A 56,664-nucleotide genomic window follows, 5' to 3' on the forward strand; every position below is an offset into this window, starting at 1 on the left:
GGCGCCGGGACGATCGTCCTTCGCCGCCGTACCGCCCGCCGCGACGGCTGACCCGTCCCGCAGCCGATGACCAGCAGTGGCGCCGCCCCACGACCGGGCGGCGCCACTGCCGTCGTACGACCCCTGGAGCCCCCTCCCATGCGCCGCACCCCTCTCGCCGCCGCCCTCGCCCTCACCGCACTCGCCGCGCTGACCGCCTGCTCGGGCGCCGACCCGGCCCCCGCGCCCTCCCCGTCCGACACCCCGGCCTCCTCGACAACCGCCGGCAAACCGGCCCCCGAGGCCACCGCCGAACCCCCCGCCCACGTCTCCATCCCGTCCCTCGGCGTGGACTCCGACGTCATGCGCCTCGGCCTCAACCCCGACCGCACGGTCGAGGTCCCCCCGGCCGACAAGGGCATGACCACCGGCTGGTACACCGGCAGCGCCGTCCCGGGCGAACCCGGCGCCGCGGTCCTGATCGGCCACAACGACACCCGCTTCGGCCGCGCGGTCTTCCACGACCTCCGCAAGATCACCAAGGGCGCGGACATAGCGATCCGCGACGCCGGCGGCAGAACAACCCACTTCGAGGTCACCGCCCGCGAAACGGTGAGCAAGAACGCCTTCCCCACAGCCCGCGTCTACGGGCGCACCACGGACCGCGCCCTACGCCTCATCACCTGCGACGGCGCCTTCGACACGAACGGCCACCCGGTGGACAACCTGATCGTGTACGCGAAGCGCAAGTAGAACCGGCGCCGACCTGCGCCCCGCGCTCCCGGGGCGCAATCTGAGGCGAGGAACCACTCCGGAGGGAGTGGGTCGCCATGAACCGTCAGGCGTACGGCCACCTGGTCCACGGTGGACCGGCAAGGACGGCGAGACGAAGACCGTCGGCGAGGTCATCAGCGGAAACTGCGCGGGACTCGGCATGGCCGAGGAGAGCTTCCTGAACGAACCGCACCCGCGCCCGGGCGAGTTCGTGCGGGCGACCACGGTCCTCATGGTCCCGGACGGACCTGGAATTCGACGATCGTCAGGACTTCGGCATGTTCAAGGTCGAGACCCACGCGTCCAACTGACCGCCGACGGCCGTCAGGCGCTGTTGCGGAAGACGAGCAGGTAGCGCCAGAAGAGGAGTCTGCGGATGCTGCACCCGGGCAGCAACGTCGCCGCTTCCCGGCGGATCTCGGCCAAGGGCATGGCCGGCTGCCGCACCGGCGCACTCACCCCCTCCCGGTGACTCGCGGCGGGGCGGAACCGGTCCCTCGCACCGATCGCCAGCCTGGCGGCGGCGTTGGCCGGCACGGCTGCCAGGCTCCAGGCCCAGTCGAGGCGGGTCCGTTCCGGGTAGCACCCCAGGATCACCAGGACACCGCCGGGCGCGAGCGCGTCACGCAATGCGGCGACGGTTGCGAACGGCATGTGGTGGATGCTCGCCAGGCACGAGATGAAGCCGTAGTGCCCCCGGAGCAGGACTAGTTCGGTCACGTCCGCGTGCCGGAAACGCGGACTCCGGTCCTCGGCCGCCCCGCCGGAGAGGGCGCGGGCCTCCGCGATGGCCTCCTCCGACGGGTCGACCGCGTCGACCGGCATGCCCAGGCGGGCGAGCCGCCGCGCGAACCGGCCGGTCCCGCACCCCACGTCCAGCGCCGCGCCGCAGTTCCGGGGCACTTGGCGCAGCAGCAAGCGGTGGTAGTGGTCGTTGTGATCGAAGGGCATGGCCCCGACCCTGCCACAGCGCCCCCACGCACGGGACCGCGCTCACGCGTTCCGTCGGAGGCGCTGCGCGAAGCGCCCGTCCACGTGGAGCGGCGCCCGGTCGCCCGGTCCGCCCCGGGCCGTTCCGTCCACTCGCCGCCCACCCCGCCCCGCGCGACCATGAGTACGGGGACCCCACGGGGCAACGCACCGGGAGGCATCCATGGCGCACACGGGCTCCAGTGACCACTCCACCGGCACCGATGTGCTGATCGTCGGCGCCGGGCCCGTCGGGCTGAGTGTCGCGGCGGAGCTGTCGCGGCGCGGGGCGGCGTGCCGGCTCGTCGACCGGCTGCCGGGGCGGCTGCCGTACGCGAAGGCGGTGGGTATCCAGCCGCGCACGCTGGAGCTCTGGGACCGGATGGGGCTGGCCGGGGCCGTGCTGGAGGCGGCGGCGCCGATGTACGGGCAGCTGATCCACGTCGACGGGGCCGAGGTGGCCCGGATCGAGCTCGCGCTGCCGCCCGAGGTGCCCTACGGCTTCGCCTCGCTTCCGCAGTACGAGACCGAGCGCATCCTGGAGGAGTACGCCGCCGGTCTCGGCACGGTCATCGAGCGCGGGACCGAGCTGGAGGGCTTCGACCAGGACGCGGACGGGGTGACGGCGAGGCTGCGTACGGCCGACGGCGGGACCGAGGAGGTGCGGGCCGGGTATCTGGTCGGCTGCGACGGTGCGCACAGCACCGTACGCAAGGGGCTCGGGCTCTCCTTCGAGGGCGGGGCGTTCGGCGAGGAGTACATGCTGGCCGACGTCGAGGCAGAGTGGGACCTGCCGTACGGGTACGGGGTGCGCGCCAGTCACACCGCGGACGACGGGTCCACGGACGATCTGCTGGTCTGCATTCCGCTGCCGGGCACAGGCCGCTACCGGATGTCCATGCTGGTGCCGCCCGCGCTCTCCACCGGTCCGGCGGACGGCGGCGAGGTGGCGCACGGTCTTGAGGGCGGGCGCACACCGGCGCTCTCGGACATCCAGGCCGTGGTCGACCGCCTGGCGCCGAGGCCCGCCGTCCTGTCGCGGATGCGCTGGTCATCCGTCTTCCGGATCGGCCACCGGATCGTGGACCGGTACGGCGAAGGGCGGGTCTTCGTCGCGGGCGACGCCGCGCACATCCATCCGCCGACCGGTGCGCAGGGCATGAACACGGGCATCCAGGACGCCTGCAACCTGGCCTGGAAGCTCGCCCTCGTGGTGCGCGGCGAGGCCGGGCCCGCGCTGCTGGCCAGCTACGACGCCGAGCGGCGGCCGGTGGGCGAGGAAGTCGTCGGGCGGACCGTCCGGCACGCCACCCGGGGAGTCGAGAACGACGCCGACGACCTGCGGACCGTACTGCTCCGCGAGGCCCAGCTGCTCGTCGACTACCGGGACGGTCCGCTGGCCGGTGCCCCGTACGGGCCGGCGGACGCCCCGCAGCCCGGCGACCGCGCCCCGGACTGCGCGGGGCTGACCCACCCGGTGGCGGCCTGTCCGCTGCGGCTGCTCGACGTACTGCGCGGCCGGACGGGCCATGTGCTGCTGCGGTACGCGCCGCGGGGTGTCGACGCGGCGCAGATGGGCGGCATGGACACCGTCACCGTGGTGGCGGGCGACGCGCCGGCGAACGCGTCCGGCTACCGCGACACGGGCGGCGAGTTCGCCCGGCTCTACCGGCCGGACGGGCCGACCGGCTTCGTCGTACGCCCGGACGGTCAGCTCGGCGCCCGCTTCCCGCTGTCCCTCGCGTCCAACGCGCCGCCGCGTTATCTGGCCGCGCTGTCCGCCCGGGGCGCGGACACGCCCTAGCGCCGCGCCTTCGCCAACCGCTGCCGCCGTGCCTCGTACAGGACGATCGACGCCGCGTTCGACGCGTTGAGGGAGCTGGCCGAGCCCGTCATGGGGATGCTGACGACGTGGTCGCAGCGGTCGCGCCAGGCGTTGCTCAGGCCCGCCGTCTCGTTGCCGATGAGGAGCAGGACGGGCTGGGTGAGGTCGAACTCCGAGGCGTCGCACTCTCCGCCCTCGTCGGTGCCGACTACGAGGACGGGACGGCCCTGCGCGCGCTCCTCGTCGAGCCACTGGGTGACCTCGTGGTGGGAGGGGGTGCGAACCACGGGGAGGGCGAAGAAGGAGCCCGTCGTCGCGCGGACCGCCTTCGGGTCGTACGGGTCCGCCGCGTGGCCCGTGACGATGAGGCCGTGGGCGCCGAGGGCGTCGGCGGAGCGGACGATGCTGCCGATGTTGCCGGGCTGCGTCGGGCGGTCGAAGACCAGGCCGAGGAAGTCGTCGGCGACCGGGATGCGGGTCAGCTCGTCGGGGGCCATCTCGACCACGGCCAGGACCTCCGGCGCGCCCTCCGCCCGCTCGCTGAGTTCCGCGAGCAGCTCGGGTGCCACCGCGATGCGCTCGGTGGTGATGCCGCGCATCAGCTCCTCGGCCCAGCGGGACAGGGGGCGGCTCGCGTCGTACAGGAGGGAGCGGATCGTCCAGCCGTGCTCGACGGCCATGGTGATCGGCCGGACGCCCTGGACGATGAACTCGCGGGCGCGGCCGCGCTTGGTCCGGTTGGTGAGCAGCGTCTGGAACTGCTGAAAGCGGGCGTTGCGGGTCGAGATCCGCTGCACAGCCACCGGTGGGTCCTCCCAGGGGGTAATCGCTCGTCCGGCGGCGGCTTCGGCCGCCCCCGGAAACCAGAAATTCCCACGGTTCGCGATGAACCGTGGGAACTGGATGAGTGTCCGAGGGGGGACTTGAACCCCCACGCCCGATAAAGGGCACTAGCACCTCAAGCTAGCGCGTCTGCCATTCCGCCACCCGGACCAGGTGATCCGCCGCGGTCTCCCGTGGCGACAAAGAAAACAATACCAGGGGTTTGGGGTGCCTCTCACCTGCATATCGGGGGGCCCGCCGGTGGACATTGCGCTGGTCAGTGCGGTGCGGGGGTCTCCGGGACCCATTTCCGCCCGGGGCCGTGCCGCACCCGTACGGACCGTCGCCGCGTACGTACGGACCGTGGAGCCGGAGGGTCGGCGGCTGGGTCCACCGGCGGGTGGACGGGGCGGGTTACTTTCGCTCGCATGAGTGATCGCGGCTCCCGTTCTCCCCGCGCCCTGTCCCCTCTGCGCGAGCATCTGCGCGAGACCTTCTGGTTCGCCCCGGCCCTCACGCTCGTCGTCGCGTGCGTGCTCTGGTTCGTCGCCTCGGCGCTGGACGAGAGAATCGTCTCGTACCTGCGCGAGGAGCAGGCGTACGAGGAGATCAACGACCTGGTGAAGGTCGCCGAGGACACCAAGCAGATCGTCGTCACGGTCAGCTCGGCGATGATGACCTTCATCGGTGTGGTCTTCAGCATCTCGCTGGTCGCGGTGCAGATGGCGAGCGGGCAGCTCACGCCCCGGGTGGTGCGGATCTTCGTACGGAGCCGGATCAGCAAGCTCACCCTGTCGGTGTTCCTGGCGACGTTCGTGTTCTCGCTGCTGGTCCTCAGCTCGTACGAGAGCGAGACCGATCCCCGCCGGGTCACCTCTCTGCCGTTCGTGCAGAGCGTGGTGACCGCCCTGCTCGTCGGGCTCAGCCTGCTGCTGTTCATCGGGTACGTGAGTTCCACGTTGCGCCTGATGCAGATCGGGCCGGTCCTCGACCACATCACCCGGGACACGTTCAAGGTGCTCGGCGGGATGCCGGCCGGGCGGCCCGGCGAGGGTCCCCTGCCCGACGAGAGCGGGCAGATCCTGTACGAGGGACGGGCCGGTGTGCTCCGCGACGTCAACGTGGCACGGCTCGTCCGGGCCGCCCGGCGGCAGGGCGTCGTGCTCCGGCTGGTCCCCCGGCTCGGAGACTTCGTGGTGCCGGGGACCCCGGTGCTCGCGGTGCACGGCGGGGCGGCGCCGGGGCGGCACGCGCTGCGGTACACGGTCTCCGTGGGCGTCGAGCGCACCCTGCACCAGGACTTGGCGTTCGGGCTGCGCCAGCTGTCCGACATCGCGCTGCGGGCGCTGTCCGCCGCGACGAACGACCCGACGACTGCCGTGCAGTGCCTGGACCGGATCGTGCAGTTCCTGGCGGCGGCCGTGCGGCTGCCGCTGGGAACCGTGCACCACCGCGACCGTTCGGGCGCGGTGCGGCTGGTGCAGGACGTGCCGTCGTGGGAGCACCTGGTGGACCTCGGCTTCGAGGAGGTACGCCGGTGCGGGGCGGCCGTCCCTCAGGTGTCGCGGCGGCTGCTCGCCGGGATCGACGACCTGTTGCCGCTGGCCGGGCCGGAGCGGCGGGGGCCGCTGGTCCGGCACCGCACGCTCCTCGTGCAGGCGGTGGAGCACGCGGTGCCGGACGCCGCCGAGCGGGAGTTCTCGCTGCTGCCGGACCGGCAGGGCATCGGCTGACACGACCGCGTCGGGCCCTTCCGCACGCGTGTGGAGAGGCCCGGCGCGAAAGGAACGAGGGTGCTACTTGCGCAGCGCCGCTATGCCCTCGTAGCCGATCCGCGCGTGGTTCAGGGACTGCGCGGGGTCGGTGGAACTCGGTGCGTTGTCCTGCTCGACCATCGGGTTGCGGTACTGGGACCGGCCGACGCGGGAGAAGAACGTCCGGTAGTCGATGACTCCGGTGCCGAACGGAACCATGTCGTAGCCGTCGCCACTGGTGGTGTTGGCGACGCCGTCCTTGGCGTGGAACAGCGGGTAGCGCTTGTTGTTGCGGCGGACCAGGGCCGCCGGGTCGAAGACGTTCTCCCGCTGCGAGCCGTCGAGGGCGGTGTAGGTGTGGAACTTGTACTGGGCGACGTGCGCCCAGAAGACGTCCATCTCCAGCCAGACGGCCTTCGGATCGGTGACCTTCAGGAAGTATTCGAGCTTGCGGACGCCGGAGCTGCGGGTGGGCCGCCCCTGCGCGTCCAGCGGTCCGCCGTCGAGCAGGAAGCCGTAGGCCGCGTCGTGGTTGTGCGTGTACAGCTTGATGCCCGCCCGGCGCGCGATCTGCCCCAGGGCGTTCCACTTGTCGGCGGCCACGTCCCAGTCGGCCCGGTAGGCACTGCCGGTGGGGTCGCCGCCGGTGCCCATGTGCTCCATGCCGAGGATGTTCGCCATCTCCAGGTTCCGCTTGAATTCGTCCAGGTCGCTCTGGTTCAGGGGCCAGGACGACGGGATGAAGCCGTGGTTGCCCTGCGCGCGCAGGCCGTACTCGTCCAGCCAGGCGCGCAGCAGTTTCGCGCCCTCCACCGTCTGGAGGTTGCTGCCGCCGGGTGCGTTGGCGTGCTGGCCGTATCCGGCGAACTCGACCTGCCGGTAGCCGAAGCGGGCCAGCTGCTTGAAGACCTCGCGGAAGCCCGAGGGGAGACCGGTGCTGAGCGGGTCCCGGCCCGTGGCGTCGCGGACGGTGTACAGGATGATGCCCCGCTTGTCCGCGGGGACGAGTGCCTGCCCGTGGCCGTGACCCCGGCCGTGGTCGTGCCCGTGGCCGTGACCCCGGCCGTGGTCGTGCCCGTGGCCGGGGTGGGCGAAAGCGGGCGAGGCGCCGAAGACGGGCGCGGCGATCGCCGTCGCCGCGGCGGCGGTGCAGGTACTGAGAAAGCGCCGGCGGCTGACGCCGAGGCTGCGGCGCAGGCTGTCGTCCGTCGCGGGTGCGTCGTTGTACGCGGTCATGGTGGGTCCTACCTTCGTTCTGGGCTCGACGGGTCCCCTGGGAGACCGGCCAGCGTGAGGAGCAGGGACTTCACTTCGGTGGCCCGGACGGGTCCGGTGAACGCGTGGGGGGTGGAGCAGAGGATGAGCGGACCTTCTTCGTCGCTCGGGGGGAGGCGGCCGTGGCTGCCCCGTATCGGTGAGGGGTCCAGCGGCACGACCGCCAGGCGGTAGCGCATGCCGAGCTTCTTGCGGGCGATGGCCGTGGCCGCCTTGACCCGGACGTACGGGTCCTCGGGGTCCATGAAGAGCTCGACGGGGTCGTAGCCGGGTTTGCGGTGGATCTCGACGAGCTGCGCGAAGTCGGGTGCGCGGTCGTCGTCGAGCCAGTAGTAGTACGTGAACCAGGCGTCCGGGTCGGCGACGGCGACCAGCTCTCCGGAGCGGGGGTGGTCCAGACCGTGGGCCTTCTTGCCCTCGTCGTCGAGGAGGAGGTCGATGCCCGGGAGCCCGGCCAGGGCCTCACGGGCGGCTTCGATGTCTTCGGGCCGGCGTACGTAGACGTGCGCGATCTGGTGGTCGGCGACGGCGAAGGCCCTTGACGCCATCGGGTCCAGGTATTCCATGCCGTCCTGGGTGTGGACCTCCAGGAGGCCGGCGCGGCGCAACGCCCGGTTGATGTCGACGGGCCGGTCGACCCGGGTGATGCCGTACTCGGAGAGGGCGACGACGGTACGTCCCTCGCGGCGCGCGTCGTCCAGGAGCGGGGCCACCGCGCGGTCCAGGTCGGCCGCGGCCCGGAAGGCGCGCGGGTCGTCGGGGCCGTAGCGCTGGAGGTCGTAGTCGAGGTGCGGGAGATAGCAGAGGGCGAGGTCGGGGCGGCGGGTGTCCAGGATGTGGCGGGTGGCGTCGATGATCCACTGGGAGGAGACGAGGTCGGCGCCGGGCCCCCAGAAGTGGAAGAGGGGGAAGGTGCCCAGCTTGTCGGTGAGTTCGTCGTGGAGGGCCGGAGGGCGGGTGTAGCAGTCGGGTTCCTTGCGGCCGTCCGCGTAGTAGACGGGGCGGGGGGTGACGGTGTAGTCGGTGTCGGCCCCCATGGCGTACCACCAGCAGATGTTGGCCACCGTGTAGCCGGGGTGGGCGCGGCGGGCGGCGTCCCAGAGCCTGTCGCCGGTGACGAGTCCGTTGTGCTGGCGCCACAGCAGGACGTCGCCGAGTTCGCGGAAGTACCAGCCGTTGGCGACGATGCCGTGCTCGGCGGGGGTGGTGCCGGTGAGGAAGGTGGACTGGGCGGCGCAGGTGACGGCGGGCAGGACGGTGCCGAGCGGAGCCCGGGTACCGGACTGTCCCAGAGCCCTGAGGTGGGGCATGTGCTCGAGGAGGCGGGGGGTGAGCCCGACGACGTCGAGGACGAGGAGGGGTGTGGGCGGGGTGGCCGCCCCGGCGGTGGTCATGGCAGCTCCTTGAGGCCGAGGTCGGTCAGGAGGTCGCGGGCGAGGGCGAGTTCGGCGGCGATGCCCTCGGCGAGCCGGCCGCGGGTGCGGGGGCGCAGCCCGGCGGGAAGCGCCTGCCAGGTGTACGTCTCGACCTCCAGGTGCCGGGTGAGCGGCCTGGCGCCGCCGACGAGCCGGGCCAGCGTGGCGCGGAGGACGGGGAGTGTGGAGGTGAGCGGGGGTGCGGGCGGTGCGTGCAGCGGTACGTGGAAGTGGGCGCGCCACGGGGCGCTGTCGGGCAGGATCTCGCCGGTGACGGCTTCGTCCAGGTCGTCGGTGCCACGCAGTCCGGCGGCGGTGGCGGTCCGGGTCTGGTGGAGGAAGCGTGGTTCGGCGAAGGCCGCGAGGGCGGTGCGCACCTCGGGGAGATGCGGGTGTTCGGCGTGCAGGGCGGCGGAGAGCTGCGCCTTGACGGTGGGGATACCGGCGGCGGTGAGGGCGTCGATGGCGGTGTCCGGGTCTTCGAAGGACGTGGCGAGGTGGCAGGTGTCGACGCAGACGCCGATGCGCGGGTGGCCGACGGCGGTGAGGGGGGCGATGGCGTCGGCGGTGGTCTCCACGGTGCATCCGGGTTCGGGTTCGAGGCCGATCCGGATGGATTTGCCGGTGAGTTCGGCGAGGGCGTCGAGGCGTTCGCCGAGGGTGGTGAGCGCGTCGAGTGCGGTGCGAGCTGCTTCGGGATCGCCCGAGTACGGGGTGCGCCAGGCGAGGGGCAGGGTGGAGATGGTGCCCTCGGTGACGTCGTCGGGCAGGAGCGCCGCGAGCAGCCGGGCCAGGTCGGTGGTGTGGGTGAGGCGTTCGGGGTCCGTCCAGTCCGGCCTGTAGACGCGGTACTTGACCTCTTCGTCGCCGAAGCCCTCGTACGGGAAGCCGTTGAGGGTGACGACTTCGAGGCCGCGGCGGTCGAGCTCGGCGCGCAGGGAGCGCAGTCGCGAGGGGTCTTCGACAAGCGTGCGGGCTGCGTCCCGGGCGAGCCAGAGGCCGATGCCGATGCGGTCGCGCCCGAGCCTCCTGCGTACGGGCTCGCAGTGATCGCGGAGTTGGGCGAGGACGCCATCCATGGTTTCGGCGGGGTGGACGTTGGTGCAGTACGCGAGGTGGACGACGGTTCCGTCGGGGTGGCGGAAGCGCATGGCGTCACTCCCCTCCGCGCAGGATGGAGTTGCCCTCGTGGAGTGGTCGGGGTGCGGGGGCGTCGAGGTGGAGGCGGCCGCTCTGTCCGTAGAAGGCGACGGGGTTGCGCCAGAGGACCTGGTCGACGTCGTCGTCGGTGAAGCCGGCGGCGAGCATGGCGTCGGCCACCCGGCGGGTCTTCAGCGGGTCGCTTTTCCCCCAGTCGGCCGCGGAGTTGACGAGGACCTTCCCGGTGCCGTGGCTCTTGAGGATCGCGATCATGCGGTCCTCGTCCATCTTGGTGTCGGGGTAGATGGAGAAGCCCGCCCAGCAGCCGCTGTCGAGGGCGTCCTTCACGGTCGTCTCGTTGAGGTGGTCGAGGAGCACCGCCTCGGGGTCGAGGTGGGACTCCCGGACGACGTCGATGGTGCGGCGCAGGCCGGTGAGTTTGTCGCGGTGCGGGGTGTGGACGAGGGCGGGCAGGCCGTGGTCGGCGGCGAGCTGGAGCTGGGCGGCCAGTGCGTGGTCCTCGGCCGGGGTCATCGAGTCGTAGCCGATCTCCCCGACGGCGACGACGGAGTCCTTGACGAGGTAGCGGGGCAGGGCGTCGAGGACGGGGGTGCAGCGGGGGTCGTTCGCCTCTTTGGGGTTGAGGGCGAGCGTGCAGTGGTGGGCGATGCCGTACTGGGCGGCGCGGAAGGGCTCCCACCCGAGGAGGCCGTCGAAGTAGTCGAAGAAGCTGGCCGGTGAGGTGCGGGGCTGGCCGAGCCAGAAGGAGGGTTCGACCAGTGCGCGGACCCCGGCGTCGTACATCGCCCGGTAGTCGTCCGTGGTGCGCGAGGTCATGTGGATGTGGGGGTCGAAGATGCGCATCAGGTCTCCTCCGTGGGGGCGGTGGGAGCGGTGGGCCCGGGTGCCGTGAGGGCGAGGACGTGGTGCAGGCCGGCGGGGACGGGGCGGCCGGCCGCGATGCGTTCGGACGCGAAGTCGGCGAGCATGCGGGCGAGTTCGGCGTCGCCGCGCGATCTCCGGGCCAGGTCGTCGACGGCTTCGACGGGGACCCCGGTGAACAGGCACTTGAGGACGGCGTGGCGCCAGCCGTGCGGAGGGAGGTGGGCTGCGGCGTACGGGCCGACGGCTGCGGTGACGAGGGTGGTGTCGTTGGTGCGCAGGGCGTCCTCGACGAGGGGCAGGGCGGCCGGGCCTGGATCCAGTGCGGGCAGGGCCAGCAGGACGGCCCGGCGTTCGGCGGCGGTGCCCTGTTCGTAGAGGCGGGTCAGGGCCGGCAGGCCGGCTCGGGCCTCGACGAGCAGCAGGGCGCGTACGGAGTCGGCGTGTTCGAGTCCGCAGTGCCGGCCGGCGGCGGCGTACCTCAGCTCCCACGGCGGCACGGCGTAGCCGTCCGCGGGTGCGGTGTCCTTGTGGGCCGCGGCGTGGGCCGCCTCGGCGAGGGCTTCGTCGAGCCAGGCGCGCGCGGCTCCGCCGAGCAGGGTGTCGAGTTCCTCGCGGGTCAGGAGCGGGGTCTTCGGGGTGTGCGTCACGGTGTGCTCCCTTCGGCGGTCTCAGTGGTCCGACGGGCGGTGCTTGTTCAGGAAGTCGAGCGAGGAGCGGGCCAGTTCGGGGCCCGCGTGGGAGTGGCGGGGCAGTTCGACGACGGTGAGCCCGGCGTATCCGCTGCTTCCGAGGGCGTCGAGGGCGGCGAGGACGGGTGGGAAGTCGATCTCGCCGTCGCCGAAGGGCAGGTGTTCGTGGACGCCGCGCCGCATGTCCTCGATCTGTACGTGGCGCAGCCAGGGGGCGGCGTCGCGCACGCAGTCGACGGGCGGGGCGGGTTCCAGACACTGGCAGTGGCCGATGTCGAGGGTGAGGCCGAGGGGCTCGGGGTCACCGCTCAGCCTCCGGAAATGGTGGAAGTCGGCGAGGTTCGCGAGGAGGTGCCCGGGCTCCGGCTCGATCGCCAGGGGGACCCCGGTGCGCTCGGCGGCGCGGAGGACCGGGGCGAGGGCGCCGGTCAGCCGTTGCCAGGCGGCGTCGGGGGCCGTGCCCGGGGGCGTGAGGCCGCTGAAGCAGTGCACGGCGTGGGCGCCGAGGTCGGCGGCGACGTCGACGGCCCGGACGAGCAGGGCGGTCCTGGCCGCGCGGGCATCGGGATCCGGGTCCAGGAGCGAGGGGCCGTGCTTGCGGCGCGGGTCCAGGACGTAGCGGGCGCCGGTCTCGACGGTGACGCCGAGCCCCAACTGCTGGAGGCGGTCCGCGACGCAGCGGGCGCGGGCGGCGAGGTCCGGGGACATCGGGTCGAGGTGCATGTGGTCGAGGGTCAGGCCGACGCCGTCGTAGCCGAGGTCGGCGAGGAGGGCGAGGGCGTCGTCCAGTCGGAGGTCGGTGAGTCCGTTGGTTCCATAGCCGAGACGGAGGGTCATGTGGGGCTCACCTTCCGGGAGAGGGCGCGTGCGAGTGGCACGAGGCCCATGACGGCGAGCGCGGAACCGGCGGCTCCCGCGCGTGCGGCGAGGGCGGCCTGGAGCGGGATCATCGCCCGGATGCCGCTGCCGACGGCGCGCTGGGTGAGGGGTGGCGACGGGTTGAGCGCGGCGTGCGCGAGGGGGCGTGCGGCGGTGCGGAGGTAGCCGCCGGTGAGCGCGGTGAGCAGCAGCCGGGCGGGGGCTGACCGAGGCGGGCGGACCGCACCGCCACTGACGGGAGCCGGCCGCTCGCCCACCACCGCGCCGCCGACCGCGGCGACCGCCGCGAGCGCCGCCAGGGGCGCGCCCGTGGAGCCGCCCTGCGCCTCGTGGCGCGAGACGGTGGTGACCGCGTAGGTGTGCGCGCTCAGCAGGCAGGCGGGCAGGGCTGCGGCGGTCAGCTCGGTCCGGGCGGGAAGGGCACGCCCCGGCCCCGCCCCGGTGGCCACCGCCCCGAGCGCCAGGTCGAGTCCGCGGGCCGCCGCCATCGCGGCCGGGCCCGCCGGGGTGTGCTTCAGCCGGAGGTCGTACGCCCAGACGGTGGCCGCGAGACCGGTGGCCACGCCCAGGGCCGGGCGGCCCGCGCGGGCGGCAAGGGCCAGGCCGGCCGCCGTCAGGGCGCCCGCAGCCGTGAGGGCCGCGCGCGGTGTGATCCGGCCCGAGGGGATCGGGCGGTGCGGGCGGTCGACGGCGTCCTCCTCGCGGTCGGCCCAGTCGTTGAGCGCCATGCCGGCCTCGTACAGGCAGAGCGAGGTGCCCATCGCCAGGGCGGTGGAGCGGTCGGGGCGCCGGCCGGCGGCGGCGGCGCCCGCGAGGGCGTCACCGGGCACGGTGAACAGCGCGGAAATCCGCAGGAGTTCCGCCCAGGCGCGGGCCGTCACCGGTCACCCCGCAGCCGCTCGGCGAAGGCCAGCAGCGCCAGGTACTGCTCGAAGAGCCCGGCCGGTCCCCCGTCCGGGTCCTTGAAGTAGAAGCCGAGTTCGGGCCGGGGGCCGGTCAGGCCCACCTCGTGGGCTCGGACCAGCAGCCGGGCCAGGTCGAGGACCAGGGGCGCGGCCAAGGCGGAGTCGCAGCCCTGCCATGTGGTCTGGAGCACCATGCGGGTTCCGAGGAACCCGTCGAACGCGATGTGGTCCCAGGCGGTCTTCCAGTCGCCGAGTGCCGGGACGTCGTCGATGTGGACCTCGCCCTCGGGGGCGGCGCCCAGGGTGTCGGCGAGGACGCGTTCCTTGCCGGCGTTCTTCGCCGCGGCGGCGGCCGGGTCGGCGAGCGCTGCCCCGTCCCCGCCGCCCAGCAGGTTGGTGCCGGACCAGGCCCGTACGGGCAGGGCGCGCTGGACGAACATCGGGGCGAGCACGGAGCGCAGCAGGGTCTGGCCCGTCTTGCCGTCGCGGCCGGCGTGCGGAAGCCGCGAGGCGGCGACGGCGTCCTGGAGGGCGGGTGCGCCCAGGCCGGTGGAGGGGGTGAAGTTCACGTACGGGCAGCCGGCCCGGAGCGCGGCGGCGGCGTAGAGCGAGCTGGCGGGCAGCCGTACGGCGTCGGGGGCGGGCGCGGGCTCGGTGGAGGAGACGTTGACGACGACGGTCCTGGCCAGGCGGTTGCGGCTGCCGAAGTCCATGAGGTCGGCGGCGAACGCGGCGATGAGTTCCTCGTCGGTGCGGGTGTCGCCGGGGAGGGGCCCGCCGATGCGTATCTCCGCTTCGGCGGCGCCGAGTTCGGCCCGCACGGCCGACGGGAGGCCGTGCGGGAGCACTCCCCCGGCGGCCAGCGCCTCGGCCCGTTTCGGGAGGGGGCAGTCCAGGATGTCGTGGCCGCCGAATACGAGGGAGGTGACGGGTGGCAGGCCGCTTTCGGCGAAGGGAGCGGTCTCGGTGACCATCCCGACCGCCGGGTGGAGTCCCGCCGCGACCGCCGCACATCCCGCTGTGGCGGTGGTGGCGACGGAGCCGTGTGCTCCGATGAACCAGACTCCGGTACGAACGGCGGTTGCTGACACGAGCTGCCTCCCTGACTGAGGGTTCTGGCTGGGCCGATCCGGTGGCGCTGTACGGGAGAGGGAGGGCGGCGGGCGGTCCTGCGGGCACGCCCGCCGCCATTGGGGGGGACCGCCCTATGCCGAGGGCAGCTCCTTCAGCTGGATGTTGCGGAAGGACACCTGGTCGTCGGCCCCGTGGTTCTGGAGGCCGATGTAGCCGTCCTTGAGGCTGCGGACCGGGTCCGTGTTGGTGAAGTCGTTGATCTTCACGCCGTTGAGGAAGACCTGGAGCCGTTCACCGCGCACCTTGATCTCGTAGCTGTTCCACTGGCCGGGCGGCCTCAGTACCCGGTCGCGTGCCTTGATGTCGGCCGCTTTGAAGGTGTAGACGGAGCCGGTGGTGCGGTCCACGGCGTCGGAGGCGTCGATCTGGACCTCGTAGCCGTTGTTCACCGCGGACCAGGGGTCGTCGGACTCCGGGAAGCCGACGAAGACACCGGAGTTGTCGTCGCCCGCCAGCTTCCAGTCGAGCTTCAGGGAGTACGACGTCAACTCCTTGGCCTGGTAGGTCAGCAGGCCCATGCCGCCTTCGGAGCGCAGTTCGCCGTCGACCACGTCGAACTTCCCGGGGCCCGCCTGCTTCCAGCCTTCGAGCGTCTTGCCGTTGAAGATCGACCGGTAGCCGGTGCTCGGCTTGCAGTCGCCCTTGACCTGGCCGGCGGCGTACCGCATCCCGCCCAGGAGAAGCTTCCGGAAGTCCGCGTCGGCGTACGACTCCTTGGTGTGGCCGAGGCCCGTGTAGAAGGAGCGGCCTCCCTCGTAGGTCTGGCACCAGGTGATCGGGTGGTCGCCCTTCATGGTGCCGCCGGTGTAGGTGGTCTCGTCGAGCGTGGCGAGGACCTTGACCTTGTCGCGCGGGTTGGTGCGGTAGTTGTACAGCTCGTCGGTCCGCTGCCAGTCGTCGCCCAGGTGGGCGGTGGCCGGGTGCTTGTGGTCCTCGACGCGGACGGTGACGGGCTGGATGGCGGGGTGGCCGGAGAAGTAGGCGCCGACGAGTCCGCCGTAGAACGACCAGTCGTACTCGGTGTCGGCGGCGGCGTGGACGCCCATGTAGCCGCCACCGGTGGCGATGTAGTTCTCGAAGGCCTTCTGCTGGTCGGCATTGAGGACGTCACCGGTCGTCGACATGAAGACGACGGCGTCGTAGCGGGCCAGGTTGGCCGTGGTGAACTGGCCCGCCTCCTCGGTGGCGTCGACCGTGATGTTGCTGTCCTTGCCGAGTTCCTTCAGCGCGGCGACTCCCTCGGGGATCGCGTCGTGGCGGAAGCCGGCGGTCTTGGAGAAGACCAGGACACGCTTGGCGGTCCTGTCGGGCGGGGTGTTGGAGAGCTCGAAGTCGTCGATGTCGTACAGCGCTCCTTCACCTCCCTTGAAGACGAGGAACAGTTCGGTGGCCTTCTTCGGGACGCCGCGCAGGGGGACGTCGATGTCCTGGAAGGTCTCCCAGCCGCCGGTCACCGGCACCGGTGCGGAGCCGAGGATCTTTCCGGTCGGCGAGCCGGTGCGCACTTCGAGGAAGCCGCCCGCGCCGCCGGAGGAGATCCGGGCGGTGAGCTTGGTGGAGTCGCCGAGGATGTACGGCTTGAAGGAGATCCAGTCGTCGTTGTCGATGTCGCCGACGGTCCTGCCGCCTTCGGCGTTCGCCTTGTCGTAGGTCTTGATGCCGGACGAGTCGGTGAAGTGCTCGGCCTGGCGGTGGCGCGGCTGGAGCTGCGACTGGTCGTGGCCGGTCAGTGCGGCCTGGCCGCCGCCTCCGCCGTCGGTGTACGAGGCGTCGATGACGCCGAAGATGTTGGCGTTGGGGTCGTGCCCGCCGTCCATCTCCGTCTTGATGGTGCCGGTGCAGCCGTGCTCCGAGGTGATGGGGTGGCCGTGGCTGTCGTGGCCGAGGACGAAGCGGACCTCGATCTTGGAGCAGTCGATCGTGCCGTCCTCGGGGTCGGTGACGGTCACCTTGAACGGAATGGCGTCACCGAAGGTGAACAGCTGGCCGTCGCCGGGGAGTTCCAGCTTCACCGTGGGTGCCGTGTTGCCGACGGTCACATGCACGCTGGCCGATCCGGTGCGACCCGTGGGGTCCTTGGCGGTGACGGTGGCGGTGTAGGTGCCGTTCTTCTTGTACGTGTACGTGGGGTTCGCGGCCGTGGACGTTCCTCCGTCGCCGAAGTCCCACGCGTAGGTGAGCGTGTCGCCGTCGCCGTCGGTGGTGCCGGCGGAGGAGAACCGCACCTTGAGGGGTGCGGTGCCCGACGTCTTGTCGGCTGCGGCCTCGGCGATCGGGGAGCGTCCGCCGGTGGCGTTCTCGATGCGGTAGAGGGCGGAGTTCTCGTCGCCTCCGAACCAGGAGAGGCCGTAGTCCAGGACGTAAAGGGCGCCGTCGGGCCCGAAGGCCATGTCCATGATCTGGGTGCCGGACCAGGGGACGTCGTTGATGGACTCGACCTTGCCGTCGGCGTCCTGCTCGATCCGCTTGATCCACTGGCGGCCGAACTCACCGGCGAAGAAGTCCCCGTCGTACGCCTCGGGGAACTTGACGGGCGAGTCGAGGTCCGCGTCGTAGTGGTAGACCGGTCCGCCCATCGGGGACTCCGAGCCGGTGCCGAACTCCGGGACGGACCCGCCGTCGTACGGGATCCAGGCGGCCTGGGCCGGGGGCAGGTCGACGAGGCCGGTGTTGTGCGGCGAGGTGTTCTTCGGTGCCGCGCAGTCGAAGGCCGCGCCGGAGGTCTTGGTGGCGAAGTCGTAGTCCATGTACGGGTCGTTCGCGCCGGTGCAGTACGGCCAGCCGAAGTTGCCGGCCTTCGTGACCCGGGCGAACTCGACCTGCCCCGCGGGCCCCCGCTTGGGGTCGGCGGCGCCGGCGTCGGGCCCGTAGTCGCCCACGTAGACGATGCCGGTGGCCTTGTCGACGGAGAAGCGGAAGGGGTTGCGGAAGCCCATCGCGTAGATCTCGGGACGGGTCTTGTCCGTTCCCGGCGCGAAGAGGTTGCCGTCCGGGACGGTGTACGAGCCGTCGTCCGCGACCTTGATGCGGAGGATCTTGCCCCGCAGGTCGTTGCTGTTGCCCGCGGACCGGCGGGCGTCGAACGCCGGGTTGCGGTCCGGGCGTTCGTCGATGGGGGTGAAGCCGTCGGACGCGAAGGGGTTGGTGTCGTCGCCGGTCGACAGGTACAGGTTGCCGTCGGCGTCGAAGTCGATGTCCCCGCCGACGTGACAGCACATGCCGCGCGACGTCCGGACGTCGAGGACCTTCTTCTCGCTGCCGAGATCCAGGGTGCCGTCCTCGTTGAGGACGAAGCGGGAGAGCCGGTTGACCCCGTCGAAGGGGGCGAAGTCGGCGGCGGTGCCGGTCTCGGGCGCGTCGCCCGCCGGGGTGTCCAGCGGCGGCGCGTAGTAGAGGTAGATCGCCCGGTTCTCGCTGAACTCCGGGTCGACGCCGATGCCCTGGAGGCCCTCCTCGTCGTGCGAGTAGACCGGGATGACACCGGAGATCCTGGTGTTGCCCGCACTGTCGGTGATGCGCAGCTCGCCGCTGCGCGAGGTGTGCAGCACGCTGCGGTCGGGGAGCACGGCCAGCGACATGGGCTCGCCGGTCTCGGCGGCGCCCTTGGCGAGGGTGACCTGCTGGAAGTCCTCTGCGGCCGGCGCCGGAGCGGGCTCCTCGTGGGCGGCGGCGGTGCCCGAGGCGGCGCTCAGGCTGAGGGTGGCGGCGGCCAGGAGACCGCCGGTGAACAGGGCGAGGGATTTTCGGATGCGGAGCCTGGTGCGGCTGCCGCTGCGGGTTGTGTGCACGTGTCCTCCGGAGAGTGCCGGTTGTGCGGGCGGTGATGCCGTGCCGTTCGCGCGGGGACTGCCGCGCAGGTCAGCCGGGCCCGTGCGGCGCCGGTGACAGGGAAATGACGATGGCCTATGTCAGGGACATGCCCAAAACGGTATGCCCGTTCGTCCGGGACGGAAAGCCCTTGCGCACAGAGTTGCCGGACTTTTTCCTGGGCCAGGACAAAGCAGGGCGAGGGCAGGGCGGAGCAGCCCGGCGGCGCGTGCGGCACCGCCGGGCGCGGGCGGACCCGTCCGATGTACGAGGAGCGGGAATCCGGGGTGACGCCCCCGAAGAACGATCAGCCGTTGCCCCCGAACGCCGCGTCGAACGAAGCGCTCGGCGGGTCGAAGTCGTACCGCTTCAGCGATGCAAGCGCCTCCGGTGCCCCCGCCAGGCGGTCCATGCCGGCGTCCTCCCACTCCACCGAGACCGGGCCCTCGTAGCCGATGGACCGCAGCATGCGGAACACGTCCTCCCAGGGGACGTCCCCGTGACCGGCCGAGACGAAGTCCCAGCCGCGGCGCGGGTCGCCCCAGGGCAGGTGGGAGCCGAGGCGGCCGTTGCGGCCGTCCAGGCGCTTGCGGGCCTCCTTGCAGTCCACGTGGTAGATCCGGTCCCGGAAGTCGTACAGGAAGCCGACCGGGTCCAGGTCCTGCCAGACGAAGTGGCTCGGGTCGAAGTTCAGCCCGAAGGCGGGGCGGTGCTCCACGGCCTCCAGTGCGCGGTGCGTGGTCCAGTAGTCGTACGCGATCTCGCTGGGGTGCACCTCGTGGGCGAAGCGGACGCCCTCCGCGTCGAAGACGTCCAGGACCGGGTTCCAGCGCTCGGCGAAGTCCTCGTAACCCCGCTCGATCATGTGCGGCGGGACCGGCGGGAACATCGCGACCAGGTGCCAGATCGAGGAGCCGGTGAACCCGATGACGGTGTCCACGCCGAACGCGGCGGCGGCCCGCGCGGTGTCGGCGATCTCGGCGGCGGCCCGGCGTCGTACGCCCTCCGGTTCGCCGTCGCCCCAGATGCGGGCGGGCAGGATGCCTTGGTGGCGTTCGTCGATGGGGTGGTCGCAGACGGCCTGTCCGACCAGGTGGTTGGAGATCGCCCAGCACTTCAGGCCGTACTTGTCGAGGAGCTGCCGGCGGCCGTCCAGGTAGGCGGGATCCGCGAGCGCCTTGTCGACCTCGAAGTGGTCTCCCCAGCAGGCGAGTTCGAGTCCGTCGTAACCGAAGTCGCGGGCGTGCCGGCAGACCTCCTCCAGGGGAAGGTCTGCCCACTGGCCGGTGAAGAGGGTGAAGGGACGGGGCATGCGCGTTGCCTCCTAGAGCGGTACGGGGGTGAGGACGGAGTTCTTGGCGGCGCTCTCCTCCACCGCCGCCAGCACCCGCTGCACCTGGAGGCCGTCCGCGAACGTCGGGACGGGCGGGGCGCCTTCGGCGATGGCGCACACCACGTCGCGGGCCTGGTGGACGAAGGTGTGCTCGTAGCCGAGGGCGTGGCCCGGCGGCCACCAGGCCTCCAGGTAGGGGTGTTCGGGCTCGGTGACGAGGACGCGCCGGAAGCCGGCCGTGGCGGCGGGTTCGGTGTGGTCGTGGAAGGACAGTTCGTTGAGGCGCTCCAGGTCGAAGGCGAGAGAGCCGCGCTCCCCGTTGATCTCCAGGCGCAGGGCGTTCTTGCGGCCGGCCGCCATCCGGGTCACCTCGAAGGAGGCCAGGGCGCCGGACGCGAGCCGCCCCGTGAACACGGCCGCGTCGTCCACCGTGACCGGGCCGGTCCCCTCGGCCGCCGCCCCGCCGCCGAGACCTCCGGGCGGCCCGGCGGCCCGGGGACGTTCGCGCACGAAGGTCTCGGTCAGCGCGGACACCGCGACCAGCGGCTCCCCCGCCAGGTACTGCGCGAGGTCCACGACGTGCGCGCCGAGATCGCCGAGCGCGCCGGAGCCCGCGCGCTCCTTGTCGAGGCGCCAGGTCAGCGCGGAGGCGGGGTCGGTCAGCCAGTCCTGGAGGTAGACCGCGCGTACGTGGCGCAGGGCCCCGAGTCGGCCCTCCGCGATGAGGCGGCGGGCGTGGGCCAGGGCGGGCACGCGTCGGTAGTTGAAGCCGACGAAGGCCGCGCGGCCCCGGGCGGCGGCGCGCTCGGCCGCCGCCGTCATGGCCACCGCCTCGGCCACGGTGTTGGCGAGCGGCTTCTCGCACAGCACGTGCTTGCCGGCCTCCAGGGCTGCGAGGGCGATCTCGGCGTGGCTGTCGCCGGGGGTGCAGATGTCGACGAGCTGCACGTCGTCGCGGGCGATGAGGGCGCGCCAGTCGGTCTCGGCGGCGGCCCAGCCGTGCCGGTCCGCCGCGGCCTCGACGGCGGTGCGGTCGCGTCCGCAGATCGCGGCGAGCACCGGCCGCATCGGCAGGTCGAAGACGTGTCCGGCGGTGCGCCACCCCTGTGAGTGGGCGGCGCCCATGAACGCGTATCCGACCATGCCGATCCCGAGCGTCGGCGGCTCGGCCGTCTGCTGCTGGGTCTGATCCCTCTGGGCCATCCGGGGCTTCCTCCTCGTCGGTGGTTCGGCACGTACGGTGTCGCGGCCGGTCAGTTGAAGCCCGTCGGCAGGTACTGGTCGACGTTGTCCTTGGTGACGACGGCGGAGTAGAGGGTGAGGCTGGTCGGGATCTCCAGTTCGGCGAGTCCGGCCACGCCCTTGGCCTGGCCGAGCGCGCGGGCCAGGTCGATGGCGGAGGCCGCCATGGTGGGCGGGTAGAGGACGGTGGCCTTGAGAACGCTGTCGTCGGCCTTGATGGCGTCCATCGCGGACTTGGCCCCGGCGCCTCCGACCATCAGGAACTCGTCGCGGCCGGCCTGCTGGATGGCGCGGAGCGCGCCCACGCCCTGGTCGTCGTCGTGGTTCCACAGGGCGTCGAACTTCTTCTGCGCCTGGAGGAGCTGCGCCATCTTCGCCTGGCCCGACTCGACGGTGAAGTCGGCCGCCTGACGGGCCACCAGCTCGACGTTCGGGAAGTTCTTCAGCGCGTCGGCGAAGCCCTGGCTGCGCTGCTTGGTGAGCTCCAGGTTGTCGATCCCGGCGAGCTCGACGACCTTGGCACCCTTCTTGTCCTTGAGCTGTTCGCCGATGTACGTACCGGCGTTGAGACCCATGCCGTAGTTGTCGCCGCCGATCCAGCAGCGGTATGCCTGCGGGGACGCGAAGACCCGGTCGAGGTTGATGACGGGGATGCCCGCGCGCATGGCCTCCAGGCCGACCTGGGTGAGGGCCTTGCCGTCGGCCGGCAGGACGACCAGGACGTCGACCTTCTTGTTGATGAGGGTCTTGACCTGGCCGATCTGGGCGGCGGTGTCGTTGGAGCCCTCGGTGGTCTCCAGGGTCACCTCGGAGTACTTCTTCGCCCGGGACCTGGCGTTCTCGTTGATGGCGTTGAGCCAGCCGTGGTCGGCCTGCGGTCCGGCGAAGCCGATGGTGACGGGCCTGCCCGGCTTGTCGTCGGCGGCGGCCGCCCCGCTCTGCGCGGGGGCGTCCTTCTTCTTGGGGTCGTTGCTGGTGCAGGCGGTGAGGAAGGCGCCCGCGGAGACGGCTGCGGTGCCGAACAGGAGCCCTCTGCGACTGGTTTGCGGCATGGCTGTGGAACCCTTCATCCGGTGGGTCGGTGCGGGGAACTGTGGGGCGGTGCGGTGGGTCAGGTCTCCGTGCGGGAGGTGCGGCTCTGGACGAGGACGGCGGCGACGATGATCGCGCCCTTGGCGATCTGCTGGACGTCGCTCTGGAGGTTGTTGAGCGCGAAGATGTTGGTGATCGTGGTGAAGATCAGGACGCCGAGCACGGAGCCGGTGATAGTGCCGCGGCCACCGCTGAGGAGGGTGCCGCCGATGATCGCGGCGGCGATGGCGTCGAGTTCGTAGAGGTTGCCCGCGGTGTTCTGTCCCGAGCCGGACAGGATGATCAGCATGAAGGCCGCGATGCCGCAGCACAGCCCGGACAGCAGGTAGAGGTACAGCCGCTGGCGGCGGACGTCGATGCCGGCGAGCCTGGCGGCTTCGGCGTTGCCGCCGATGGCGATGGTGCGGCGGCCGAAGGTCGTACGGTTCAGCAGCAGCCAGCCCGCGGCCGTGACCGCGGCGAAGATCAGGACGAGCGGCGGGATGCCCAGCACGTAGGAGTCGGGCAGGCCCAGGTCCAGGACCGAGGTGACCGTCACGATCTGGGTCTTGCCATCGGTGATCATGAGGGCCAGCCCGCGCGCCGAGGCGAGCATCGCCAGGGTCGCGATGAACGGCACCACCCTCCCGTACGCGATGAGCACCCCGTTGACCAGTCCGGCGACGAGGCCGACGAGCACGGCGGTGAACAGGATGCCCGCGAAGCCGTACTCCTGGGTGGCGAGGGTGCTCGCCCAGACGGAGGCGAGCGCGACCATCGCACCGACCGAGAGGTCGATCCCCCCGGAGGTGATGACGAGGGTGACGCCGACGGTGACGACACCGATCACCGACGCCTGGGTCAGGACGAGTTGGAGGTTCCCGGTGTCCAGGAAGGCGTCCGGCTCGGTGATGCCGCCGACGGCCACCAGCACGGCGAGGATGCCGAGCAGGGACAGGGTGTGGAGGTCGACGCGCAGCGCGCGCCGGGGTCCGTACTTCTTCAGGACCACGGGTGCGGGGCCCTGGTCCGGCCCGCTCTGCGCGGTGGGTACGGGGTGGGTCATGGCGTCGGGCTCCCTTCCATCACGAGGTCGAGTACGCGGTGTTCGTCGAGGTCCGAGGCGTCGGCGGTGTGCACGACGCGTCCCTCGCGCAGGACGAGCACACGGTCGGCGAGGCCCAGCACTTCGGGCACTTCGCTGGAGACGAGCAGTACGGCGAGCCCTTCGTCGGCCAGCCGGCGGATCACGGCGTAGAGCTCGGCGCGGGCGCCGACGTCCACCCCGCGGGTCGGTTCGTCGAGCAGGAGCACCCGGCAGCCGCGCAGCAGCCAGCGGGCCAGGACCGCCTTCTGCTGGTTGCCGCCGGAGAGGGTGCGGACGGGGGTGTCCGGGTTGTCGGGGTGCAGCGAGAGGGTGCGTGTGGCGTCCCGGGCCGCCTTCCGCTCGGCCGTGCGGTCGACCCAGCCTGCCCTGGAGTAGCGGGACAGGGTGGAGACCGACACGTTGCGGGTGACGGATTCGAGCATCAGCAGGGCCTGGGCCTTGCGTTCCTCGGGGGCGAGGCCGATGCCGGCGGCGACGGCGGCGCGCACGCTCCCGGGCCGCAGCGCCTTCCCCGCGACGGTGACCCGGCCCGCGGTGGCGCGGCGGGCGCCGTACACGGTCTCCAGGATCTCGGAGCGCCCGGAGCCGACGAGCCCGGCGAGCCCGACGATCTCGCCCGGCCGCACCTCCAGGTCGATCGGGGCGAACTCCCCCTTCCTGGCCAGCCCTTCGACGGTGAGTACGGGGGCGGCGTCGGCGCGCCCGGCGGGCGGCGGGGTCCGGGGCGGGAAGACGTACTCCACCTTGCGGCCGGTCATCAGCGCGACGATGTCGTGGGTCGGGGTGGTCCCGGCGGGCAGGCCGGCCGCGACGGCCCGGCCGTCCTTGAGGACGGTCACCCGGTCGCCGATGCGGCGGATCTCCTCGAGGCGGTGCGAGATGTAGACGACGGCGACGTCCTGGGCGGTCAGCGAGGCGATGATCCGGAAGAGGTTGTCGACCTCGTCGGGGTCGAGCGCGGCGGACGGCTCGTCCATCACGATGAGGCGCACGTCGTGCGAGAGCGCCCGGGCCATGGACACGATCTGCTGCTGGGCGGCGGAGAGTTCGCCGACGGAGCGGCCGGGGTCGATCTCCGGGTGGCCGAGCCGGGCCAGCAGGGCGGCGGCCTCGGTACGGGCCCGGCGGGCGCGGACGACGAAGCCGGCGCTGACGGGCTCGTGGCCGAGGAAGACGTTCTCCGCGACGGACAGGCCCCGGACCAGGTCGAGTTCCTGGTAGATGGTGGCGATCCCGAGGCGCATCGCGGCCAGCGGCGACTTGAGCACGGCCGGTGCGCCGGACCAGGTGATCTCGCCGTCGTCGGGCTGGTGGGCACCGGCGAGGACCTTGATGAGGGTGGACTTGCCGGCCCCGTTCTGGCCGAGGAGGCAGTGCACCTCACCGGCGCGGACCTCCAGGTCCACGCCGTCGAGGGCGCGGACACCGGGGAAGGACTTGGTGATGCCGGACATGGTGAGCAGCGTGGATCGCGGAGCCATGACGAAATCCCCTCGGCGGGCGGGGTGTTGGGGTGTGGGTCCGGCCGCCGGGGCGGGCCGGCGGATGGAGGACGGGTGGGGCGGGTTCAGACGGGTGAGAAGAGGTGGTCGCTGATGAGCCTGGCGCCGCCGGTGACTCCGGCGGCGGGTCCCAGCTCGCCCAGGACGATCGGGAGGTTGCCGGTGGCCAGCGGCAGGGAGCGCCGGTAGACCTGGGCCCGTACGGCGGCCAGCAGCGTGTGGCCGAGGCCGGTCACCCCGCCGCCGATCACCACCAGGGAGGGGTTGAAGAAGCTGACGAGGCCCGCGATGACCTGGCCGACGCGGTGTCCGCCGTCCCGGATGAGGAGGAGTGAGGTGGCGTCGCCGGCGGCCGCGGCGGCTGCCACGTCCGCGGCGGTGAGCCGGCCGGACGCACGGAGGCGGGCCGCGAGCTCCTCGGACCGTCCGGCGCGGGCCGCGTCCTCGGCGTCGCGGGCCAGGGCGGCGCCGCTGAAGTGGGCTTCCAGGCAGCCCTTGTTGCCGCAGGCGCAGAGGCGGCCGTCGGGTTCGACCTGGATGTGGCCGATGTCGCCGGCGCTGCCCGTCGCGCCCCGGTGGACGGTGCCGCCGACGACGATGCCGCAGCCGATGCCCGTACCGATCTTGACGCAGAGGAAGTCGCCGACGGAACGGGCCACGCCCGCGTGCTGCTCCCCCAGGGCCATGAGGTTCACGTCGTTGTCGACCATGACCGGGCAGCCGAGTTCCTGGCTGAGTGCCTCGCGGACCGGGAAGCCGTCCCAGCCGGGCATGATCGGGGGTGCGACGGGGACGCCCTCGGGGAAGCGGACCGGTCCGGGGACGCCGATACCGGCGCCGTCGAAGCTGTCGGCGAAGCCGGAGTCCCGGAGCTTCGTCGCCATGGACAGCACCTGCTCGAAGACCGCGACGGGCCCTTCGCGTACGTCCATGGGGTGGTTGAGGTGGCCCAGTACCTCCAGTTCCGCGTTGGTGACCGCCACGTCGACGGAGGTGGCGCCGATGTCGACGCCGAGGAAGCGCAGGTGCGGGGCGAGGCGGATGTTGTGCGAGCGGCGGCCGCCGCGTGACGCGGCGAGTCCGTCGGCGACGACGAGTCCGGTCTCCAGCAGCCGGTCCACCTCGACGGCGAGCTTGGAGCGGGATAGCTCGACCTGATCTCCCAGCTTCGCCCGGGAGTTGGGCCCACCGTCGCGCAACAGCTTGAGCAGTCGCGCCTGGTGGGCGTTCGCGGGTCGTGCCGTCATACGTCTCACGCGCCCCTCCCGCCTCGTCGGCCTGTCCGTCGGGCTTGGGAGGGGAACGTAGCAGCGGTTTCCGGGGCTGGGAAGAAGTCGCGCAGGAATCCGGCTACCTTTCTCCTCTCCGAGGACAAAGGCAGGGCTGATGCCTGCCCGGCCCCGACCCGCCGCACAGGCCCCGCACCCGGCTCACGGGCAGCTGATCACCTGGCCCGCGTAGCTGAGGTTGCCACCGAAGCCGAAGAGGAGCACGGGCGCCCCGCTGGGGATCTCGCCCCGCTCGACCAGTTTGGACAGGGCCATGGGGATGGAGGCGGCGGAGGTGTTGCCGGAGTCCACCACGTCGCGCGCGACGACGGCGTTGACCGCGCCGATCTTCCGGGCGACGGGCTCGATGATGCGCAGGTTGGCCTGGTGCAGGACGACGGCGGCCAGGTCCTCGGGGGTGAGGCCCGCCTTCTCGCAGACCTTGCGGGCGATGGGGGGCAGCTGGGTGGTGGCCCAGCGGTAGACGGACTGGCCCTCCTGCGCGAAGCGGGGCGGGGTGCCCTCGATGCGGACGGCGTCCCCCATGCCGGGGACCGAACCCCACAGCACCGGCCCGATGCCGGGCCGCTCGGCGTCCGCCCGGTCGGCGACGACGACCGCGGCACCGGCCCCGTCGCCCATCAGGACGCAGCTGGAGCGGTCGGTCCAGTCGACGATGTCGCCCATCTTGTCGGCCCCGATGACCAGGGCGCGGGTGGCGGCGCCGGCGCGCAGGGCGTGGTCGGCGGTGGCGAGGGCGTGGGTGAATCCCGAGCACACCACGTTGATGTCCATGACCGCGGGCGCCTCCATGCCGAGGCGGGCGGCGACCCGTGCCGACATGCTCGGCGAGCGGTCGATGGCGGTCGAGGTGGCGACCAGCACCAGGTCGATGTCGGCCGGCTGGAGACCCGCCGCGGCGAGTGCCTTCGCCGCCGCGTGCGCGGCCAGCTCGTCCACCGTCTCGTCGGGGCCGCCGATGTGGCGGGTCCTGATGCCGACGCGGCTGGTGATCCACTCGTCACTGGTGTCGACCATGGCCGCGAGGTCATGGTTGGTGAGCACCTTGGCGGGCTGGTAGTGGCCGAGCGCCACGACACGTGAGCCGGTCATAAAACGGGGTCCCCTCGCTCCATCTGTCAGGAACCAACCAGTCTTGGTCGCTACCGCCCGGTACGGGGGCAGGTGATCCCACAGGAATACCGGCTCCGGCTTGGAGGGCTCGACACCACACCGGACGGCCCGGGGGCCGGTCCCTCCGGTTGCGGCACGGCACCGGCGGTGCAGGACAATGGCAGCAACCGGGCGCACCGCCGGTGCTGCCCCAGCGCCTCACGCACAGAAACACGGGTCCAACGGTCATGGGACGGGTCACCGAGCGCCGCCGCACCATCCGCATCCGGGACGGGGCCGTCTCCACCCGCCCCGACACCCTCGTCGCCGAGGAGCCCCTGGAGATCCGGCTGAACGGGAAGCCGCTCGCCATCACCATGCGCACCCCGGGCGACGACTTCGCGCTGGCCGCGGGTTTCCTGGTCAGCGAGGGTGTCATCGGCGACCGGGGCGATGTGCGGTCGATCGTGTACTGCGCCGGTGCGACCGCCGAGGGGGTCAACACGTACAACGTGGTGGACGTGGGGCTCGCGCCGGGCGTCGAGGTCCCCGACATCACGCTGGAGCGCAACGTCTACACGACGTCGTCCTGCGGTCTGTGCGGCAAAGCGAGCCTGGACGCCGTCCGCACCACGACGCGGCACCCCGTCGCCGACACTCCCCCGCTGCGGATCGAGCCCGCGCTGCTGTCCGCGCTCCCCGACCGGCTGCGCGCCTCCCAGCGGGTCTTCGACCGGACCGGCGGCCTGCACGCGGCGGCGCTGTTCTCCGAGTCCGGCGAGCTGATGGACGTACGGGAGGACGTCGGCCGGCACAACGCGGTCGACAAGCTGGTCGGACGGGCGCTGACGGACGGGCGGCTGCCGCTGTCCCGGTCGGTCCTGCTGGTGTCCGGGCGGGCCTCGTTCGAGCTGGCGCAGAAGGCGGTGATGGCGGGCATACCCGTGCTGGCGGCCGTCTCGGCGCCCTCGTCCCTCGCCGTGGACCTGGCCGCCGAGACGGGTCTGACGCTGGTCGGCTTCCTGCGGGGGCCGTCGATGAACGTGTACGCGGGTGAGCACCGCATCGCGCTGGACGCCGGTCAGCCGACCGGTACGGTCTCCGGCGACGCCGTCTCCTGAGGGTCGCGGGCGCGCCGCTTGGCGATCACCGCGCAGACCATGAGCTGCATCTGGTGGAAGAGCATCAGCGGCAGCACCGCGAGGCTCGCCTGCGCGCCGAACAGGACGCTGGCCATGGGCAGCCCCGAGGCCAGGCTCTTCTTGGAGCCGGCGAACTGGATGGCGATGCGGTCCGCGCGCCCGAAGCCGAGCCGCTTCGCGCCGTACCAGGTCAGCGAGAGCATCAACGCGAGCAGGACCGCCTCGGCGGCGAGCAGCGCGCCGAGCCTGGCCGGGGTCACCTGGTGCCAGATGCCGGCGACCATGCCCTCGCTGAACGCCGTGTAGACGACGAGCAGGATCGAGCCCCGGTCGACCAGGCCGAGGATCCGGCGGTGCCGCGTGAGGAAGCCGCCGACGCGGCGGCGCACCAGCTGACCCGCGACGAACGGCAGCAGCAGCTGGATGCCGATCTTGAGCAGGGCGTCGCCGGAGAAGCCACCGCCGCTGTCGCCGAGCAGCGCGGCGGCGAGCAGCGGGGTGAGGAAGATGCCGGCGATCGAGGAGAAGGAGCCCGCGCAAATCGCGGCGGGCACGTTGCCCCGGGCGATCGAGGTGAAGGCGATCGACGACTGGATGGTCGAGGGGACGAGGCACAGGAAGAGGAAGCCGCTCTGCAGCTGCGGCGACAGGACGTACGGCACCAGCCCCCCGCTCGCCAGCCCCAGCAGCGGGAAGAGCACGAAGGTGCAGGCCAGGACGGTGAGGTGGAGCCGCCAGTGGCGCAGCCCCTCCAGGGCCTCGGCGGTGGACAGGCGCGCCCCGTAGAGGAAGAAGAGGAGGGCGACCGCGCCCGTGGAGGCGGAGCCGGCCACGTCGGCGGCCGTGCCCGAGGCCGGCAGCAGCGCGGCGAGGACGACGGTGCCGATCAGCGCCGCTATGTACGGGTCGACCGGCAGCCAGGGCGGCTGCTTCGGTATGCGGCGGCTCAGGTGCTTCACGTGTTCTTCCGTTCGGGTCGTGTCGTGCCCGGACCCATCCTGCGCGGACGGGGCCACGATCGGAAAATTCGAGCATCGGGCTGTTACCGCCGTCACGGTCGGTGTGAGCAGGCATGACGCGGGGCCGGGCGGGGGAGAATGCCCGGGACGCGACGTCCGGTACCGGGCGGACGGATCCCAGCAGACCGGTCGTACCGGGACACATCGGCCCACATTGGCAGTGATCGCGGCGTACAGATTCGGTGGAGATTCCCGCGCCGGCCGCTTACTTCGCGGTCCCAAGCGCGCCCGAGCCTTGCCCATCTGGCCGGATTTCGGCCCCTGACCAGTGCAGATACCACGCGGTACGGACAGCTCCGGGGCCTCCCGCGACGGCCCGCGGTGGGGTAGCGTCGCGGCGCTGTGCGGAGCGCCACAAGGAGCAGGTCATTGCGCGAGTTCACTGTCCCACCCATGGCGGCCGCGCCTCTCGTGGGCGGCCTCGCCGACGTGGTGTTCGACCATGCCGACGAGGAGCCGCACCGGGTCGCGCTCGGCCGAAAAGACGCGGAGGGCCGCTGGCAGGACGTCACGTCCGCCGCGTTCCGCGACGAGGTACTGGCGCTGGCCAAGGGGCTGATCGCGCACGGGGTGCGGTTCGGCGACCGGGTCGCCCTGATGTCGCGTACGCGCTACGAGTGGACCCTGTTCGACTTCGCGCTGTGGGCGGTGGGCGCCCAGTCCGTGCCGGTCTACCCGACGTCCTCGGCCGAGCAGGTGCTGTGGATGCTGCACGACGCCGAGGTGTCGGCGGTCATGGTGGAGCACGAGGACCACGCGATGACGGTGGCCTCGGTAATCGACCGGCTGCCGCAGCTGAAGCGGCTGTGGCAGCTGGACGCGGGCGCGGTCGCGGAGCTGGTGGCGGCGGGCGAGTACGTCGAGGACGAGGTGGTGCACCGGCACCGGCGGGCGGTGACCCCGGAGTCGGTGGCGACCGTCATCTACACCTCGGGCACCACGGGCCGCCCCAAGGGCTGTGTACTCACGCACGCCAATTTCATGTTCGAGACGGACACCATGGCCTCGCGCTGGGAGTCGGTCTTCCACTCCAGACCGGGTGACGAGGCGGCGACGCTGCTCTTCCTGCCGCTGGCGCACGTCTTCGGGCGGATGGTGGAGGTCACCGCGATCCGGGGCCGGGTCAAGCTCGGGCACCAGCCGGAACTGTCGGCCAAGGCCCTGATGCCGGACCTGGTCACGTTCCGGCCCACGTTCATCCTGGCGGTGCCGTACATCTTCGAGAAGGTCTTCAACGCGGCCCGGCGCAAGGCCGAGGCCGAGGGCAGGGCGGGGCCGTTCGACAAAGCCGTGGACATCGCGGTGAAGTACGCGGAGGCGATGGAGGCGCGGGCGTTCGGCACCGGCCCCGGGCCTTCGGCCGGGCTGCGGATGCAGCACCAGTTCTTCGACAAGGTCGTCTACAAGAAGGTCCGCGACGCGATGGGCGGCCGCATCCGGCACGCCATGTCGGGCGGCTCGGGCATGGAGCGCACCCTCGGGCTGTTCTTCGCGGGCGCCGGAGTGACGGTGTACGAGGGCTACGGGCTGACCGAGACGACGGCCGCGGCCACCGCGAACCCCCCGGAGCGCACCCGGTACGGCACGGTCGGGCAGCCGATCCCCGGCACGACGGTGCACATCGCGGAGGACGGCGAGGTGTGGGTCCACGGGAGCCATGTGTTCGGCGGCTATCTCGGCGACCCGAAGGCCACCGACGCGGTGCTCAACGATGGCTGGCTGGCCACCGGTGACCTGGGTGCGCTGGACGAGGACGGCTATCTGACGATCACCGGGCGGAAGAAGGAGATCCTGGTGACGTCCGGCGGCAAGAGCGTGTCGCCGGCCGCCCTGGAGGAGCGGGTGCGGGCGCATCCGCTGGTGGCGCAGTGCATCGTAGTCGGCAACGACCGGCCATACGTCGCGGCGCTGGTCACCGTCGACCAGGAGGCGGTGGAGCACTGGCTCGCCATGCAGGGGCGGCAGACGCTGTCACCGGGCGAGCTGGTGCGCGACCCGGACCTGGAGATGGAGGTGCGCCGCGCGGTGGTGGCGGCGAACACCGCGGTCTCGCAGGCGGAGTCCATTCGTACGTTCCGCATCCTGGCGCACCAGTTCAGCGAGCAGCACGGGCTGCTCACGCCGTCGCTGAAGCTGAAGCGGAAGGCGATCGAGGCTGCGTACGAGGCCGAGGTCGACGCGCTGTACCGCTGACCGGACTATTTGGGCGGGACCACCGGGAATGTGTGGGCGCTCTTGATCGTTGACGTGGGGAGTCCACCCCTCAACGTTAGGATGCTCTGCTCGTGAGCCAGGTCCCCTCTCTCACCCTCAACAACGGCGTCGAGATGCCCCAGCTCGGGTTCGGAGTCTGGCAGGTGCCGGACGACGAGGCGACGAAGGCGGTCGCCACCGCCATCGAGTCCGGGTACCGCAGCATCGACACCGCCGCGATCTACCAGAACGAGACGGGTACGGGCAAGGCCATCGCAGCCTCCGGCGTCGCCCGCGACGAGCTGTTCGTGACCACCAAGCTGTGGAACAGCGAGCAGGGTTACGACTCGACGCTGCGCGCCTTCGACGCCTCGCTGGACAAGCTGGGCCTCGACTACGTCGACCTGTACCTGATCCACTGGCCGGTGCCGGCCAAGGACGCGTACATCGACACCTACCGGGCGTTCGAGAAGATCCACGCCGACGGCCGCGCGAAGGCCATCGGCGTGTCGAACTTCCTCCCGGAGCACCTGGAGCGCCTCCTCGGCGAGACCTCCGTGGTGCCCGTCCTCAACCAGATCGAGCTGCATCCGCAGCTCCAGCAGGCCGAGTCCCGCGCCCTGCACGCCAAGCACGGCATCCTCACCGAGGCCTGGTCGCCGCTGGGCTCCGGCAAGGGCCTGCTGGAGGTCCCGACGGTCCTCGCGGTCGCCCGCAAGCACGGCCGTACGCCGGCGCAGGCGGTGCTCCGGTGGCACCTCCAGACGGGCAACGTGGTGATCCCGAAGTCCGTGACGCCGTCGCGGATCGCGGAGAACATCGACGTCTTCGACTTCGAGCTGGACGCCGACGACCTGGCCGCGTTCGCCGCCCTGGACGAGGGCAAGCGCCTCGGCCCGAACCCGGGCGAGTTCAACGCCGGCGCCTGACCTCCACAGCCGCACAGAACCGCCGCCCCCGCTCTTCGCGAAGAGCGGGGGCGGCGGTTTTCGCTGCCGTACGGGGACTGCTCAGGCGCGCCGGCCCAGGTGGAGGGTGCGGGCCAGGAGCAGGAAGACGTCGGGGCGGCGGTGGAGTCCGGCCGGGTCCTCGGGGTCCAGGAGCCGGTCGAGCACGGCGGTGTCGTCGGTGTCGAGGTGGTCGCGCAGCCCGTCGCGGCGGCGGGTGAAGTCCGCGACGACCTGTTCGCGCGCCGCGTCGCCGAGGGGCGCGGGCAGGTCGAGCAGGAAGCTGCGGGTGCCCTGCGGGGTGAGGCCCGCGGCTCCGAACAGGGCGGCCCAGTCCTCCACCTCGCGCCGGGCGTCGGGGAGTTCGGCGCGCATCCGCTGGAAGAGTTCCGCCTCGGCGGCCTCCATCCGGGCTTCGAGTCCGGGGTTGCCGAACCCGAGGTCGCGCGGGAGCTGCCGGACCTGGAGTCCGCCCTCGACGAGGGCGACGGTGCCGCCGGGGCGCAGCAGCTCGCCGAATCCGGCCAGGGCGGCGCGCTGGTCGCCCATGTGGTGCAGGGTGTTGCCGGCCCAGATCAGGTCGGCCTCGCCCAGTCCGGGGAGCCCTTCGGGGAGGGTGGCGTGCAGGGTGGTGACGCGGTCGTCGAGCCCGAGCCGGCGTGCGCGTTCCCGGGTGCGCTCCAGGAGAGCGGGGGTGCCGTCGACGGCGACGACCTCCGCGTCGGGGAAGACCTCGGCGAGGAGGCAGGCGACGACGCCGGGGCCGGCGCCGATGTCCAGGACGCGGCTGACCTTCGGCGCGGTGGGCAGGGCGGCGATCCAGCGGGCCGCCTCGGTGTACTGGGCGCTGCTGAGTTCGGCGTTCCGCTCCAGGAGCGGGGCCATGACGTCCCAGTCGGGTTCGGCCCCGCCGTGGTCGTGTCCGTGCGCGGGGCGCTCGTGGTGCAGGTCCTGGCGGCCGTGCCGGTGTCCGTGGCCGGAGTGGTTGCTCATGGCTCCAGCGTCACCACATCCGCCCCGAGGCGCAAAGTTCCTTGCTGTTCCGGCAAGCCGCCACCCTTGCGGTACTCCTGCGGGCTGACGCCCCGTACGCGCTTGAAGGCGGTGCTGAACGCGAACGCCTGGCTGTAGCCCACCTTGCGGGCCACGGCCTCCACGGTCGCGTCGGTCTCCCGCAGCAGGTCGGCCGCGACGGCGAGGCGGCGGCCGGTGAGGTACGCCATCGGGGGCTCCCCCACCAGCTCGGTGAACCGCCGGGCGAGCGCGGCCCGCGAGACGCCCGCCTTCGCGGCAAGGCCGGCGACCGTCCAGGGGTGTGCGGGCTCGTCGCGCAGCAGGCGGAGCGCCTGGCCGACGACGGGGTCACCCATGGCCATGTACCAGCCCGGGGCTTCGGCGCCGGGGCGGGAGAACCAGGTGCGCAGCGCGTCGACGAGGAGGAGGTCCAGGAGCCGGTCGAGCATCAGGCTCTGGCCCGGCTCGTCGCGCGCGATCTCGTCGCCGAGCAGGGCGAGGACGGGGCCGGTGCGGCCGCCGGCGGGCAGGACGAGCAGCGGGGGCAGGGCGTCGAGCAGCCGGCCGCTGATCTCGCCGTCGAGGAGGTAGGTGCCGACCAGGACGGCCGCCGAGCCGTCGAGGGCGTTGCCCCAGGTCCGTACGCCCAGCTCCATGGACTGGGAGAGGGGCTCGCCGCGCAGGGTGGCGCAGCTGCCGCCGGGGCCGATGCGGGCGCGGGGTTCGGTGTCGGGGCGGTCGGCGACGGTGTACGGCTCCGGGCCGCGGGCCACGGCCAGGTCGCCGGGGCGCAGCAGGACGGGCTCGGCGTCCCCGTCGGGCACGATCCACGCCTCGCCGGCGGTCACGGCCATCAGGCAGAGCGGGGCGCGGTCCTCGATCCGGACGGACCAGGGGGGCTCCATCACCATCCGCAGGAGTAACGCCCCACGGGCCCGGGGCCCGTCCAACAGTTCGGCCAGTGCATCCATGGCAGCAGCGTAGACGCAGGCGTAGGGAGCCGAGAGCCTCGGGGATGGAGGCGGCGGGAGGGTGCGGGAGAGGCTGTGGTCATGACGGAAGAGACGCGGAACACGACACAGGAATCCACCGGCACGGGCCTGGTGCTGGTGACGAGCGGGACGGGCAAGACGGGGCGCCGGGTGGTGGAGCGGCTGACCGCACGGGGTGTGCCGGTGCGGGTGGGTTCGCGCCGCAGCGAGGTTCCCTTCGACTGGTCGGACGAGTCGGGATGGGAGGCGGCGCTGAGCGGTGCGGAGGCGGCCTACGTCGCGTACGTCCCCGACCTGGGGGCTCCCGGGGCGCCCGCGGCCATGACGGCGTTCGGAGAGGTGGCGCGGCGGTGCGGGGTGCGCCGGCTGGTGCTGCTGTCGGGGCGGGGCGAGCCGGACGCGGCGGTGGCGGAGGAGGCGCTGCGCGCGGCTGCCGGGGGCGCCGAACTGACGGTGGTGCGCTCGGCGTTCTTCACCCAGAACTTCAGCGAGGGCGCCATGCTGGACGGGGTGCTCGGCGGGGAGCTGGTGTTCCCGGCGGCCGACACCGCCGAGCCGTTCGTCGACGCGGACGACCTGGCCGATGTGGCTACGGCCGCGCTGTGCGGGGAGCGCGTCGGGGGCCCGGTCGTGGAGCTGACCGGCCCCCGGGCGCTGACCTTCACGGAGGTGGCCGCGGAGATCGCGGCCGCGACGGGCCGCGAGGTCCGCTATGTGGCGCTGACCGGCGCCGAGTACGAGGAGATGCTCGTCGGGTTCGGCGCACCGAGGGAGGAAGCGGCGTTCCTGGCGGGGCTGTTCACGTCGCTCCTCGACGGGCACAACGCGGCGGTCACGGACGGCGTGAAGCAGGCGCTGGGCCGCGACCCGAAGTCGTTCACGGAGTACGCGTCGGAGGCGGCCCTGGAAGGCTTCTGGAGCGTGCGGCCGTGACGCGGCGGGGCGGCGGCCGGATCGCCCGGCCGTCGCCCCGGCTCAGCCGGCCGCTCCGCGGCGCAGGACCAGCAGCCGGTACTCGGGGTCGGCGCGCCGCCGTTCCTGGTCCGGCAGCGTCTCCAGGGTCCGGGCGAGGTCTTCGGCGGCCCCGCCGGGCAGGGCCAGGCGTGAGGCGTAGTAGCCGCCTCGCACGGCGCGGGCCGCGCTCTGCGGGGTTCGGCCCTGTCCGTGGCCGGGGAAGAACGCGTCCCCGGTGGCCTCCAGACCGGCTTCGGCCGCGTACGCGACGACCAGGTCCGTACCGTCGGACGGGGTCGGCGCCAGGTACGGGGTGAACGCCTCGTCGATGTCGCTGCCCACGTCGTGGCAGGCGTCCTTGTCCACGGTGGTGACGAACACCCCGCCCGGCCGCAGCACCCGCGCGGCCTCGGCCACCACCGCCCGGACCGCGCCCTCCTCGCGCAGCAGGTGCAGCAGCCACACCGCGGTGACCGCGTCCACCGATGCGTCGGGCAGGGGCAGCCGGCGGGCGTCGGCGAGCACGACGGCGCCGACGCGCTGCCGGGCGACGCGGGCCATGCCGTGCGAGGCGTCGGCACCGGTCACCCGCAGACCCGGGCGGCCGGCGGCGACACGCCCCGTGACCAGGCCGGTACCGCAGCCGATGTCCAGCAGGGAGCGGGCGGTGTCCGGCAGCAGACGGAGCACGGCGGCGGCCGCCGACTCGGCCCGGGGCAGCCCGCCGCGCGTGGCGTCGTAGACGGCGGCTTCTCTGTCGTAGTCCAGCATCAGGGGCGACTCCAAGCCATGTGCGGACATCCCTCTGTCCGAACTAGAGGTCTAAACCAACGACGTATTGCCGTGCGGCCACCGGCACCATAACGTGCGCTGATGGAGCTGGAGTTGCGGCATCTGCGAACCGTACGTGCCATCGCCGACACCGGCAGCCTGACCAAGGCCGCCACCGCGCTGGGCCTCGCGCAGCCCGCGCTCAGCGCGCAGCTTCGGCGGATCGAGAAGGCCTTGGGCGGCCCGCTGTTCGACCGGGACCACACGGGCGCGCGGGCGACTCCGCTGGGCGAACTCGTGCTGGAGCGGGCCCGGGTGGTGCTGCCCGCCGTCAGCGAACTCCAGGAGGAGGCGGTGCGGTTCGCCAACACGATGGGGACCGTGGAGCGGTTCCGGCTGGGCGGTACGCACGGCCCGCTCCTCGGCGGGCTCGTCGACCGGCTGGCCGCCGCGTACCCGGCCGCGCCGGTGTCCACGTACACATCCTGGTCGGTGGACGAGATCGCCTCGCAACTGGTGGACGGACGGCTGGACTTCGCGCTGATCGGGACCTGCGGCGAGAGCGCGCCGCCGGACGCGGACCGGCTGGAGTGGCAGGTCGTCGGCATCGACCCGGTCTTCGTGATGCTGCCGGAGTCCCATCCGCTGGCCGGGCGGGACGAGTTGGAGCTGTCCGAACTGGCCGGCGAGTGCTGGGCGGACGTGCCGGGCGACGGCTGCTTCGCGGACTGTTTCGTCGCGGCGTGCGCCCGGGCCGGCTTCAGCCCGGTGTCCGTCTACGAGACGGACACGACGTCCGTCGTCCACCTCGTCCAGGTGGGGCGGGCGGTCGGGCTGTGCCGGGCGACGTTCCCGCCGACCCCGGGGGTGGTGACGCGCCCGGTCGTCGGGGCGCCGCTCAGCTGGCGCCATCTGCTGGGCAGGCACCCGCGCTCGGCCGCCGCGTCGGCGGCGGCCGGAGCGGTGAGCGGGCACACCCGGGCGGCGTACGCCCAGGCGGTGGGGCGCAGCGAGAGCTACACGCGCTGGCTCGCCACGCACCCGGGCTTCGGCGCCGCGTCCTGACGGCTCACTCGGCGCCGTGGCCCGGCGCCACCGCCGCGACCCGGGCGGCGAGGCCGAGGTCCTTCTCGGTGACCTTGCCGCCCGCGTCGTGGGAGTTCACGGTCAGCGCGACGGTGTTGTAGCCGAGCGTCAGGTCGCTGTGGTGGTTCAGCTCGTCCTGGATCGCGGCGACGTGCATCGCGAGTGCGGCGGCGGCGAAGTGCGAGGGCAGCCGGTAGGTGCGTCCGATCCGGTCGCCCTCCAGCGACCAGCCGGGCAGTTCGCGCAGCCGGTCCTCGATCTCGTTCTGCGGCAGCGGTGCGGCGGGCATGGGCGGCTCCCTCACTGGTGATCGATGCGGGTCGGCGGTGCCGGTGACGTTACGGTCTCCTCATGACAACTGTCGCGCTCGACACGGGGGTAGGGCCACTGCTGCGCAGCTGGCGGGAGCGGCGCCGGATCAGCCAGCTGGAGCTCGCACTGCGGGCCGGCTCGTCGGCACGGCACATCTCGTTCGTCGAGACGGGGCGTTCCCGCCCCAGCGAGGAGATGGTGCTGCGGCTGGCCGAGCATCTGGAGGTGCCGGTCCGGGAGCGCAACGCCCTGCTGGTGGTGGCGGGTTACGCCCCGCACTACGCGGAGACCGCGCTCGACGACCCGGCGATGGGGGCGCTGCGGGACGGCCTGGACCGGCTGCTGCGGGGCTACGACCCGTACCCCGCGTTCGTCGTGGACGGGACGTACACGGTGGTGGCGGCCAATCAGGGGATGACCCGGCTGCTGGACGGCGTGCCGGACCACCTGCTCGCCCCGCCGTTGAACGCGATGCGGCTCACCCTGCACCCGGAGGGCCTGGCGCCGCGCATCCTGAACCTGCGCGCGTGGCGGGCGGACCTCCTCGCGCAGATGGAGCGCCAGATCGCGCTGGTCCGTTCGGCGGAGCTGCGCGAGCTGTACGAGGAGGTCGCGGGCTACCCCGTCCCGGCGGGCCGGGACGGGGAAGGGGACTGGGAGCCGCCCTCGGCGTCCGTGCCGTTCGCCCTGCCCCTGGTGATCGAGCACGACGGGCGGGTCCTGTCGTTCGTCGCCTCGATCGCGACGTTCAACACGCCGATGGACGTCACGGTCGCGGAGCTGGCCATCGAGACGCTGCTGCCGGCCGACCCGGAGACCGCCGCGTATCTGCGCTCGCTCGTGCCCTGAGGACGTACGGGCCCGTGTCCGCCGGTGCGGGAGACACGGGCCCGTACGCGTCACACCCGTGCGCCGTTGTCGTGCGGGTCGCGGCGTCCCGCGCCCTGCCTGGCGCGCGGGGCCCTGGTGCGGGCGGGCGGCGGGACCTTGCTGGTGCGTTCCAGCAGCAGCGCGGCCGGCACGGCGGTCATCACCGAGGAGTACGTGCCCACGACGATGCCGATCAGCAGGGCCAGCGCGAAGTCCTCCAGCGAGTCGCCGCCGAGCACGGCGAGGGCGGTGAGGATGAACAGGGCGCCCATCCCGGTGTTCACCGTCCGGGGCACGGTCTGGAGGACCGCCCGGTTCGCCACCTCCGTGAGGGGCCTTCTGCGGGCCTTCGCCCACAGCTCCCGCACCCGGTCGAAGACGACGACCGAGTCGTTGACGGAGTACCCGATGACGGTGAGCAGCGCCGCCAGGAAGATGCCGTCGACGGTGCGCCCCAGCCAGGCGAAGGTCCCGATCAGGATGATCACGTCGTGCACCAGCGCCCCGACCGAGGCGACGGCGAACGTCCAGCGGAACCGGATCGCGAGATAGCCCAGCTGTACGAGTACGGCGATGGCCAGGGCGATCAGCGCGTTGCGCCGCAGTTCGTCGCCGAGGCTGGGGCCGATCAGCTCGTCGCGGACCTTGGTGGTCTCGCCGCCCTCGGCGGCCAGCGCGGCCCGCAGCGCGTGTTCGTCGTCGTTGTCGAGGTCCCCGGTGCGCACGGAGATGTCGCCCGCGCCCGCCGTGGTCACCTCCGCGTCGCCGAACCCGGCACCCGCGAGGGCGGACCGCGCGGTCTCGACGTCCACGGGGCGGCTGGTGGAGTACTCGACGAGGCGTCCGCCGGTGAACTCGACGCCGAGATTCACTCCCCGCACCACGGTGCCCGCGACGGCCACCACGATCAGGACGGCGGAGACGGTCAGCCAGCGGCGCGGGAAGCGCATGAGCTGCGGATCGCGCCGGTTGAGCCAGGTCCGCACCCGGCCCGGGATCGCGATGCCGTTGACGCCACGGAAGTCGGCGACGAACCTGGAGCGGGCCGCGATCTCGGTGAGCGCGCGGGCGATGACGAGCGCCGAGAACATCGACGCCAGGACACCGATGGCGAGCGTGACGCCGAAGCCCTTGACCGGTCCGGAGCCGAGGAAGAAGAGCAGCCCGGCCGCGATCAGCGTCGTCACGTTGGAGTCGGCGACGGCGCTCCACGCCCCCTTGAACCCGGCGGTGAGGGAGGACCGCAGAGTCTTGCCGGGGCGCCCCGCGTACTCCTCCCTGGCCCGTTCGAAGACCAGCACGTTCGCGTCGACGGCCATGCCGATTGCCAGTACGAATCCGGCGAGCCCCGGCAGGGTGAGCGTGACGCCGAGGGCGACGAGGACCGCGTACGAGATCACGCCGTAGGCGCCGAGCGCGACGGCGGCGAGCGCGCCGAACAGGCGGTACACGACGGTGATGAACAGGGCGGTGGCGGCCGCGCCGATCAGGGCGGCCCGCGCGCTGGCGTCGATCGCGGCGGCGCCGAGCGTCGGGCCGACCGTCCGCTGCTCGACGATCTCGACGGGCACGGGCAGGGCGCCGCCCTCGATCAGCAGGGCGAGTTCGCGGGCCTCGTCCGCGCTGAAGGAGCCGGTGATCTGCGTGGAGCCGGACGGCAGGCCCGTGTCGCAGGCGACGGTCGGCGAGACCTGCGGCGAGGAGATCACCCGCTGGTCGAGGACGATGGCGACCCGGCGCCGCTCGTCCTGGACCGGGTGGCAGGCCGCCTCGCCGGTCAGCCGGGTCCAGTCCCGGCCGGCGTCCTTGTGGAAGTCGAGCGAGACGGTCCAGCCCGCTCCCTGCTGGGCGTCGAACGAGGCGGACGCCTCCTTGACCCCGGCGCCGGAGAGCGCGGTGGGGCCGAGGGCCAGTTCGCGGCCCTGCTCGTCGGGGAGGGTCAGCCCCTTGCCGCCCTCGGCCGCCGGCTCACCGGGGCCCCGGACCGCGTGGAAGGTCAGCTGGGCGGTTCTGCCGATGACATCGGCGGCCTTGCGGGGGTCCTGGACGTCCGGGAGTTCGACGATGATCCGGTCCTCACCGGACCGGGTCAGGGTCGGCTCCGTCACCCCGAGCGAGTCGATGCGCCGGCGCAGCACCTCCAGGGTGCGGTCGGTGCTCTCGCGGTCGGCCTTCGCGGTGTCGGAGTTCTCGGCCTGGAGCACCATGCGGGTGCCGCCCTGGAGATCGAGGCCGAGTCTGGGTGACATGGTCAGCGTGATGAGCACGGAGACGAGCAGCACGGCCGCAGCCAGAACCGCCCGCACCGTGGTGGCGCGCGTCATTGCGGGTTCCCTCCGGGGGGGGGCGCCGGGCGCACCCGCCCCGCCCGGCACCGCGAGGGGCACTAGGACGGCGGGAACGGCACGGCGTCGATGGTGTGCGGGACCGGGAAGCGGTCCCTGGGCCGGTGGACACCGGCACTCGGAGGCCCGCGCACGCCGGGGAGCGCCACGCGCGGGCGCTGCGCGGCGGAGACGGGGGCGGTGCGGCCGGACCAGGGGACGGGGAGCGGCGGGGGTACGGCCACCGGGCACGGGACGGACCCGCCGGGACCCGGCGGGGGCAACTGGTGTGCGGTACGGGGGTGCTCGGCGGCGGCCCATGGCGTGCGGTACGGGCCGCGGTCTGCGGTGGCGCGGGGTTCGGGGACGGTGAGCTCGGCGGCGGAACGGGGAGCGGCGGGTGCGGCGGAACGAGGTGTGTCGGATGCGGCGGCTGCGGTGGATCGGGGTGCGTCGGACGCGGCGGGTGCGACCTGCCGTGTGGCGGTCGCGATGCCTACGGGGAGGCCGGGGGCCGTTGTCGCGAGCGTCGTCGGGAGCATTGCCGTGGCGCGTGCGGGAAGCCCCGCACCCGACGCCGCGGGCGCCCCGCCGGCCAGGGTGAGGACGGCGAGGAGCAGCGCGACGAGGTACCGCCGCGCTGCGGGTCCGGGTTCGGGGCACGACCGGGCACACCGCGACGCGCGCGACACCCACGCGCCGCGCCCCCGCTCGTCCGGCCGGCTTCCCGGGGCCGCGTTCCCCGGGGGCTGCCCCGGGAGGGGGGTCACCCGGATCGGCCGGGGAGGGCGGGCGCCGCGGTGTGGCGGAGCACGGAGCTGAGGATCAGCCCCGCACCGCGCACCACCGTGGTCGCGGGGTCGTCCGTGAGCCGGACCGGGACGCCGAGGCGGACCGCTATCCGGTTGGTGACGTCCGGGCGCAGCGCACCGCCTCCGGCGAGCAACGGGCCCCTGCGCAGGGCGCCGAGCAGCGCGCCGTGCCGGTCCTGCCGCCACATGGCCATGACCATGTCCAGGACGGCCTGGACGACGGCGGTCGGCGGCTCGCCCGGTCCGAGGTCGCTGAGGCCGGTCTCGGCGAGGCGCGCGTCGCGCACCATTCCGTCGACGAGCAGGGTCGCCTCGGTCAGCTCGGCGCCGACGTCGACGACGAGGAGCGGGCCGCCGTCCCCCGGTCCGGCGCAGGCCGCGGCGGCCCTGGCGCTGTCCAGGACGATGACGTCCGAGGCGTTGAGCGTGCGGAGCATGTCGCGGGCGGCGTCGCGGTGTCCGGGGCCGGCGAGGACGGGGTGGCTGAGCACGATGACCGCGTCCTGGCGGTAGTCGCCCAGGGCCCGGTCCGCGATGCGGGCCAGCATGCGGCCGCAGGAGTCCGGGTCGACGATCCGGCCGCGCCGGACGGGCCGGCCGTGGCCGTGCTCACCGCTCTCCTCGCCGCCGGTGTCCGCGACGACGCCCAGTCCGGGCACCCAGGCGCGGGTCCGGGAGCTGCCGAGGTCGATGGCCAGGCCGCGGGTGGCGCCCCCGAAGTGCCGGTGGACGGGGCGGTCGTGCCGCCGTCCGTCGCGCAAAGAACGCATCGCCCCTCACCCCCGGCACGCAGCCGCGGCCGTACACACCCAGTGACCCGCTGATCGCGAGGCATGGCCGAGCCCTCACTATGCAATAGGTAGGCAAAGAAAGCCACTCCCAAGCAAAATCGAAGGGCTCGGCCGACCGCCCCGCGCACGCCCCTACGCGTCGACCGGCAGGAACTCCCCCACCATCTCCGCGAACTCCTCCGGTGTCGCGATCCGCACCCCGAGGTCCTCCGCCTTCGTCCGCTTCGATCCCGCCTTCTCGCCGGCCACCAGCATCGCTGTGCGCTTGGAGACGCTGGAGGACGACTTGCCGCCGGCCCGCTCGATCAGCTCGTTCATCTGGTTGCGCGACAGCTTCTCCAGCACGCCCGTCATGGCCCCGGTGACCACCACGGTCATCCCGGCCAGCGGCGCGCCCTCGGTACTGCCGGCGGTCTCCTCGCCGGCCTCCTCACCCGGGGGCGGGGGCGGGGTCGCGCCCGGCTCGGTCATGGTGAGCCCGGCGGCGATCAGCTTCTCGATCAGCGGGGCGAGCTCGGCGAGTTCGGCGACGACGGCCGCTGCCTTCTCCTTGCCTATGCCGTCGACCCGTTGGAGCTCCTCGGCGTCGGCGGCTCTGATGCGGTCCATCTCGGCGAAGTAGCGGGCGATCCGGCGGGACATGGAGCGTCCGGTGCCGCGCACGCCCAGGGCGCAGAAGACGCGGGAGAGCGGCTGGGTGCGGGCTGCGTCGATGGCGGCCAGCAGGTTGTCGGTGCTCGTCTCGCCCATCCGGTCGAGGGAGAGCAGCTGTTCGCGCTCCAGGGTGAACAGGTCCGCGAAGTCGGCGACCAGGCCGGCGTCGACGAGCTGGACGACCCGGGTCGTACCGAGCCCCTCGATGTCGAGCTGGTCGCGCCCGGCGGCGTACGAGACGGAGGCGACGACGCGGCAGTCGCGGCCTCGGACACAGCGCCAGCGCTGTTCGCTGGTGTCGATCTCCGAACCGCACTGCGGGCACGCCTCGGGGAAGACGACGGGCTGCTCGTCGCCGGTGCGCAGGTGGGCGACGGGCGCCTCGATGCGGGGGATGATGTCGCCCGCCTTGTAGACCATCACGTGGTCACCGATGCGCAGGTCCCGGCGGGTGATGTCGGCCGGGTTGTGCAGGGTGGCGTAGCCGACGGTCGAGCCGTCGATCTCGACGGGCTCCAGCACGGCGCGCGGCGCGATGATGCCGGTACGGCCCACGTTCCACTCGACGCCCAGGAGGCGGGTGACCTTCTCGACGGCCGGCAGCTTGTATGCGATGGCCCAGCGCGGGGCCCGGGTGCCGACGCCGGCGTCGCGCTGGTCGGCCGCCAGGTCGGCCTTGATGACGATGCCGTCGATCCCGAACGGCAACGAGGCCCGCAGCGCGGCGACTTCCTCGACCCGCGCCTGGGCCTCCTCGACGGCGGCTACCGTGCGCGGGGCGACCTCGGTGTCCCCCGCCGTGTGCACGCCGAGGTCCGCGACGCGCCCGAGGACCTGGCTGTGCGGCAGCTCGGCCAGCTCGGCGGCCAGTTCACCGGAGTCGGGCAGCGGCAGCGCGCCGTATGCAAAGAACGTCATCTCCACCGTGTACGCACGGTCCTTGGCGCGCAGGGTGCCCGCCGCGCCGTTGCGCGCGTTGGCGAAGGGGGCGCCGCCGTGCTCGGTGCGGGTGGCGTTGGCCTGCTCGAACTGCGCGGTGGTCATCAGGATCTCGCCGCGTATCTCGATCGTCACCGGCTCCGCGAGCCGCTCGGGGAGGCCGACGACGGTCCCGCTGGCGTGCGACACGTCCTCACCGGCGGTCCCGTCGCCCCGGGTGATCAGCCGTTCGAGCCGGCCCTCGCGATAGCGGGCGGCCACCGCGAGCCCGTCGAGCTTCGGCTCGACGCTCCAGGCGGTGACGGGCCGTCCGATCCGGCGCTCCAGCGAGGCGGTCCAGGTGGCGAACTGCTCGGCCGAGAAGACGTTGTCGAGGGAGAGCATCGGCACCGTGTGCGGCACGTCCCCCACGGCCGCACCGCCGGCCACCTTGCCGGTCGGCGACGTGGGCAGCACCTCCTGCGGGTGCTCCTGCTCGTACGCGGCGATGCCGCGCGCCAGGCGGTCGTAGGCGTCGTCGTCGAGCGTGCTCTCGCCCGTGGCGTAGTACGCGGCGGCGGCCTGCGCGGCCTCCTCCACGGCGGCGGCGTAGGAGGCGGGGTCGGCGAGCACGACTGCTGAGTTCGTCATGCCCTCCATCCTGCCGTCCACCACTGACAACGCCTCTGCCGCCGGAGGCCGACGAGCACCGGAGAGCGCTCTCCTGTCCTTGAACGCCGTGAACCAGGTCGGTGAATCCCAGAGAGAGCGCTCTCCGACCCCGCAGGCCCCTCAACCCGCCTCGATCCGCACGTAATTGAAGCCTCGCCATGTGTATTGACATGCCCTCGCCATGCTCCTACGTTCCCTCGCAGAGAGCGCTCTCTCCCCTGATCAGGCCGCCCATGATCAGGGCACATCCCCCCCACCGCTTCCCGAAATGGAGTGCCGTGCTCTTCTTCCGTCAACGACGCAGCGACGACGACAGCCACCGCAGAACCTCACCGCCCCGGCGGTACCGCACGGCGGCGCTCGCCGCCGCCGCGCTCGCCCTGACCTTCCTCCAGGCCACCACCAACAGCGCGTCCGCCGGCCCCGCCGACGCCGCGGCCCCCGCCCCCAAGGCCGCCGCCGACGTCGTCCGGGTGGCCGAGTTCCTGGCAGAGTGCCCGTACACCCACCGGGCGCCCGACGACCCGATCGTCTTCCCCGGCCTGCCCGGCGCCTCGCACATGCACAGCTTCTTCGGCAACGACTCCACGAACGGCCACTCGGACCTCGCCTCGCTGGAGAAGGCCCGGAGCACCTGTTCACCCGACATCGACCTGTCGTCGTACTGGGTGCCGACCCTGTACGACGGGGACAAGGAGGTGGAGCCCACCGGCACCACGTTCTACTACCTGGGCGAGGGCGTCCGCGACGACGTCATCCGGCAGATCAAGCCCTTCCCCCGGGGTCTGCGGATCGTCGCGGGGAACGCGAAGGCGACCGGGCCGAACGACAACACGATCTCGCGCTGGTCGTGCCTGCACCACGGCGAGGTCAACCCGTCGCACGACTTCGTGAACTGCCCGGCGGGCGCGATGCTGGAGTCGTACCTCGACTTCCCGCAGTGCTGGAACGGCAGGGACCTGGACTCGGCCGACCACAAGAGCCACATGTCGTACCCGGTCAACGGCGAGTGCCCGTCCACCCACCCGGTGCCGGTGCCCAAGCTCCGTCAGGTGCTGCGGTACCCGGTCAACGGTGACCCGTCCCGGTTCCGGCTGGCGTCCGGACCCGGCTACACGATGCACGGCGACTTCTTCAACGTGTGGCCCGATGACCAGTTGGCGCAGCGCGTACGCGACTGCATCAACGCCATCATCAAGTGCGGGGCCGACGGCACCCCCTGACCCCTGCGCACCCCCGTCCCCACCCGCCCGTCCGGGGCTGTGCGCCCCGGACGGGCCCTTCCCCGAGGGAGCCCCTGATGAAAGCGGCCCGCAGCGCGGCGACGCTCACCCTGCTGCTCCTCCTCACCGGCTGCGGCTCCCCGGCGGCCGAGCCGGAGAGCACTCCCCCGCCCGCTCCGTCCGCCACCGGCGCGCCCGCCGATCCGACCGACGCCGCCTGGGTGCAGCTGATGACCCCGATGAACGAGTCGGCCGTGGCGCTCCTCTCGCTCGCCGCCGACCGCTCCGGCGACACGGGCGTACGGCGCTGGGCTGCCGGTCTGCGGTCCTCGCAGAACGGTGAACTGGCCCGGCTGCGCCCGCTGCTGGCCCGGATGGGGCTCCCGCACACCAATGTGCACGAGGGCCACCACATGCCGGGCATGGTGACGCAGGACGACCTCGAACGTGCCCGCACGCTGAAGGGCGCCGCCTTCGACCGGTTCCTGGTGGAGCGGATCAAGGACCATCTGCACCAGACCGCCCAGGTGTCGCGTTCCGAGACCGGGGCCGGTACCCGGCCGGACGCCAAGCGGCTCGCCGCCTCCCTGGTCTCGGCCCGCAGCATCGAGATCGCCCGGCTGCCCGCCCCGTCCGAGGACTCCGGCTGACCTCCGGGTCAATGTAATCCCAAGCCCTGGGCGGCCGTTACCGCGCCGGTCGTACCTCCCGGTATAAAGACTGCATGCCTGCCGACGCGCCGCCGCCCGCCCGTCCCGTGACCTTGGAGGACGTCGCCGGAGTGGCCGGGGTGTCACGGGCGACGGTGTCCCGGGTGATCAACGGGGCGACCACGGTGGACCCGGCGCTGCGGCGGACCGTGGAGGCCGCGGTGGACGCCACCGGCTATGTGCCCAACCGCGCCGCCCGTTCGCTGGTGACCCGGCGGACCGACTCGATCGCGCTGGTCGTCTCGGAGCGGGAACGGCGCACCGTGCCCGAGCCGTTCGTCGGCCGGATGTTCTCCGACCCCTACTTCGGGCGGGTGGTCGCCGGCCTCCTGGAGGTGCTGCGCCCGGCGGGCATCCAGCTGGTCCTGATGCTGGCCGACGACCAGGAGTCGCGGGACCAGTTGCTGGCGTACCTGCGCCACGGGCACGTGGACGGGGTGGTGCTGATCTCGTCGCACGCGGACGACCCGCTGCCCGGGCTGCTGCACGGGACCCGGCTGCCCGCCGTCCTCGCCGGACAGCCCCGCAGGCCGACGCCGCTCACCTATGTCGAGGCGGACCAGCGGGCCGGGGCGCGGCTGGCCGCCGACCATCTCGCCGCGCTGGGCCGCCGCCGCGTCGGCACGGTATCGGGCCCGCAGGACATGCCGGCCGGCCAGGCCCGGCTCTCCGGGTTCCTGGACGCGGCTGCGGCGCACGGCATCCGGGACGTGGTGACCGCCGAGGGCGACTTCACGCATGCCGGGGGTGCGGCGGCGATGCGGCGGCTGCTCGCGGAGCGGCCGGACCTGGACGCGGTGTTCATCGCGTCGGACCTGATGGCGCTCGGGGCCGTGCCGGTGCTGCTGCGGGCCGGGAAGGAGGTCCCGGACGACGTCGCGCTCGTCGGGTTCGACGACAGCAGTGCGGCGCTGGCCTGTGATCCGCCGCTGACGACGGTCCGGCAGCCGGTGGAGGAGATGTCCGCGGAGATGGCCCGGCTGCTGCTCAAGCAGATCGGCAAGCCGGTCGACCCGCCGCCGTCGGTGATCTTCCACCCGACGCTCGTACGGCGGCAGTCGGCCTGATCAGGCGCCGCCGGGCTCCCCGTCCTGCGGCACCGGCACCTGGGGTCCCGATGCCTCCTGGAGCCAGCGGGCGAGGACGCGGTGGACGGCCTCCGCGCCGACCAGCTCGTCCGGGCGCTTCCCGTCCTCGTCGGTGACGGCGTCCAGCGGGTCACTCAGGGTGCGCGGCCAGAGCAGGAACGGGCGGGACTGGTCGCCGCCCAGGCCGCCGTGCGAACCGATCTGCTCCTCGAAGGCGTGCACGGTGCCCGTGGCGGGGTCGTACATGGAGTTGACCATCACGTCCGCGACGTGCGGGAAGGTGTCCGTGCGCCGGATCGCGTCCGCCGCGCCCGGACCGTACACGGCCAGTGGCCCCTCGCCGTCCGCCAGGTCCGCCACCGGCACCCGCACCCCGTCGCGGGCGAGCACCACGGAGCCGTCCCGTTCGCCGCGGACGAGCAGGAAGCCGATGCCCGGGTGGTTGGCGAGGGTGGAGAGCAGCGCGGGGTGGCGGTGCTCCAGCTGCTCCAGGGACGCGCGGCCCGCGATGTCGGGGAAGGAGATCAGGCCGAGGTTGCCGGAGGATAGGACTATCGGGTCGGAGGGGGTCGCGACCTGTTCCTCCTGGCCCTCGGCGACCGGCCGGTGCAGGGCGATCCGGACCGCGTCGCGCGCCTCGGAGGCGCTGCGGGTGCGCTGCGCGCGCCGGGGCACGGGCAGGCCGCTGCCCGCCCGTACGAGGTCCTTGAGGGTCAGTCCGTACACGCCGGCGAAGGTGTCCCCCGGGCTCTGGCCGTGGTCGGACAGGAGCACGATCCGGTAGGCGCGGGGGGCCTGCTCGGCGACCTTCGCGATCAGGGCGAGCGCCCGGTCGAGGCGGGCGAGCACCTTCTCCGCGTCGCGGCTGCGCGGTCCCGAGTGGTGCGCGACCTCGTCGTACGCGACGAGGTCGGCGTAGACCGCGGTCCGTCCGGCGAACATGTCGCCGATCACGGCGGCGACCACCACATCGCGTTCGACGACGGTCGCGAAGGCACGGATGAAGGGGTACAGGCCGCCGCGCTTGATGCGGGGCGTCTCCTTGCGGAGGCGGGAGCGGGTGGACTGGACGATCTCCCGGCACACCTCCGCGACGAAGGAGCCTGCGGTACGGACGGCGTTGGCGGGGTCGGAGAAGTACGCGAAGTACCCGGCCCGCGACCGGCGGCCCTTGCCGAGCCTGGCGGCCATGGACAGGACGAGCGCGAGCTGGCCCGCGCCGCCGCTGAAGAGGTTGCCGCGGCTGGCGCCGTCGAAGGTGAGGAGTCCGCCGTCCCGGGTGCGGGTGATGGCCCGGCGCTGGAGCTCCAGGGCGCTCGCGGGCTTGCTGGAGACCATGACGACACCGGTCTCCTTCTCGTACCAGCGGAAAGCGGGGACGTCGTGGTTGCTGCCGTGCAGGATGCCGAGCTGGCTGGCGCCGGTCTGGCTGGACCAGTCGGTGCGCCACGGCATGAGCCGGTGTCCGTCGGGCCCGGCCAGCCAGTGGGCGACGGTCGGCATGACGCCCCCGGCCGCGGCGGCGAGGAGGGCGTCGTGGCCGACCCCGTCGAGCTGGATGAAGACGGTGCCCGGCGGCCCGCCGCGCGCGTCGCCCGTGCCGGTGCGGCGGCGGCGCCGGTCGGCCAGGCGGGAGAGGCGGCGGCGGTAGGCGTTGTCGTCGCGCACGGCGAGGGCGGTGGACGTGGCGGAGGCGACGGCGGACATCACGGCCGCGACGGCGACGGCGGTCTCCGGGGCGGCCGTTCCCCGGCCGTCCGGGATGAGCCACAGCGCGATCAGCAGCAGCGAGCCGTTGAGGAAGAAGACGAGTGCGCCGAGGACGAGGGCGGGCACGATCAGCAGCGCCCGGACGAGGACGGGCCAGACCAGTGCGGAGAGCAGCCCGAAGGCGCCCGCGCCCCAGGCGGCGGTGAAGGCGGTCTTGGTGATGCTGTCGCCGTCGGGCGACTGGAGCCGGAAGTCGGGGAGGATGCCGGCGAGCGCCAGCATGGTGAGCGTCGAGACGGCCCAGACCGCGATCACTCGCATCAGGGCGCTGCCGGCTCGCCGCCATCGCCTGTCGCCCACGCCGCCTTCACCTCACGTCCGGGCCCTGCCGTTCCGGGCCCCGCCCCAGCCTTTCACAGCGGGCCGGGCGGTCCCCGGGCCGGTCAGCAGCCGTCGTACCCCGCGGTCGGCATGGAGAGCCTGCGGTGCACTCCGGCCTTGCCGTCGGCGGTGTAGGACGGCTCGTCGAACCCGGCGATCTCCAGGCGTACGCCGCGCCGCTCGCACTCCGCGGTGAACCGCGGCACCGAGGCCAGGGCGCGGGCGAGGACCCGCTCGCTGGGGGTGACGAACAACTCGACCTCGCCGCTGTCGATGTCGGCCCAGAGCGCGGGGTGGTCGGGGCGCAGCCCGTACAGGCGCAGCTGCCGGGTGACGACGTAGCCCTGGTCGGCGGCCCAGCGGGCGCACATGGCGTGCTGGCCGCGGGTGTCCACGAGGAACGGATCGCTGTCCAGTTCCTCCAGCGGCGTCAGGCTGGCGATGGCCGCCACGCGTACGTCCCCCATGGCCCTTCTTCCCCGTGCTCGTCGTTCCCCGACCCTATGCGGCCGCACGCGGGGGCCGAGGGCGCGTTCCGGGGCGGTGAGGGGGCGCACGGGGGCACGGGCCCGGGACCGTGATCCACGGGTGCGCCGGGGTGCTCGGGCGGCCCGGACGGGACTGCCCGTAGGCTCGTCGGGGCAGGTGTGGAGGGGTCCGAAGGGCTCGGTGAGCGGAGGAGGCGGTGACGTGCCGGTGGAGATCACCTGGTGGGGTCATGCCACGTGCACGATCGAGGACTCCGGGGTCCGTTTCCTGACCGATCCGCTCTTCGTACGGCGCTTCGCGCATCTGCGGCGCCGCCGGGGCGCGCTGCCCGGTCCGGACGCGGCCCTGGCCGATGTGGTCCTGATCTCCCATCTGCACTCCGATCATCTCCATCTGCCGTCGTTGGCGCGCGTCGCCCCGGGGGCCCGGGTGCTCGTGCCGCGTGGTTCGGTGCGGTCGGTTCCCGGGCTGCGGCTGCTGCGCCGGGCGCGGGGGCTGCGGATCACCGAGGTGGTCGTGGGCGACGAGGTGCGCGTGGGTGGTGTCCGGGTCCGGGCGGTGCCGGCGCTGCACGACGGCCGGCGGCTGCCGCTGGGGCCGCACCGCTCCCCCGCGCTCGGTTACGTGGTGGAGGGCGTGGCGCGTACGTACTTCGCCGGGGACACCGGGCTCTTCGACGACATGGCGGGGGCGGTCGGCCCGGTGGACGTGGCGCTGCTGCCGGTCGGCGGCTGGGGGCCCTATCTGGGCCACGGGCACCTGGACGCGGGGCGGGCGGCGCAGGCGCTGACCCGGCTGCGGCCGCGCGCGGCGGTGCCGGTGCACTACGGCACGTACTGGCCGATCGGGATGGACGGGGTACGGCCCCACGAGTTCCACGCGCCGGGCGAGGAGTTCGTGCGGAAGGCTGCGATGGCGGCGCCGGAGGTCGTGGTGCACCGGCTGGCGCACGGCGAGCGGGTGCGGCCGGGGTGCGCGGAGTGATCGAGTTCCTGCGGGAGACGGCTCAGCTGCCGGCGGAGTCGACGCAGCAGGCGGTGGGTTATCCGTCGCTGTTCCTGCTGGTGGCGCTGGGCGCCCTGGTGCCGGTGGTGCCGACGGGCGCGCTGGTGAGTTCGGCGGCCGTGGTGGCGTTCCACCAGTCGTCGCCGTTCTCCCTGCTGGTGGTGTTCGCGGTGGCGTCGTCGGCGGCGTTCCTCGGGGACATATCCCTGTACTGGCTGGGGCAGCGGGGGGTGCGGTCGAAGAACGGCTCGCGGTGGCTGCGGACGATCCGGGACCGGGCGGCACCGGAACGCCTTGAGCAGGCGCAGCACAAGCTGGACGAGCACGGGGCGGCGGTGCTGGTGCTGTCGCGGCTGGTGCCGGCCGGGCGGATCCCGGTGATGCTGGCGTGCCTGCTGGGCCGGATGGAGCTGCGGCGGTTCGCCCGGGGCGACGTGCCGGCGTGCCTGGCGTGGGCGGCGACGTACCAGCTGATCGGCATCCTGGGCGGTTCGCTGTTCCCGGAGCCGTGGCAGGGGGTGGTCGCGGCGGTGGGCCTGACGCTGCTGATCAGCGGGGCGCCCGCGGTGTGGCGCCGGACGCGGGCGCGGTGGGCGCGGTGACCTCAGCCGGCGGGGCTTCCCAGCACGCGTGAGCCGCCGATGGGCAGGTCCCAGAGCCGGTCGCGGGAGTGCCCGGCGCGCTGCCAGGCGGTACGCAGCCGGGTGAGCGGTTCGTGGACCGGTTCGGCGGAGAGCAGGAAGGTCGCCCAGTGCATCGGGGCCATGGCGTGGGCGCCGAGGTCCTCGTACGCCTGGACCGCCTCCTCGGGGTCGGTGTGGACGTCGCCGAGCCACCAGCGGGGCTCGTACGCGCCGATCGGCAGCAGGGCGAGGTCGATGCCGGGGTGGCGGCGGCCGATCTCGGCGAACCAGTGGCCGTATCCGGAGTCGCCGGCGAAGTAGATCCGTCCGCCGTGCCCCGTGCCGCCGGTGTCCTGGATGACCCAGCCGCCCCAGAGCGAGCGGCAGGTGTCGGTCAGGGTGCGCTTGGACCAGTGGTGGGACGGCACGAAGTCGAAGCGGACGCCGTCCAGCTGTGCCGACTCCCACCAGTCGAGTTCGGTGACGTTGCCGAAGCCTCGGCGGCGGCACCACTGGCCGAGGCCGGCCGGGACGAACAGCGGGGTGTGCCGGGGCAGTCTGCGCAGGGTGGGGGCGTCGAGGTGGTCGTAGTGGTTGTGGCTGATGACGACCGCGTCGACGGGCGGCAGGTCCTCCCAGCGGACGCCGACGGGTGTGATCCGGGCCGGGGTGCCGAGGATGCGCCGGGACCAGACGGGGTCGGCGAGGACGGTGAGGCCGCCGGTGCGGATGATCCAGCTGGCGTGCCCGGCCCAGGTGACGCAGCTCGTGCCGGCGGGGACGGGCGGCAGGGGCTCGGGGGCGTACGGCAGGCGGTGGATGTGGCGCAGGCCCTCCGCGTTGGGCCGGATGGAGTGCTCGCGGGCCAGTCGGGACATGCCCTTGACGCCGGGGAGCGGGGCGGTGAGCCGGTCCGCGAAGCTCCGGGGCCAGGTGCGCACCTCGCCGAGCGGTCGCGGTGCGACGACCGCGCCGCAGGACACGGGGGGTGTGTCCCGGGTGAGGGGGCGCTCGGTCTGGTCCGTCATCGGGGGCTCCCGTCGTGGGGTGCGCCGACGCGGGGGGTCAGCGCGGTTCGTCGAGGGCTGCTCGGAAAATGCTCAGCGCTGCCGCGATGTGCGGCAATTCGAGGGGGTCCGCGGCGGTGAGGGCCCGCGTCTGCTGCTCGGGCGTGGCGCCGAGGAGGGCGCCGGTGCCCAGCCGCACCCGGAGCGCGCCGAGTTCGTCGCCGAAGCGGTGTCCGCCGGGGGCGGGGGCGCCGAGCCGCGCGGAGAGGTACTCCTCCAGCTCCAGGGAGTCGGTGACGCCTCGGGCGGCGAGCCGCGAGCGCAGCGGCCCGAGGTCCGCGTAGAGGTGGCGGCCCGCCTGCGGGGGCCGGGCGACGGCGCCCCAGCCGAGGACGGCACGGTGGGCCTCGGTGGCGAGGCGGGCGTGCAGGGTGGCGGCGCGGCGGGCTCGTTCGGTGACGGCGGGCGGTTCGCGCAGCGCGTGGGCCGCGGCGGCGGCGACCGGGCCGGCGACCGAGGCGCCGAGCGCGGTGAGGACGTCCAGGGTGCGGGCGTGGCGCACGGCGGAGCGCGCGGTGTCCGGGAACCGGGCGACGGCGACCGGCCAGGCGGCCGGGGTGAGTGCCCCGTACAGGCCGGAGACCACCGTGACGTCGTCCGGGCACATCTCGGCGGGGCTGACCAGGACCGTGTCGTGGGGCCGGTGCAGGGTGTCGCGCCAGGTCTCGTCGCTGACGATGTGCAGCCCTTCGTCGACGGCGGCCTCGCACGCCTCGCGCAGGAGTTCCGGCGGGGCGACGGAGGCGGTGGGGTCGTCGGCCACCGAGAGCAGCAGGAGCCGCGGCCGGCCGCCCTCGGCGCGCACTCTGCGTACGGTTTCGAGGAGGGCGTACGGGTCGGGCACGCCGCCGCACTCGGCGGGGGTCGGCACCTGGTAGGCGGGCCGGCCGAGGAGCCGGGCCTGTGGGATCCAGGAGGCGGGGCAGGGGCGCGGCAGCAGGACGTCTCCGCCGTGGGCGGCGATCAGCGCGAGCAGCAGCGGTGCGGTGCCGGGGGCGGCCGCGACGTGTTCGGGGCCGCCGTGCAGTCCGCGCCGCTCCCAGTAGGCGCGGGCCGCCTCGCGCAGGTCGGCCGATCCGCCGGCGGGTTCGGGGGCGGATCGGCCCGCGGCGGCGGCGAGTACGTCGGCCAGCTCCGGCAGCACGGGCAGTCCCGGCCAGGGGGCGGGAGGGCCGTACCGTACAGGCCCGCGGTCCTCCCGGACCGTGTCCGTGCCGCGCTCGTGACGCCCGGTCCGCTCCCGGCCCATCGGGCCTCCTTCGCCGCCGATCCGACCCGCCGTTCGCCCTCCGGACCTTTATACGAGGGAACGGGGCTGGGCGCCTGCCCTGCGGCGGGTCGGGCCCCCGCCGAGCACGGCCTGTTCCCGTACGGCGGTCTCGACGGGTGTGTGGTTCACGCTCCGCTCCGGTCGTGTCCGAGGCGGGCCGACAGCTCGTCGGCGCCTTGGACGGCGAGGGCGGCGAGTTCTCGCTCGCGCTCCTGGTTCCAGCGGATCATCGGGACGGAGACCGAGAGCGCGGCGACGACCCGCCCCGTCCGGTCGCGCACGGGTGCGGCGACGCAGCTGACGCCCGGGTCGGACTCCTGGTGCTCCGCGGCGACGCCGTGCTCCCGTACGGCGTCGAGCGCGGCCCGCAGTTCCTGCTCGCCGGTGAGGGTGTGCGGGGTGAGGGCGGTCAGTTCCAGGCCGTCGAGGCGGGCGTCGAGCTCGGGGGCGGGCAGCGAGGCGAGCAGCATCTTGCCGGCGGACGTGCAGTGGGCGGGCAGCCGGTGCCCGGCCGACGACACCGTGCGGACTGCGTGGGTGGAGTCGGCCTGGGCGACGCAGACGGCGTGGGTGCCGTCGAGGATCGCCACGTGCACGCTCTCTCCGCAGTCCGCGGCGATGCGCCGGGCGACCTGCCGGCCCTCGGCGGCGAGGTCGAGCTGTTCCGCGTACCGGCTGCCGAGCTGGTAGGTCCGCACGCCCAGCCGGTAGCGCCCGGGGCGCTCGGGGTCGGTGACCAGGTAGGACCGTGCGGCGAGCGTGGTGAGCAGCTCGTGGACGGTGGTACGGGGCAGCTGGAGCTTGCGGGTGACCTCGGGCGCGGAGAGCGTGCCGTCGCCCTGGAGGAAGAGTTCGAGGACGTCGAACGCCCTGGTCACCGCCGGCACGAGTCGCCCCATGGCCCCGCATTCCCCCTTGTTCGGTGTCCGGCCGGCGACCGGTGTGACGAACCTCAGGCTACCTTCGGCGTGGCTGCTGGTTCGGGGCGGTGATGCGGGGTATCCGCTGTCGCATGTCGTCAGCGAGCAATGCTTCCGTCCCGTCCCGGTTCGCGGGACTGCGTGACCGGTTCCACCGGCGCGATGCCGCCGTCTTCCAGGACCTGGCCCAGCGGCACTGGCCGGCCGCCGGTCCGGTGCTGCCCCGGCTGAGCCGCTCCGCCAACCACGGGCTGCTGTGGATGGGGGCGGCGGCCGGTATGGCCGCCTTCGGCGGCAGTGCGCGGGCCCGGCGGGCCGCGCTGAGGGGCATCGCCTCGCTCGCGGTGGCGTCGGCCGCGATCAACACGGTGGGCAAGGGGGCGGTCCGCAGGCAGCGGCCGATCCTGGACGCCGTGCCGGTGATACGGCAGCTGAAGCGGCAGCCGGTGACCACGTCGTTCCCCTCGGGGCACGCCGCGTCGGCCGCCGCGTTCGCCACCGGGGTGGCGCTGGAGTCGAAGGGCTGGGGTGCGGTCGTGGCACCTGTCGCGCTGTCCGTCGCGGCGTCCCGCGTCTACACCGGGGTGCACTACCCGAGCGATGTGCTGGCCGGTGCGGCCCTGGGCGTGGGGGCGGCGTTCGCCCTGCGGGGGGTGATACCGACGAGGAACCAGCTGCCCGCGCCCGGCAGGCCGCCTGCCGACGCGCCCGCCCTGCCCGGAGGCCGGGGGCTGGTGGTGGTCGCCAACCAGGAGTCGGGGACGGCCACCGCGACGGCCTCGCTGATCAGGAACGCGCTGCCGGAGGCGGAGATCGTGGAGTGCCCGCCCGGCCGGCTCGCCTCGGAGCTGGCGCAGGCTGCGGACCGGTGCACGGCGCTGGGGGTGTGCGGCGGGGACGGCACGGTCAACCTCGCGGCCTCCGTGGCCGTGGAACACGGGGTGCCGCTCGCGGTCTTCCCGGGCGGCACGCTCAACCACTTCGCGTACGACCTGGGCATCGAGACCGTGGCCGACGCGTGCTCCGCGCTCGCCGCCGGAAGCGCGGTGCGGGCGGACCTGGGCCGGTTCCGGCCGGGGCCGGACGGCGCGCACGGCTACTTCCTCAACGCCTTCAGCCTGGGCGTTTATCCGGAGCTCGTGCGGATGCGGGAGCGCTGGTCGCCCCGGATCGGCGGCTGGCCCGCCGGGGTCCTGGCGGCCCTGCACGTGCTGCGTGGCGAACGCCCGCTGGAGGCCGAACTCCAGGGCAAATGCCGCCCGTTGTGGCTGCTGTTCGTCGGCAACGGCCTGTTCCAGCGGGTGGGCCCGGCGCCCGGCCGGCGGCACAACCTCGCGGACGGACTGCTGGACGTCCGCGTGGTGCACGGTGGCCGGACGCCCGGTCTGCGACTGCTGGCGGCGGCGGTCGCGGGTCCGCTGACCCGCTCCCCCATGCACGCGGCGGTACGCCGGCAGCGGGTGCGCGTCTCCGGCCTGAAGCCCGGCACGCCGTACGCGTACGACGGTGAAGTGGCGCACAGCGGGAGTGAGTTGATGATCGACAAGCTGCCGGAGGCGCTGACGGTGTACTGCCCGAGGCCGATGTAGGGGGAACCGGCCCGAAGGCCGGGGAGGGGCGGTCGGCGTACGGTCGGCCGCCCCTTTCGCGCACTCCGCGACTGTCCACATCGCAAGATACCCATCTCATTATTCGGCGACAGGCCCTACGGTGGTCCTACCGATCAGCGCTTTCGCGGTTCGCGTTTCGAGAGAGGATGCACGGCCATGTCGAAGGAGACCGCCGTCTACACCCACGGCCACCACGAGTCGGTGCTGC

At 73.1% G+C, this 56,664-nt stretch carries 48 protein-coding genes and 1 tRNA gene (2 of these 49 only partly in view); 17 read left to right on the forward strand and 32 right to left on the reverse strand.

The annotated features are described in order from the left end of the window. On the forward strand, window positions 1–51 hold the end of the coding sequence (locus BLW14_RS03975) for a hypothetical protein (protein WP_093704353.1). 330 nt of this gene lie to the left of the window's left edge; the window shows 51 of its 381 coding nt (coding positions 331–381); the start codon falls outside the window, past its left edge; it ends in the stop codon at window positions 49–51. An 87-nt stretch (window positions 52–138) separates the two neighbouring features. Continuing rightward, a complete protein-coding gene (locus BLW14_RS03980) occupies window positions 139–732 on the forward strand; it encodes a class F sortase (RefSeq protein WP_093704355.1) in 594 nt (197 codons plus the stop codon). Between the two features lie 345 nt (window positions 733–1,077). Here BLW14_RS03980 and BLW14_RS03990 read toward each other — a convergent pair whose 3' ends face one another. Then, window positions 1,078–1,704 (reverse strand): class I SAM-dependent methyltransferase, encoded by a 627-nt coding sequence (locus tag BLW14_RS03990; protein ID WP_093704357.1) that lies wholly within the window; start codon window positions 1,702–1,704, stop codon window positions 1,078–1,080. 202 nt (window positions 1,705–1,906) lie between these two features. Here BLW14_RS03990 and BLW14_RS03995 point away from each other — a divergent pair, with 202 nt between their 5' ends. After that, window positions 1,907–3,526 (forward strand): FAD-dependent monooxygenase, encoded by a 1,620-nt coding sequence (locus BLW14_RS03995; RefSeq protein ID WP_093704359.1) that lies wholly within the window; start codon window positions 1,907–1,909, stop codon window positions 3,524–3,526. On the opposite strand, the gene BLW14_RS04000 is transcribed toward BLW14_RS03995, so the two are convergent. Continuing rightward, window positions 3,523–4,344, reverse strand: coding sequence for an RNA methyltransferase (locus BLW14_RS04000; RefSeq protein WP_177154199.1), 822 nt, complete (start codon window positions 4,342–4,344; stop codon window positions 3,523–3,525). The two genes, BLW14_RS03995 and BLW14_RS04000, sit on opposite strands and share 4 nt — an antisense overlap. Before the next feature lie 111 nt (window positions 4,345–4,455). After that, window positions 4,456–4,540, reverse strand: a tRNA-Leu gene (locus tag BLW14_RS04005). Between the two features lie 257 nt (window positions 4,541–4,797). Here BLW14_RS04005 and BLW14_RS04010 point away from each other — a divergent pair. After that, a complete protein-coding gene (locus BLW14_RS04010) occupies window positions 4,798–6,102 on the forward strand; it encodes a DUF2254 domain-containing protein (RefSeq protein WP_093704363.1) in 1,305 nt (434 codons plus the stop codon). 63 nt (window positions 6,103–6,165) lie between these two features. Here the strand turns inward: BLW14_RS04010 and BLW14_RS04015 are convergent, their stop codons facing one another. From BLW14_RS04015 to BLW14_RS04090, 16 genes are all read right to left on the reverse strand, one after another. Next, window positions 6,166–7,359 (reverse strand): sugar phosphate isomerase/epimerase family protein, encoded by a 1,194-nt coding sequence (locus BLW14_RS04015; protein WP_093704365.1) that lies wholly within the window; start codon window positions 7,357–7,359, stop codon window positions 6,166–6,168. Window positions 7,360–7,367: 8 nt separating this feature from the next. Beyond that, entirely contained in the window at window positions 7,368–8,792 is a 1,425-nt protein-coding gene (locus BLW14_RS04020; protein ID WP_093704367.1) for an alkaline phosphatase family protein, read from the reverse strand. After that, window positions 8,789–9,964, reverse strand: a complete 1,176-nt coding sequence (gene eboE, locus BLW14_RS04025) for a metabolite traffic protein EboE (protein ID WP_093704369.1) — start codon at window positions 9,962–9,964, stop codon at window positions 8,789–8,791. The genes BLW14_RS04020 and eboE overlap by 4 nt, the downstream gene beginning before the upstream one ends. A 4-nt stretch (window positions 9,965–9,968) precedes the next feature. Then, window positions 9,969–10,817, reverse strand: coding sequence for a TatD family hydrolase (locus BLW14_RS04030; protein WP_093704371.1), 849 nt, complete (start codon window positions 10,815–10,817; stop codon window positions 9,969–9,971). Then, window positions 10,817–11,485 carry an EboA domain-containing protein gene (locus tag BLW14_RS04035; protein WP_093704373.1) on the reverse strand — a complete coding sequence of 223 codons (669 nt, stop codon included), beginning with the start codon at window positions 11,483–11,485 and terminating at the stop codon, window positions 10,817–10,819. The genes BLW14_RS04030 and BLW14_RS04035 overlap by 1 nt, the downstream gene beginning before the upstream one ends. A gap of 21 nt (window positions 11,486–11,506) precedes the next feature. Continuing rightward, window positions 11,507–12,364 (reverse strand): sugar phosphate isomerase/epimerase family protein, encoded by an 858-nt coding sequence (locus BLW14_RS04040; protein WP_093704375.1) that lies wholly within the window; start codon window positions 12,362–12,364, stop codon window positions 11,507–11,509. Beyond that, a complete protein-coding gene (locus tag BLW14_RS04045) occupies window positions 12,361–13,287 on the reverse strand; it encodes an SCO3242 family prenyltransferase (protein WP_093704377.1) in 927 nt (308 codons plus the stop codon). The genes BLW14_RS04040 and BLW14_RS04045 overlap by 4 nt, the downstream gene beginning before the upstream one ends. After that, window positions 13,284–14,402 (reverse strand): inositol-3-phosphate synthase, encoded by a 1,119-nt coding sequence (locus BLW14_RS04050; protein ID WP_093704379.1) that lies wholly within the window; start codon window positions 14,400–14,402, stop codon window positions 13,284–13,286. The genes BLW14_RS04045 and BLW14_RS04050 overlap by 4 nt, the downstream gene beginning before the upstream one ends. 114 nt (window positions 14,403–14,516) lie before the next feature. Beyond that, window positions 14,517–18,233, reverse strand: coding sequence for a ThuA domain-containing protein (locus BLW14_RS04055; protein WP_093704381.1), 3,717 nt, complete (start codon window positions 18,231–18,233; stop codon window positions 14,517–14,519). Between the two features lie 326 nt (window positions 18,234–18,559). Beyond that, the gene (locus BLW14_RS04060; RefSeq protein WP_093704382.1) at window positions 18,560–19,564 is read right to left on the reverse strand and encodes a sugar phosphate isomerase/epimerase family protein; all 1,005 of its coding nucleotides are present in this window, start codon (window positions 19,562–19,564) and stop codon (window positions 18,560–18,562) included. A gap of 12 nt (window positions 19,565–19,576) precedes the next feature. After that, window positions 19,577–20,788: a Gfo/Idh/MocA family protein gene (locus tag BLW14_RS04065; RefSeq protein WP_093704384.1), complete on the reverse strand. Its 1,212-nt coding sequence runs from the start codon at window positions 20,786–20,788 to the stop codon at window positions 19,577–19,579. A 50-nt stretch (window positions 20,789–20,838) separates the two neighbouring features. Then, window positions 20,839–21,879: a substrate-binding domain-containing protein gene (locus BLW14_RS04070; RefSeq protein ID WP_093704386.1), complete on the reverse strand. Its 1,041-nt coding sequence runs from the start codon at window positions 21,877–21,879 to the stop codon at window positions 20,839–20,841. 59 nt (window positions 21,880–21,938) lie between these two features. Then, a complete protein-coding gene (locus tag BLW14_RS04075; RefSeq protein ID WP_093704388.1) occupies window positions 21,939–22,964 on the reverse strand; it encodes an ABC transporter permease in 1,026 nt (341 codons plus the stop codon). Then, a complete protein-coding gene (locus BLW14_RS04080) occupies window positions 22,961–24,487 on the reverse strand; it encodes a sugar ABC transporter ATP-binding protein (protein ID WP_093704390.1) in 1,527 nt (508 codons plus the stop codon). The genes BLW14_RS04075 and BLW14_RS04080 overlap by 4 nt, the downstream gene beginning before the upstream one ends. An 86-nt stretch (window positions 24,488–24,573) precedes the next feature. Beyond that, window positions 24,574–25,755 carry an ROK family protein gene (locus BLW14_RS04085; protein WP_093704392.1) on the reverse strand — a complete coding sequence of 394 codons (1,182 nt, stop codon included), beginning with the start codon at window positions 25,753–25,755 and terminating at the stop codon, window positions 24,574–24,576. Window positions 25,756–25,938: 183 nt separating this feature from the next. Beyond that, on the reverse strand, window positions 25,939–26,889 hold the full coding sequence (locus BLW14_RS04090; protein ID WP_093704394.1) for a beta-ketoacyl-ACP synthase III: 951 nt from the start codon (window positions 26,887–26,889) through the stop codon (window positions 25,939–25,941). Window positions 26,890–27,137: 248 nt separating this feature from the next. Here BLW14_RS04090 and fdhD point away from each other — a divergent pair, with 248 nt between their 5' ends. Beyond that, the gene (gene fdhD / locus BLW14_RS04095) at window positions 27,138–28,010 is read left to right on the forward strand and encodes a formate dehydrogenase accessory sulfurtransferase FdhD (RefSeq protein WP_093704396.1); all 873 of its coding nucleotides are present in this window, start codon (window positions 27,138–27,140) and stop codon (window positions 28,008–28,010) included. On the opposite strand, the gene BLW14_RS04100 is transcribed toward fdhD, so the two are convergent. Further along, complete coding sequence (locus BLW14_RS04100; protein WP_177154200.1) at window positions 27,971–28,981, reverse strand: bile acid:sodium symporter family protein; 1,011 nt, start codon at window positions 28,979–28,981, stop codon at window positions 27,971–27,973. The genes fdhD and BLW14_RS04100 overlap by 40 nt on opposite strands. Before the next feature lie 462 nt (window positions 28,982–29,443). Between BLW14_RS04100 and BLW14_RS04105 the strand changes: the two genes are divergently transcribed. Both BLW14_RS04105 and BLW14_RS04110 read left to right on the forward strand, forming a co-directional pair. Then, the gene (locus BLW14_RS04105) at window positions 29,444–31,243 is read left to right on the forward strand and encodes an AMP-dependent synthetase/ligase (RefSeq protein ID WP_093704400.1); all 1,800 of its coding nucleotides are present in this window, start codon (window positions 29,444–29,446) and stop codon (window positions 31,241–31,243) included. Window positions 31,244–31,335: 92 nt separating this feature from the next. After that, entirely contained in the window at window positions 31,336–32,172 is an 837-nt protein-coding gene (locus BLW14_RS04110) for an aldo/keto reductase (protein ID WP_093704402.1), read from the forward strand. 81 nt (window positions 32,173–32,253) lie between these two features. Here BLW14_RS04110 and BLW14_RS04115 read toward each other — a convergent pair whose 3' ends face one another. Both BLW14_RS04115 and BLW14_RS04120 read right to left on the reverse strand, forming a co-directional pair. Then, entirely contained in the window at window positions 32,254–33,183 is a 930-nt protein-coding gene (locus BLW14_RS04115; RefSeq protein WP_093704404.1) for a class I SAM-dependent methyltransferase, read from the reverse strand. After that, window positions 33,180–34,175: an AraC family transcriptional regulator gene (locus BLW14_RS04120; protein WP_093704406.1), complete on the reverse strand. Its 996-nt coding sequence runs from the start codon at window positions 34,173–34,175 to the stop codon at window positions 33,180–33,182. The genes BLW14_RS04115 and BLW14_RS04120 overlap by 4 nt, the downstream gene beginning before the upstream one ends. An 81-nt stretch (window positions 34,176–34,256) precedes the next feature. Here BLW14_RS04120 and BLW14_RS04125 point away from each other — a divergent pair, with 81 nt between their 5' ends. Continuing rightward, complete coding sequence (locus tag BLW14_RS04125) at window positions 34,257–35,129, forward strand: Rossmann-fold NAD(P)-binding domain-containing protein (RefSeq protein ID WP_093704408.1); 873 nt, start codon at window positions 34,257–34,259, stop codon at window positions 35,127–35,129. A 42-nt stretch (window positions 35,130–35,171) separates the two neighbouring features. Here the strand turns inward: BLW14_RS04125 and BLW14_RS04130 are convergent, their stop codons facing one another. Next, on the reverse strand, window positions 35,172–35,921 hold the full coding sequence (locus BLW14_RS04130) for a class I SAM-dependent methyltransferase (RefSeq protein ID WP_093704410.1): 750 nt from the start codon (window positions 35,919–35,921) through the stop codon (window positions 35,172–35,174). A 102-nt stretch (window positions 35,922–36,023) separates the two neighbouring features. On the opposite strand from BLW14_RS04130, the gene BLW14_RS04135 reads away from it, so the two are divergent. Further along, window positions 36,024–36,986, forward strand: coding sequence for a LysR family transcriptional regulator (locus BLW14_RS04135; protein WP_093704412.1), 963 nt, complete (start codon window positions 36,024–36,026; stop codon window positions 36,984–36,986). Window positions 36,987–36,990: 4 nt separating this feature from the next. Here BLW14_RS04135 and BLW14_RS04140 read toward each other — a convergent pair whose 3' ends face one another. Then, on the reverse strand, window positions 36,991–37,296 hold the full coding sequence (locus BLW14_RS04140; protein WP_018519810.1) for a 4a-hydroxytetrahydrobiopterin dehydratase: 306 nt from the start codon (window positions 37,294–37,296) through the stop codon (window positions 36,991–36,993). Window positions 37,297–37,358: 62 nt separating this feature from the next. On the opposite strand from BLW14_RS04140, the gene BLW14_RS04145 reads away from it, so the two are divergent. Next, entirely contained in the window at window positions 37,359–38,168 is an 810-nt protein-coding gene (locus BLW14_RS04145) for a helix-turn-helix domain-containing protein (RefSeq protein ID WP_093704414.1), read from the forward strand. Between the two features lie 50 nt (window positions 38,169–38,218). Here BLW14_RS04145 and secD read toward each other — a convergent pair whose 3' ends face one another. The 3 genes from secD to ligA all read right to left on the reverse strand — a co-directional run bounded on the left by secD (window position 38,219) and on the right by ligA (window position 44,348). Further along, window positions 38,219–40,513 (reverse strand): protein translocase subunit SecD, encoded by a 2,295-nt coding sequence (gene secD, locus BLW14_RS04150; protein WP_093704416.1) that lies wholly within the window; start codon window positions 40,511–40,513, stop codon window positions 38,219–38,221. Window positions 40,514–41,279: 766 nt separating this feature from the next. Next, on the reverse strand, window positions 41,280–42,095 hold the full coding sequence (locus tag BLW14_RS04155) for a rod shape-determining protein (protein WP_177153893.1): 816 nt from the start codon (window positions 42,093–42,095) through the stop codon (window positions 41,280–41,282). Between the two features lie 153 nt (window positions 42,096–42,248). Beyond that, window positions 42,249–44,348 carry an NAD-dependent DNA ligase LigA gene (gene ligA, locus BLW14_RS04160; protein ID WP_177154201.1) on the reverse strand — a complete coding sequence of 700 codons (2,100 nt, stop codon included), beginning with the start codon at window positions 44,346–44,348 and terminating at the stop codon, window positions 42,249–42,251. A gap of 245 nt (window positions 44,349–44,593) precedes the next feature. Here ligA and BLW14_RS04165 point away from each other — a divergent pair, with 245 nt between their 5' ends. The 3 genes from BLW14_RS04165 (at window position 44,594) to BLW14_RS04175 (ending at window position 47,360) form a co-directional block, all read left to right on the forward strand. Next, a complete protein-coding gene (locus tag BLW14_RS04165; RefSeq protein WP_177153894.1) occupies window positions 44,594–45,583 on the forward strand; it encodes a DUF1996 domain-containing protein in 990 nt (329 codons plus the stop codon). 77 nt (window positions 45,584–45,660) lie between these two features. Continuing rightward, window positions 45,661–46,233: a DUF305 domain-containing protein gene (locus BLW14_RS04170; RefSeq protein WP_093704423.1), complete on the forward strand. Its 573-nt coding sequence runs from the start codon at window positions 45,661–45,663 to the stop codon at window positions 46,231–46,233. 74 nt (window positions 46,234–46,307) lie between these two features. Then, window positions 46,308–47,360, forward strand: coding sequence for a LacI family DNA-binding transcriptional regulator (locus BLW14_RS04175; RefSeq protein WP_093704425.1), 1,053 nt, complete (start codon window positions 46,308–46,310; stop codon window positions 47,358–47,360). Here the strand turns inward: BLW14_RS04175 and BLW14_RS04180 are convergent, their stop codons facing one another. After that, on the reverse strand, window positions 47,361–49,451 hold the full coding sequence (locus BLW14_RS04180) for a phage holin family protein (protein WP_093704427.1): 2,091 nt from the start codon (window positions 49,449–49,451) through the stop codon (window positions 47,361–47,363). 83 nt (window positions 49,452–49,534) lie between these two features. After that, on the reverse strand, window positions 49,535–49,939 hold the full coding sequence (locus tag BLW14_RS04185) for a hypothetical protein (RefSeq protein ID WP_093704429.1): 405 nt from the start codon (window positions 49,937–49,939) through the stop codon (window positions 49,535–49,537). A 223-nt stretch (window positions 49,940–50,162) separates the two neighbouring features. Here BLW14_RS04185 and BLW14_RS04190 point away from each other — a divergent pair, with 223 nt between their 5' ends. Together BLW14_RS04190 and BLW14_RS04195 are read left to right on the forward strand one after the other, a co-directional pair. Next, window positions 50,163–50,945 (forward strand): MBL fold metallo-hydrolase, encoded by a 783-nt coding sequence (locus BLW14_RS04190; protein ID WP_093704432.1) that lies wholly within the window; start codon window positions 50,163–50,165, stop codon window positions 50,943–50,945. After that, window positions 50,942–51,568, forward strand: a complete 627-nt coding sequence (locus BLW14_RS04195) for a DedA family protein (RefSeq protein WP_093704434.1) — start codon at window positions 50,942–50,944, stop codon at window positions 51,566–51,568. The genes BLW14_RS04190 and BLW14_RS04195 overlap by 4 nt, the downstream gene beginning before the upstream one ends. A gap of 2 nt (window positions 51,569–51,570) precedes the next feature. Here the strand turns inward: BLW14_RS04195 and BLW14_RS04200 are convergent, their stop codons facing one another. The 3 genes from BLW14_RS04200 to BLW14_RS04210 all read right to left on the reverse strand — a co-directional run bounded on the left by BLW14_RS04200 (window position 51,571) and on the right by BLW14_RS04210 (window position 54,825). Then, window positions 51,571–52,617 carry an MBL fold metallo-hydrolase gene (locus BLW14_RS04200; protein WP_093704436.1) on the reverse strand — a complete coding sequence of 349 codons (1,047 nt, stop codon included), beginning with the start codon at window positions 52,615–52,617 and terminating at the stop codon, window positions 51,571–51,573. A gap of 37 nt (window positions 52,618–52,654) precedes the next feature. Continuing rightward, entirely contained in the window at window positions 52,655–53,905 is a 1,251-nt protein-coding gene (locus BLW14_RS04205) for an aminotransferase class I/II-fold pyridoxal phosphate-dependent enzyme (RefSeq protein WP_093704438.1), read from the reverse strand. Between the two features lie 146 nt (window positions 53,906–54,051). Next, window positions 54,052–54,825: an IclR family transcriptional regulator gene (locus tag BLW14_RS04210; RefSeq protein ID WP_093704440.1), complete on the reverse strand. Its 774-nt coding sequence runs from the start codon at window positions 54,823–54,825 to the stop codon at window positions 54,052–54,054. A 113-nt stretch (window positions 54,826–54,938) separates the two neighbouring features. Between BLW14_RS04210 and BLW14_RS04215 the strand changes: the two genes are divergently transcribed. Together BLW14_RS04215 and BLW14_RS04220 are read left to right on the forward strand one after the other, a co-directional pair. Continuing rightward, the gene (locus BLW14_RS04215; protein ID WP_093704442.1) at window positions 54,939–56,435 is read left to right on the forward strand and encodes a bifunctional phosphatase PAP2/diacylglycerol kinase family protein; all 1,497 of its coding nucleotides are present in this window, start codon (window positions 54,939–54,941) and stop codon (window positions 56,433–56,435) included. A gap of 177 nt (window positions 56,436–56,612) precedes the next feature. Beyond that, window positions 56,613–56,664 carry the beginning of a methyltransferase domain-containing protein gene (locus BLW14_RS04220; RefSeq protein ID WP_093704444.1) on the forward strand. The gene runs 758 nt beyond the window's last position, so only the first 52 of its 810 coding nucleotides appear in the window; the start codon lies at window positions 56,613–56,615; its stop codon lies beyond the right edge, outside the window.

It is taken from the genome of Streptomyces sp. 2131.1, assembly GCF_900105515.1.
GTDB classification, from domain to species: Bacteria; Actinomycetota; Actinomycetes; order Streptomycetales; family Streptomycetaceae; genus Streptomyces; species Streptomyces drozdowiczii.

Coding starts and splice junctions, on each gene's coding strand:
- BLW14_RS03980 (WP_093704355.1), top strand. CDS start 139: ATGCGCCGCACCCCTCTCGCCGCCGCCCTCGCCCTCACCGCACTCGCC.
- BLW14_RS03990 (WP_093704357.1), bottom strand. CDS start 1,704: ATGCCCTTCGATCACAACGACCACTACCACCGCTTGCTGCTGCGCCAA.
- BLW14_RS03995 (WP_093704359.1), top strand. CDS start 1,907: ATGGCGCACACGGGCTCCAGTGACCACTCCACCGGCACCGATGTGCTG.
- BLW14_RS04010 (WP_093704363.1), top strand. CDS start 4,798: ATGAGTGATCGCGGCTCCCGTTCTCCCCGCGCCCTGTCCCCTCTGCGC.
- BLW14_RS04015 (WP_093704365.1), bottom strand. CDS start 7,359: ATGACCGCGTACAACGACGCACCCGCGACGGACGACAGCCTGCGCCGC.
- BLW14_RS04020 (WP_093704367.1), bottom strand. CDS start 8,792: ATGACCACCGCCGGGGCGGCCACCCCGCCCACACCCCTCCTCGTCCTC.
- eboE (WP_093704369.1), bottom strand. CDS start 9,964: ATGCGCTTCCGCCACCCCGACGGAACCGTCGTCCACCTCGCGTACTGC.
- BLW14_RS04030 (WP_093704371.1), bottom strand. CDS start 10,817: ATGCGCATCTTCGACCCCCACATCCACATGACCTCGCGCACCACGGAC.
- BLW14_RS04040 (WP_093704375.1), bottom strand. CDS start 12,364: ATGACCCTCCGTCTCGGCTATGGAACCAACGGACTCACCGACCTCCGA.
- BLW14_RS04060 (WP_093704382.1), bottom strand. CDS start 19,564: ATGCCCCGTCCCTTCACCCTCTTCACCGGCCAGTGGGCAGACCTTCCC.
- BLW14_RS04065 (WP_093704384.1), bottom strand. CDS start 20,788: ATGGCCCAGAGGGATCAGACCCAGCAGCAGACGGCCGAGCCGCCGACG.
- BLW14_RS04070 (WP_093704386.1), bottom strand. CDS start 21,879: ATGCCGCAAACCAGTCGCAGAGGGCTCCTGTTCGGCACCGCAGCCGTC.
- BLW14_RS04075 (WP_093704388.1), bottom strand. CDS start 22,964: ATGACCCACCCCGTACCCACCGCGCAGAGCGGGCCGGACCAGGGCCCC.
- BLW14_RS04080 (WP_093704390.1), bottom strand. CDS start 24,487: ATGGCTCCGCGATCCACGCTGCTCACCATGTCCGGCATCACCAAGTCC.
- BLW14_RS04085 (WP_093704392.1), bottom strand. CDS start 25,755: ATGACGGCACGACCCGCGAACGCCCACCAGGCGCGACTGCTCAAGCTG.
- BLW14_RS04090 (WP_093704394.1), bottom strand. CDS start 26,889: ATGACCGGCTCACGTGTCGTGGCGCTCGGCCACTACCAGCCCGCCAAG.
- fdhD (WP_093704396.1), top strand. CDS start 27,138: ATGGGACGGGTCACCGAGCGCCGCCGCACCATCCGCATCCGGGACGGG.
- BLW14_RS04105 (WP_093704400.1), top strand. CDS start 29,444: ATGGCGGCCGCGCCTCTCGTGGGCGGCCTCGCCGACGTGGTGTTCGAC.
- BLW14_RS04115 (WP_093704404.1), bottom strand. CDS start 33,183: ATGAGCAACCACTCCGGCCACGGACACCGGCACGGCCGCCAGGACCTG.
- BLW14_RS04120 (WP_093704406.1), bottom strand. CDS start 34,175: ATGGATGCACTGGCCGAACTGTTGGACGGGCCCCGGGCCCGTGGGGCG.
- BLW14_RS04125 (WP_093704408.1), top strand. CDS start 34,257: ATGACGGAAGAGACGCGGAACACGACACAGGAATCCACCGGCACGGGC.
- BLW14_RS04130 (WP_093704410.1), bottom strand. CDS start 35,921: ATGCTGGACTACGACAGAGAAGCCGCCGTCTACGACGCCACGCGCGGC.
- BLW14_RS04135 (WP_093704412.1), top strand. CDS start 36,024: ATGGAGCTGGAGTTGCGGCATCTGCGAACCGTACGTGCCATCGCCGAC.
- BLW14_RS04140 (WP_018519810.1), bottom strand. CDS start 37,296: ATGCCCGCCGCACCGCTGCCGCAGAACGAGATCGAGGACCGGCTGCGC.
- BLW14_RS04145 (WP_093704414.1), top strand. CDS start 37,359: ATGACAACTGTCGCGCTCGACACGGGGGTAGGGCCACTGCTGCGCAGC.
- secD (WP_093704416.1), bottom strand. CDS start 40,513: ATGACGCGCGCCACCACGGTGCGGGCGGTTCTGGCTGCGGCCGTGCTG.
- BLW14_RS04155 (WP_177153893.1), bottom strand. CDS start 42,095: ATGCGTTCTTTGCGCGACGGACGGCGGCACGACCGCCCCGTCCACCGG.
- ligA (WP_177154201.1), bottom strand. CDS start 44,348: ATGGAGGGCATGACGAACTCAGCAGTCGTGCTCGCCGACCCCGCCTCC.
- BLW14_RS04165 (WP_177153894.1), top strand. CDS start 44,594: ATGATCAGGGCACATCCCCCCCACCGCTTCCCGAAATGGAGTGCCGTG.
- BLW14_RS04170 (WP_093704423.1), top strand. CDS start 45,661: ATGAAAGCGGCCCGCAGCGCGGCGACGCTCACCCTGCTGCTCCTCCTC.
- BLW14_RS04175 (WP_093704425.1), top strand. CDS start 46,308: ATGCCTGCCGACGCGCCGCCGCCCGCCCGTCCCGTGACCTTGGAGGAC.
- BLW14_RS04185 (WP_093704429.1), bottom strand. CDS start 49,939: ATGGGGGACGTACGCGTGGCGGCCATCGCCAGCCTGACGCCGCTGGAG.
- BLW14_RS04200 (WP_093704436.1), bottom strand. CDS start 52,617: ATGACGGACCAGACCGAGCGCCCCCTCACCCGGGACACACCCCCCGTG.
- BLW14_RS04205 (WP_093704438.1), bottom strand. CDS start 53,905: ATGGGCCGGGAGCGGACCGGGCGTCACGAGCGCGGCACGGACACGGTC.
- BLW14_RS04210 (WP_093704440.1), bottom strand. CDS start 54,825: ATGGGGCGACTCGTGCCGGCGGTGACCAGGGCGTTCGACGTCCTCGAA.
- BLW14_RS04215 (WP_093704442.1), top strand. CDS start 54,939: ATGTCGTCAGCGAGCAATGCTTCCGTCCCGTCCCGGTTCGCGGGACTG.